This window comes from Kineococcus xinjiangensis, assembly GCF_002934625.1.
GTDB lineage: Bacteria > Actinomycetota > Actinomycetes > Actinomycetales > Kineococcaceae > Kineococcus_A > Kineococcus_A xinjiangensis.
In genome coordinates, this window is sequence record NZ_PTJD01000013.1 from 55,024 (window position 1) to 112,694 (window position 57,671).

The 57,671-nt window shown below is 73.9% G+C and carries 48 protein-coding genes (2 of these 48 only partly in view); 23 read left to right on the top strand and 25 right to left on the bottom strand.

The annotated features are described in order from the left end of the window. On the bottom strand, positions 1-683 hold the 5' portion of the coding sequence (locus CLV92_RS16350; RefSeq protein WP_104434461.1) for an ATP-grasp domain-containing protein. Its footprint begins 217 nt before the window's first position; 683 of the gene's 900 nt are visible here — the first part of the coding sequence; the start codon lies at positions 681-683; its stop codon lies off the left edge, out of view. 283 nt (positions 684-966) lie between these two features. On the opposite strand from CLV92_RS16350, the gene CLV92_RS16355 reads away from it, so the two are divergent. Then, on the top strand, positions 967-1,857 hold the full coding sequence (locus CLV92_RS16355) for a helix-turn-helix domain-containing protein (RefSeq protein ID WP_104434463.1): 891 nt from the start codon (positions 967-969) through the stop codon (positions 1,855-1,857). A gap of 25 nt (positions 1,858-1,882) precedes the next feature. On the opposite strand, the gene CLV92_RS16360 is transcribed toward CLV92_RS16355, so the two are convergent. Together CLV92_RS16360 and CLV92_RS16365 are read right to left on the bottom strand one after the other, a co-directional pair. Next, positions 1,883-3,574: a hypothetical protein gene (locus tag CLV92_RS16360; protein ID WP_146099597.1), complete on the bottom strand. Its 1,692-nt coding sequence runs from the start codon at positions 3,572-3,574 to the stop codon at positions 1,883-1,885. 600 nt (positions 3,575-4,174) lie between these two features. Then, entirely contained in the window at positions 4,175-5,221 is a 1,047-nt protein-coding gene (locus CLV92_RS16365) for an NAD(P)-dependent alcohol dehydrogenase (RefSeq protein WP_104434467.1), read from the bottom strand. Between the two features lie 236 nt (positions 5,222-5,457). Here CLV92_RS16365 and CLV92_RS16370 point away from each other — a divergent pair, with 236 nt between their 5' ends. Both CLV92_RS16370 and CLV92_RS16375 read left to right on the top strand, forming a co-directional pair. After that, positions 5,458-7,416, top strand: coding sequence for a putative bifunctional diguanylate cyclase/phosphodiesterase (locus CLV92_RS16370; RefSeq protein WP_104434469.1), 1,959 nt, complete (start codon positions 5,458-5,460; stop codon positions 7,414-7,416). A 38-nt stretch (positions 7,417-7,454) separates the two neighbouring features. After that, complete coding sequence (locus tag CLV92_RS16375; RefSeq protein ID WP_211291196.1) at positions 7,455-8,324, top strand: DUF72 domain-containing protein; 870 nt, start codon at positions 7,455-7,457, stop codon at positions 8,322-8,324. 49 nt (positions 8,325-8,373) lie between these two features. On the opposite strand, the gene CLV92_RS16380 is transcribed toward CLV92_RS16375, so the two are convergent. Then, a complete protein-coding gene (locus CLV92_RS16380; protein ID WP_104434471.1) occupies positions 8,374-9,192 on the bottom strand; it encodes an alpha/beta fold hydrolase in 819 nt (272 codons plus the stop codon). 123 nt (positions 9,193-9,315) lie between these two features. Here CLV92_RS16380 and CLV92_RS16385 point away from each other — a divergent pair, with 123 nt between their 5' ends. Further along, a complete protein-coding gene (locus CLV92_RS16385) occupies positions 9,316-10,380 on the top strand; it encodes a hypothetical protein (protein WP_104434473.1) in 1,065 nt (354 codons plus the stop codon). Between the two features lie 48 nt (positions 10,381-10,428). On the opposite strand, the gene CLV92_RS16390 is transcribed toward CLV92_RS16385, so the two are convergent. Further along, positions 10,429-12,018, bottom strand: coding sequence for a histidine kinase N-terminal 7TM domain-containing diguanylate cyclase (locus CLV92_RS16390; RefSeq protein WP_104434475.1), 1,590 nt, complete (start codon positions 12,016-12,018; stop codon positions 10,429-10,431). A gap of 169 nt (positions 12,019-12,187) precedes the next feature. Beyond that, on the bottom strand, positions 12,188-12,940 hold the full coding sequence (locus CLV92_RS16395) for a Pr6Pr family membrane protein (RefSeq protein ID WP_104434477.1): 753 nt from the start codon (positions 12,938-12,940) through the stop codon (positions 12,188-12,190). A gap of 183 nt (positions 12,941-13,123) precedes the next feature. Here CLV92_RS16395 and CLV92_RS16400 point away from each other — a divergent pair, with 183 nt between their 5' ends. Further along, a complete protein-coding gene (locus CLV92_RS16400; protein WP_211291197.1) occupies positions 13,124-13,582 on the top strand; it encodes an SRPBCC family protein in 459 nt (152 codons plus the stop codon). A 69-nt stretch (positions 13,583-13,651) separates the two neighbouring features. Here the strand turns inward: CLV92_RS16400 and CLV92_RS16405 are convergent, their stop codons facing one another. The 6 genes from CLV92_RS16405 to CLV92_RS16430 all read right to left on the bottom strand — a co-directional run bounded on the left by CLV92_RS16405 (position 13,652) and on the right by CLV92_RS16430 (position 22,294). Continuing rightward, complete coding sequence (locus tag CLV92_RS16405; RefSeq protein WP_158257290.1) at positions 13,652-15,940, bottom strand: substrate-binding and GGDEF domain-containing protein; 2,289 nt, start codon at positions 15,938-15,940, stop codon at positions 13,652-13,654. Positions 15,941-16,163: 223 nt separating this feature from the next. Further along, entirely contained in the window at positions 16,164-17,699 is a 1,536-nt protein-coding gene (locus CLV92_RS16410) for an LVIVD repeat-containing protein (protein ID WP_211291198.1), read from the bottom strand. A gap of 103 nt (positions 17,700-17,802) precedes the next feature. After that, positions 17,803-18,795 carry a LacI family DNA-binding transcriptional regulator gene (locus tag CLV92_RS16415; protein ID WP_342762356.1) on the bottom strand — a complete coding sequence of 331 codons (993 nt, stop codon included), beginning with the start codon at positions 18,793-18,795 and terminating at the stop codon, positions 17,803-17,805. A 221-nt stretch (positions 18,796-19,016) separates the two neighbouring features. Next, positions 19,017-20,348, bottom strand: a complete 1,332-nt coding sequence (locus CLV92_RS16420) for an ABC transporter substrate-binding protein (protein WP_104434485.1) — start codon at positions 20,346-20,348, stop codon at positions 19,017-19,019. Positions 20,349-20,444: 96 nt separating this feature from the next. After that, positions 20,445-21,374 carry a carbohydrate ABC transporter permease gene (locus tag CLV92_RS16425; protein WP_104434487.1) on the bottom strand — a complete coding sequence of 310 codons (930 nt, stop codon included), beginning with the start codon at positions 21,372-21,374 and terminating at the stop codon, positions 20,445-20,447. Continuing rightward, positions 21,374-22,294: a carbohydrate ABC transporter permease gene (locus CLV92_RS16430; protein WP_245886899.1), complete on the bottom strand. Its 921-nt coding sequence runs from the start codon at positions 22,292-22,294 to the stop codon at positions 21,374-21,376. Before CLV92_RS16430 ends, CLV92_RS16425 begins: the two co-directional genes overlap by 1 nt. 469 nt (positions 22,295-22,763) lie before the next feature. On the opposite strand from CLV92_RS16430, the gene CLV92_RS16435 reads away from it, so the two are divergent. From CLV92_RS16435 to CLV92_RS16465, 7 genes are all read left to right on the top strand, one after another. Then, a complete protein-coding gene (locus tag CLV92_RS16435; protein WP_104434491.1) occupies positions 22,764-24,554 on the top strand; it encodes a glycoside hydrolase family 35 protein in 1,791 nt (596 codons plus the stop codon). 113 nt (positions 24,555-24,667) lie between these two features. Beyond that, a complete protein-coding gene (locus tag CLV92_RS16440) occupies positions 24,668-27,841 on the top strand; it encodes an Ig-like domain-containing protein (protein ID WP_104434493.1) in 3,174 nt (1,057 codons plus the stop codon). A 131-nt stretch (positions 27,842-27,972) separates the two neighbouring features. Further along, on the top strand, positions 27,973-28,473 hold the full coding sequence (locus CLV92_RS16445; RefSeq protein WP_104434495.1) for an HD domain-containing protein: 501 nt from the start codon (positions 27,973-27,975) through the stop codon (positions 28,471-28,473). A 184-nt stretch (positions 28,474-28,657) separates the two neighbouring features. Then, on the top strand, positions 28,658-29,365 hold the full coding sequence (locus CLV92_RS21575) for a nucleotidyltransferase family protein (protein ID WP_104434497.1): 708 nt from the start codon (positions 28,658-28,660) through the stop codon (positions 29,363-29,365). Beyond that, positions 29,362-29,709 carry a hypothetical protein gene (locus CLV92_RS16455; RefSeq protein ID WP_104434499.1) on the top strand — a complete coding sequence of 116 codons (348 nt, stop codon included), beginning with the start codon at positions 29,362-29,364 and terminating at the stop codon, positions 29,707-29,709. Before CLV92_RS21575 ends, CLV92_RS16455 begins: the two co-directional genes overlap by 4 nt. Before the next feature lie 9 nt (positions 29,710-29,718). Continuing rightward, positions 29,719-30,099 carry a VOC family protein gene (locus CLV92_RS16460; protein ID WP_104434501.1) on the top strand — a complete coding sequence of 127 codons (381 nt, stop codon included), beginning with the start codon at positions 29,719-29,721 and terminating at the stop codon, positions 30,097-30,099. Positions 30,100-30,109: 10 nt separating this feature from the next. After that, complete coding sequence (locus CLV92_RS16465) at positions 30,110-31,066, top strand: threonine/serine dehydratase (protein WP_211291200.1); 957 nt, start codon at positions 30,110-30,112, stop codon at positions 31,064-31,066. Between the two features lie 35 nt (positions 31,067-31,101). On the opposite strand, the gene idi is transcribed toward CLV92_RS16465, so the two are convergent. Both idi and CLV92_RS16475 read right to left on the bottom strand, forming a co-directional pair. Next, complete coding sequence (gene idi / locus CLV92_RS16470; RefSeq protein WP_104434503.1) at positions 31,102-31,641, bottom strand: isopentenyl-diphosphate Delta-isomerase; 540 nt, start codon at positions 31,639-31,641, stop codon at positions 31,102-31,104. 30 nt (positions 31,642-31,671) lie between these two features. Continuing rightward, on the bottom strand, positions 31,672-33,843 hold the full coding sequence (locus CLV92_RS16475; protein WP_245886901.1) for an MMPL family transporter: 2,172 nt from the start codon (positions 33,841-33,843) through the stop codon (positions 31,672-31,674). A 94-nt stretch (positions 33,844-33,937) separates the two neighbouring features. Between CLV92_RS16475 and CLV92_RS21580 the strand changes: the two genes are divergently transcribed. Beyond that, positions 33,938-34,423 (top strand): MarR family winged helix-turn-helix transcriptional regulator, encoded by a 486-nt coding sequence (locus tag CLV92_RS21580; RefSeq protein WP_245886903.1) that lies wholly within the window; start codon positions 33,938-33,940, stop codon positions 34,421-34,423. A 35-nt stretch (positions 34,424-34,458) separates the two neighbouring features. On the opposite strand, the gene CLV92_RS16485 is transcribed toward CLV92_RS21580, so the two are convergent. From CLV92_RS16485 to CLV92_RS16500, 3 genes are all read right to left on the bottom strand, one after another. Beyond that, positions 34,459-34,836, bottom strand: coding sequence for an ATP-binding protein (locus CLV92_RS16485; RefSeq protein ID WP_158257292.1), 378 nt, complete (start codon positions 34,834-34,836; stop codon positions 34,459-34,461). A 163-nt stretch (positions 34,837-34,999) separates the two neighbouring features. Further along, positions 35,000-36,583, bottom strand: coding sequence for a methyl-accepting chemotaxis protein (locus tag CLV92_RS16490; RefSeq protein WP_146099598.1), 1,584 nt, complete (start codon positions 36,581-36,583; stop codon positions 35,000-35,002). A gap of 218 nt (positions 36,584-36,801) precedes the next feature. Further along, complete coding sequence (locus CLV92_RS16500; protein WP_104434511.1) at positions 36,802-37,287, bottom strand: MarR family winged helix-turn-helix transcriptional regulator; 486 nt, start codon at positions 37,285-37,287, stop codon at positions 36,802-36,804. A 256-nt stretch (positions 37,288-37,543) separates the two neighbouring features. Between CLV92_RS16500 and mprF the strand changes: the two genes are divergently transcribed. Then, positions 37,544-40,129: a bifunctional lysylphosphatidylglycerol flippase/synthetase MprF gene (mprF, locus tag CLV92_RS16505; RefSeq protein ID WP_104434513.1), complete on the top strand. Its 2,586-nt coding sequence runs from the start codon at positions 37,544-37,546 to the stop codon at positions 40,127-40,129. A gap of 51 nt (positions 40,130-40,180) precedes the next feature. Beyond that, positions 40,181-40,810, top strand: a complete 630-nt coding sequence (locus tag CLV92_RS16510; RefSeq protein WP_104434515.1) for a maleylpyruvate isomerase family mycothiol-dependent enzyme — start codon at positions 40,181-40,183, stop codon at positions 40,808-40,810. Positions 40,811-40,995: 185 nt separating this feature from the next. Here CLV92_RS16510 and CLV92_RS16515 read toward each other — a convergent pair whose 3' ends face one another. Further along, on the bottom strand, positions 40,996-41,652 hold the full coding sequence (locus CLV92_RS16515; protein WP_104434517.1) for a hypothetical protein: 657 nt from the start codon (positions 41,650-41,652) through the stop codon (positions 40,996-40,998). Between the two features lie 112 nt (positions 41,653-41,764). On the opposite strand from CLV92_RS16515, the gene CLV92_RS16520 reads away from it, so the two are divergent. Together CLV92_RS16520 and CLV92_RS16525 are read left to right on the top strand one after the other, a co-directional pair. After that, complete coding sequence (locus tag CLV92_RS16520) at positions 41,765-42,379, top strand: HAD family hydrolase (protein ID WP_211291201.1); 615 nt, start codon at positions 41,765-41,767, stop codon at positions 42,377-42,379. A 307-nt stretch (positions 42,380-42,686) separates the two neighbouring features. Beyond that, on the top strand, positions 42,687-43,061 hold the full coding sequence (locus CLV92_RS16525) for a VOC family protein (protein WP_104434519.1): 375 nt from the start codon (positions 42,687-42,689) through the stop codon (positions 43,059-43,061). Between the two features lie 991 nt (positions 43,062-44,052). Here CLV92_RS16525 and CLV92_RS16535 read toward each other — a convergent pair. The 3 genes from CLV92_RS16535 to CLV92_RS16545 form a co-directional block, all read right to left on the bottom strand. Beyond that, positions 44,053-44,565: an ATP-binding protein gene (locus CLV92_RS16535; protein ID WP_104434523.1), complete on the bottom strand. Its 513-nt coding sequence runs from the start codon at positions 44,563-44,565 to the stop codon at positions 44,053-44,055. Between the two features lie 9 nt (positions 44,566-44,574). After that, the gene (locus CLV92_RS16540) at positions 44,575-45,831 is read right to left on the bottom strand and encodes a PP2C family protein-serine/threonine phosphatase (RefSeq protein WP_104434525.1); all 1,257 of its coding nucleotides are present in this window, start codon (positions 45,829-45,831) and stop codon (positions 44,575-44,577) included. An 81-nt stretch (positions 45,832-45,912) separates the two neighbouring features. Continuing rightward, positions 45,913-46,203, bottom strand: coding sequence for a type II toxin-antitoxin system Phd/YefM family antitoxin (locus CLV92_RS16545; RefSeq protein ID WP_104434527.1), 291 nt, complete (start codon positions 46,201-46,203; stop codon positions 45,913-45,915). Between the two features lie 267 nt (positions 46,204-46,470). Here CLV92_RS16545 and CLV92_RS16550 point away from each other — a divergent pair, with 267 nt between their 5' ends. Further along, entirely contained in the window at positions 46,471-48,879 is a 2,409-nt protein-coding gene (locus CLV92_RS16550; RefSeq protein WP_104434529.1) for a SpoIIE family protein phosphatase, read from the top strand. Positions 48,880-50,421: 1,542 nt separating this feature from the next. Here the strand turns inward: CLV92_RS16550 and CLV92_RS21585 are convergent. After that, the gene (locus CLV92_RS21585) at positions 50,422-50,592 is read right to left on the bottom strand and encodes a hypothetical protein (RefSeq protein ID WP_158257293.1); all 171 of its coding nucleotides are present in this window, start codon (positions 50,590-50,592) and stop codon (positions 50,422-50,424) included. A 116-nt stretch (positions 50,593-50,708) separates the two neighbouring features. Here CLV92_RS21585 and CLV92_RS16560 point away from each other — a divergent pair, with 116 nt between their 5' ends. After that, positions 50,709-51,194: a hypothetical protein gene (locus CLV92_RS16560; RefSeq protein WP_104434533.1), complete on the top strand. Its 486-nt coding sequence runs from the start codon at positions 50,709-50,711 to the stop codon at positions 51,192-51,194. Between the two features lie 17 nt (positions 51,195-51,211). Here the strand turns inward: CLV92_RS16560 and CLV92_RS16565 are convergent, their stop codons facing one another. Next, on the bottom strand, positions 51,212-51,709 hold the full coding sequence (locus tag CLV92_RS16565) for an HIT family protein (RefSeq protein WP_104434535.1): 498 nt from the start codon (positions 51,707-51,709) through the stop codon (positions 51,212-51,214). Positions 51,710-51,867: 158 nt separating this feature from the next. Here CLV92_RS16565 and CLV92_RS16570 point away from each other — a divergent pair, with 158 nt between their 5' ends. After that, entirely contained in the window at positions 51,868-52,431 is a 564-nt protein-coding gene (locus tag CLV92_RS16570) for a dihydrofolate reductase family protein (protein WP_104434537.1), read from the top strand. A gap of 134 nt (positions 52,432-52,565) precedes the next feature. On the opposite strand, the gene CLV92_RS16575 is transcribed toward CLV92_RS16570, so the two are convergent. Beyond that, positions 52,566-53,315, bottom strand: a complete 750-nt coding sequence (locus CLV92_RS16575; protein WP_211291202.1) for an ion transporter — start codon at positions 53,313-53,315, stop codon at positions 52,566-52,568. 221 nt (positions 53,316-53,536) lie between these two features. Here CLV92_RS16575 and CLV92_RS16580 point away from each other — a divergent pair, with 221 nt between their 5' ends. Then, the gene (locus CLV92_RS16580) at positions 53,537-54,601 is read left to right on the top strand and encodes a GGDEF domain-containing protein (protein ID WP_104434539.1); all 1,065 of its coding nucleotides are present in this window, start codon (positions 53,537-53,539) and stop codon (positions 54,599-54,601) included. Between the two features lie 9 nt (positions 54,602-54,610). Here CLV92_RS16580 and CLV92_RS16585 read toward each other — a convergent pair whose 3' ends face one another. Beyond that, a complete protein-coding gene (locus tag CLV92_RS16585; RefSeq protein ID WP_104434541.1) occupies positions 54,611-55,033 on the bottom strand; it encodes a hypothetical protein in 423 nt (140 codons plus the stop codon). A 339-nt stretch (positions 55,034-55,372) separates the two neighbouring features. On the opposite strand from CLV92_RS16585, the gene CLV92_RS16590 reads away from it, so the two are divergent. Together CLV92_RS16590 and CLV92_RS16595 are read left to right on the top strand one after the other, a co-directional pair. Then, positions 55,373-56,413 (top strand): GGDEF domain-containing protein, encoded by a 1,041-nt coding sequence (locus tag CLV92_RS16590; protein ID WP_158257294.1) that lies wholly within the window; start codon positions 55,373-55,375, stop codon positions 56,411-56,413. Positions 56,414-56,525: 112 nt separating this feature from the next. Beyond that, a protein-coding gene (locus tag CLV92_RS16595) for a methyl-accepting chemotaxis protein (protein WP_146099600.1) crosses the window boundary here: on the top strand, positions 56,526-57,671 show its 5' portion. It continues 816 nt past the right edge of the window; 1,146 of the gene's 1,962 nt are visible here — the first part of the coding sequence; the start codon lies at positions 56,526-56,528; its stop codon lies off the right edge, out of view.

Genomic DNA, 57,671 nt, shown 5'->3' on the forward strand with positions numbered 1-57,671 from the left:
ACCTCCAGCTGCCCGGGTGCCGCGGTGGCGGCGGTGATCCGGTCGAGGACCTCGTCGCCGACGGCGGGGGCGCTGCGCCCGCCCGCCAGCAGCGGCGCCTTGCGCACCGCGTGCGAGAACTCCCCGCCCAGGAACAGCAGCGCCGTCTCCCCGGCCTCGTCGATCCGCGACTGGTACGGCTGCACCATCACCGCCCGTCCCTGCCCGTGCAGGTGGCGCGCCAGGTCCACCGCCTCCGCGGAGCCCGCCCGGAAGCGCCCCGTGTCGCGCGCCCCGGCGCTCACCACCGGCTTGACCACGACCTCCGCGGCACCGGCGGGCTCGGCGTGGGCGAACGGCTCGTCCGGCTCCAGGAAGAGCGTCGGCACCACGGGAACCTCGGCGCGCTGCAGGTCCAGCAGGTAGTGCTTGTCGGTGTTCCAGGCCAGGACGTCCGCCGGGTTGGAGATCGCGGGGACGCCGCGCGCCCACGCCAGGAACTCCTCCCGGTGCAGCACGTAGTCCCAGGTGCTGCGCACGAGCACGAGGTCGTGGCGCCGCCAGTCCACCGCGGGGTCGTTCCAGACGTGGGCCTCCGCCTCGGCGCCGGCGCGGCCGAGGGCGGCCAGCAGGGCGGGGCCGTCGGCGTCGAGGTCGGGCATGCCGGCGAACGTGGCGACGGCGATGCGGGGCGGGCGGGTCATGGGGAGGTGCCTCCTGGGGGGCGACGGATGCCCCCACTCTTCTGCGGCGGCGGGGACGTTCGGCCGGTGGCGCGCCGGTGTCGGGCGGCGCAACGTCCCCGCCCCGCCCGCTGGAGCCTGCGGCGGGGACGTTCGGCCGGGCGACACCGGCGTGTCGCCTGCGCAACGTCCCCGCCGAGGCCGGCCCGGCGCCCGGGGCGGCGCCCGGTCCCGCCCCGGGTGGCAGCGGCAGGGCCACCCGCACGGCCCCGGCGCGGGCCCCGCGGCGCCGATACTGGAGGGCATGGGACGCGAGCACGCCGTGCGGGACTTCCTCCGGGCCCGACGGGCGGCCGTCTCGCCGGGCGACGTCGGCCTCCCCCACGCGCCGGGGGCGCGGCGGGTGCCCGGGCTGCGCCGGGAGGAGGTCGCCTCCCTCGCGGGCGTCAGCGTGGACTACTACACCCGGCTGGAGCAGGGCCGTGCGCTCAACGTCTCCGACTCCGTGCTCCGGGCCATCGCCCGCGCGCTGCGCCTCGACGAGGAGGAGGTGGCGCACCTGCGCGACCTCGTCGGTCCCTCCGCCGGTGCGCCGCGCGCCTCGGGCCGCGCCACCCAGGGGATCCGCCCCGGGGTGGCGCAGTTGCTGGCCACCATGGAGTCCCTGCCCGCGTACGTGCTGGGCTGGCGCGGCGAGGTGCTGGCCGCCAACCGGCTGGCGCGCGCCCTCTTCACCGACTTCGAGGCGATGCCCGCCCCGCAGCGCAACCTCGTCCGCTGGCTGTGCACGGACCCCACAGCGCGGGAGCTGTTCCTGGACTGGGAGGACGTCGCGGCCGACGCGGTGGCGGCGCTGCACCGGCAGGTCGGCAAGGACGCCTGCGACCCGCTGATCGCGGCGCTCGTGGGGGAGCTGTCCGTCGTGAGCGAGGAGTTCGCGCGCTGGTGGGCCAGCCAGCGGGTGTTCTCCCGCACGCACGGCGTCCGGCGGTTGCGGCACCCGCTCGTCGGCCGCCTCGACCTGGCCGTCGAGCACCTGCTCGTGCCGGGGCCGCTGGAGCAGGCGCTCGTCGTGCACAGCGCGGAACCGGGTTCGGCGTCGGCGGAGGCGCTGGGCCTGCTGGCGAGCTGGACGGCACCGGGGCGGGGCGCCACCCCGCAGGAGGCGGAGCGGGGCTCGCGGCTGGAGGGCTGACGCGGAGGGTGCGCGCGACTCCGCGTCACAGGGTCGCGAGGAGAGCGGCGGGGTTCTTCAGCCTCCACACCTGCAGGGCTGTGAACGAGCCGGCGCTCACAAGGAGGTGGTCGCCGTCGACCCGGACGTCGACCCCCTCGAGGATCCGCTGGGAGGGCAGGTGCACCGGGTGCCAGGCCCGGGCGTCGGGGGAGAGCCACAGCACGGCACCGCGCCGGCCGTCCGACTCGTGGAGGCCTGCCGCGGCGAAACCGCCGGGCACGGCGCGGACGGGGCCGAAGCGGTCGCCTCGCCCACCGAGGACCGTGGCGCTGAACAGGATCCCGTCCTCGGTGCGCAACAGCACCCCACGCCCTGCGAGGTGGCCCTGGACGAGGGTGGCGCCGCCGTCGTCGATGCAGGACGACAGCACTCCCGCAGCGTCGCCGAAGGTTCCTAGCGCCAGGCGCCGCCACGTCCCTTCCACCAACCGCCAGGCGACCGGGAGGTCCTCGGCGGCCGAGACCTCGAAGCCGACGACGAGCGGGTCGCCGCCGGGCAGGCGGCCCACTCCTTCCGCGGAACCCCACCCGTCCTCCGGGGCCTCGAACGGGCCGTTGGCGGGGGCCCAGCGCACGCCGTCGACGGAGGTCCACACGGCCGCGCGGTCGCGGGTCTCGGAGGTGGCCGTGGCCGCCGACCGGCCCGCCGCCACCCAGAGGTCCCCGATGCGCGCCACGTCGCTCACGCCCTCGTTGCGGGAGGTGCTGAACCCTCCGACGGGTTGCCAGGGTGCGCATGGGGCCGGGCGGAACCAGCCGGTCACGTTGTTCGTCGAGTTGCAGTCCTCGTCCTCGAACACCCACTCCTGCCCGAGCAGCACCCGGGCGCCTCCCGGACCAGTGGCCCCGGCCTGGAGAAGACCCTCGCTCTCCGGCGGGTCCCACTCGGCCTCGACGAACGTGCCGGAGCCGTCGAGGAGGTAGCGGGTGCGCCACCAGGTGATGTTCCAGACGGCGGCGTCCACGACGTCGAGGACGGGCGTCCTGGCGATGGATTCGCCTGCGCCCGTGGGGTCGAGGAAGGGATCCCAGAGAAGGGGTGGGTGCAGGGTGCCCGCCCGCACGACGGGGACGACCCAGCCGTCGGTGCCCACCTCCAGCGCACGCCCGGCGTTCCAGCCCGAACGGGCCAGCAGGACGCTGCCGTCGTCGTGGACCGCGCACATCCCGTCGGCGCTGCGAACGGCCCACGTGCTGGTGCATCCGAGCGGCCGCCACGCACCCGTGCCGTTCCGCTCCAATGCGCCCAGGCGCAGGTCGTTGCCGATGCGCAGCGGCGCGACGAGCCGGTCCCCGGCCACGGACGGAGCCTCCAGCCAGGAGTCGTCGCAGGGGTGGGGGGCGAACTCGTCGGCCTCGTAGTCGAGGGTGGGCAGCTCCTCCGGCTCCCACGCGGCACCGTCCGCGGAGGACCACGCCGCGGCTACCAGCCGGGAACCCTCCGTGAAGCGTCCTCCGGTCACGACGAACCGGCCGGCCGAGACCGCCACACCACCGGCGCTGCCCGGGCCCCGCCACGGCCCCTGCATGATCGACCAGGTGGCCCCGGCGTCCAGTGACCGGTAGGCGAGCACCCGGTAGGCGCCGCCCACCGGGCTCCCGTGCCCGATCGCCACCACCATCGGGCCCAGCGCTGCGATGCCGATGGAGTGGTGCCACTCCCATTCGGCCGGCACCGGGAGTGGCAACAGGCGCGCCCCGTCGCCTAGCAGGAGCACCGCCGGCCGGTATCCGCGCACGGTGCCCACCGCCACGAGTCCGTTCTCAACCGCTGCCAGCGCGCCGGGCCTGAAGGACTCCTCGACGGCCTCGTGCGGCAGTTCCACCGGCGACCAGCGCCTGCGGTCGCGTGACCGGACCAGGAACGGGACATCACGGCCGCCGGGTTGCGCGGTGACCCCGCCCACCCATGTGCGTGTCCCGTCGGTCGCGGCGGACAGCACCTCCGCCTCACCACCGCCGGGGACCGGCAGATCGCGCCACTCCCACGCCCGGGGGGAGAGTTCCGTCCACACCCGCGCCCGATCACGCCCGGCCGGGTACGCCCCCACGCCGGCCACCAGCGCCGGGAGGGTTCTGGACCGCCCCAGCGCGCAGCGGAAGACCACTCGTGAGTCCGTCACTCGGACGCTCGGGGGCACCGCGATCTGCACCCACTCCGCCCGGGTGGACGCGCCGTCGGTGGGCGGCTGTCCGCTCCGGTCCTCCGTCACCCCTCCACCTTCGCCCGGCGGCGGTGCGCAGCGCCATGTGGGCTGCGCACCGCCGGCGGCGGCTCAGCCCTGCAGCGTGGCGGTGTCGATGACGAAGCGGTAGCGCACGTCGCTGGCGATGACGCGCTCCCACGCCTCGTTCACCTGCGAGGCGTCGATGACCTCGATCTCGGCCCCGAGGCCGTGCTCGGCGCAGAACTCCAGCATCTCCTGGGTCTCGCGGATGCCGCCGATCTTGGATCCCGCGAGGCTGCGCCGGTTCTGCACCACGGAGAACGCGGCGACGGGGATGGGGTTCTCGGGCAGGCCGACGAGCACCAGCGTGCCGTTGACCTTCAGCAGCCCCAGGTAGGCGTTGATGTCGACGTTCGCCGACACCGTGCTCACGATGAGGTCGAAGGAGTTCCGCAGCTGCTCGAACGTCGCCGGGTCGCTGGTGGCGTGGTAGTGCTGCGCGCCCAGGCGCAGGCCGTCCTCCTGCTTCTTCAGCGACTGGCTGAGCACGGTCACCTCCGCGCCCATGGCGGCGGCGATCTTGACGCCCATGTGGCCGAGCCCGCCGAGGCCGACGACGGCGACCTTCTTGCCCGGCCCAGCCCCCCAGTGGCTCAGCGGGGAGTACAGGGTGATCCCGGCGCACAGCAGCGGCGCGGCGACGTCGAGCTCCAGGGCGTCCGGGATCCGCAGGACGTAGTTCTCGTCCACCACGATGTGGGTGGAGTAGCCGCCGGCGGTGGGGCGGCCGTCCCGGCCGACGGCGTTGTAGGTGCCGGTCTCGCCGCGGTCGCAGTACTGCTCCTCGCCGGCGCGGCAGTTCGCGCACTCGCGGCAGGAGTCGACGAAGCAGCCGACGCCGACGCGGTCGCCCACCGCGTAGCGGGTGACCTCGGGGCCGACCTCCTCCACGACACCGGCGATCTCGTGGCCGGGCACGAGCGGGTACAGCGCACCGCCCCACTCGCCGCGGGCGGTGTGGATGTCGGAGTGGCAGATGCCGGCGTACTTGATGCCGATGAGGACGTCGTGCGGGCCGACGTCGCGGCGCTCGACGGTGGTCGGAGCCAGCGGCTCGGTGGCGGACGGGGCGGCGTAGGCGTGCACGGTGCGCATGGAGGGGTCTCCTCGGGAACGGGGTGGGGTCTCGGCGTCGCACGGGGCGAAGCGGGTCTTCTCCGAGGCTAGGCGCGCCAGGAGCCCCGCGCGGGTCGGGAGGGTGGCCCTGCTCGTCCCACCCTGACCCCGACGGGCTCCGCAGCGTGGTAGCGCGCTACGCGCTGTGATTGGGATCTTCCCTTGATCGGCTCGTGGCCGCCGTCGCGGAGGTGGCCCTGTGGTAGACGGTCCGCATGGCGAACAGCTCCGACGTGCGTCGGTGGGCGCGGTCGGTGCGGCAGGACACCGCCGCGACCTCGTCGCGCTCCGACGAGCCGGCGCTGGACGTGGCGATCACCCCCGGCCTTCCCGCCTGCGGCTGGGAGCACGCACGGCTCCTGCGGGAGCGCGACCGGGCCGCGGCCCGCCAGCGCGCGCTCGTCGACCTCGGGCAGCACGCCGTCGGTGGCGCGGACCTCGAGGAGCTGCTCGACCTGGCGCTGGGCACGGCCTCCTCCGCCCTGCCCGGGGCGGTGGTGGCCCTCGTCGAGGTCTGCGGTGAGGACGCGGTCCTGCGCGGCTGCGCGGGTCGTCGCCCGGGAGCCTCGATGCCCCTCCGCCTTCCCCTGGCGGGGCTGGCCGGGACGACCCTGGGCCGCGCCCTGCGGGGCTGGCTGCCCGTGCACGTCGAGGACCACAGCGGGGAGCGCGCCGAGGGCCACCCCGCGCCCCAGCCGCTCCTGCCCGGCTGCGCCGCGGGCAGCTCCATCGCCGTGCCCGTCCGCACCCCGCGCGCCGTCTGGGGCGCCCTGGTCGTCGCCCACCCCGCCCCGGGCTGCCTCGCCGCGCCGGACGTGCTCTTCCTGCAGCAGGTCGCCGCCCTCGTCTCCGCCGCCGTGGACCGCGCCCAGACCGAGGCGGCCAACCGGCGCACCGCGCTGCAGGACCCCCTCACCGAGCTGCCCAACCGCACCCGGCTGCGGCAGCTCCTGGAGGAGGCCCTGCGTGCCCCCGGGGGCTGCGGGGTGCTCCTCGTCGACCTCGACGGGTTCAAGGACGTCAACGACGCCCTCGGCCACGCGGTGGGCGACCTCGTGCTGCAGCGGGTGGCGGAGCGCCTGCGCGCCGCCGTCACCGCCCCGGGCGTGCCGGCCAGGCTCGGTGGTGACGAGTTCGCCGTGCTGCTGCCCGGTGCCACGGCCGGAGCGATGGAGCACCTCGCCCGCGACATCGCCGACGCCTTCCTCCAGCCGCTGACCGCGGCCGCCGTCGACGTCCGGCTCGGCGTCAGCGCCGGTTCCGCCCTCAGCGGGGCGCACGGCACGGACGCCGCCACCCTGCTGCGCCGCGCCGACGTGGCCATGCACCGGGCGAAGTCCCGGGCCGGGTCCTGGGCGGCCTACTCCCCGTCGCTCGACGCCCCCCGCCTGACCCGCCTCAAGCTCGTCGGGGAGCTGCGCGGGGCCATCGGCGCCGGCGACCTGGAGGTGCACTACCAGCCCGTCGTGGACCTGCGCACCGGACGGCCGTGCAGCGTCGAGGCGCTCGTGCGGTGGCGGCACCCGGTCCGCGGCCGCGTCGGGCCGGAGCAGTTCATCGGGCTGGCCGAGCAGAGCCGTCTCATCGGACCCCTGACCCTGTGGGTCATCGACGAGGCCGTCCGCCAGTCGCTCGCGTGGCGGGAGGCGGGCCTGCCGCGCATCCCCGTGGCGGTGAACTGGAGCATCCACTGCCTGCGCGACCCGGGGGCCGCCGATGCGATCCACCGCCGCCTCGTCGCCCACCGCGACCTGCTCACCGTCGAGGTCACCGAGTCCGCCCTCGCCGACGACGACGCCCGCGACGCCCTGCAGGTCCTCGCCGCGGAGGGCGTCTCCTGCGCCATCGACGACTTCGGCACGGGGTACGCGTCGCTGGCGCACCTGCGGCGGCTGCCCGTGGACCGGCTGAAGGTCGACAAGCTCTTCGTCGAGCACCTGGCCGAGGAGCGCAAGGACCGGGCCATCGTCCGCTCGGTCGTGGACCTCGCCCACGCCCTGGGCCTGGAGGTCACCGCCGAGGGCGTGGAGAGCGAGGCCGTCGCGGCGGAGCTGCGCCTGCTGGGGGTCGGGGCCGCACAGGGGCACCTGTGGTCGCCCGCCGTGGAGGGGGAGGAGATCACCGGCGCGTGGGCCGGTGGAACGGCCGCGCGGGGGCAACCGGGCCCCGGCTGAGGAGTTGCGCCCCGGCGGTGGCGTGCTGAGGTGGAGCGGTGGGCCAGGTGCGGATCGGGATCTCCGGGTGGAACTACGCCGGTTGGCGCGGTTCCTTCTACCCGAAGGGGCTTCCGCAGCGGCTGGAGCTGGAGCACGCCGCGAGCAGGATGTCCACCATCGAGGTGAACGGCTCGTTCTACTCGCTCCAGCGCCCGGAGAGCTACCGGTCCTGGGCCGAGCGCACCCCACCGGGCTTCGTGTTCAGCGTCAAGGGCGGCCGCTTCATCACCCACATGCGCAAGCTCGCCGGGGTGGAGACGGCCCTGGCGAACTTCTACGCCTCCGGGGTGCTCGCCCTCGGGAGCAAGCTCGGCCCGACGCTGTGGCAGTTGCCCCCGCAGCTCGGCTTCGACCCCGCTCGGCTGGCGCGGTTCTTCGACCTGCTGCCCCGCACCACCGCCGCCGCCGCGGAGCTGGCCGCCCGGCACGACGAGAAGCTGGAGGGCCGGGCCTGGACCACCACCGACGCCGACCGTCCGGTGCGGCACGCGCTGGAGGTTCGCCACCCCAGCTACGAGTGCCGGGAGTTCGTGGACCTGCTGCGGGAGAACGACATCGCGCTGGTGACGGCCGACACGGCCGGCCGGTGGCCGCTGCTGGAGGACCAGACCGCGCAGTTCTCCTACGTCCGGCTGCACGGCGGGGAGGAACTCTACGTCAGCGGCTACGACGACGAGGCGCTGGATTCGTGGGCGGTGCGGGTGCGCGCCTGGGCGGCGGGGACGACGCCCCCGGGGGCCCGGCTGCTCGCGCCGCCTGACCCGCCCGCACCCTCCGGCGGCCGGGAGGTGTTCGTGTACTTCGACAACGACGTGAAGGCCCGCGCCCCCGTCGACGCGATCGCCCTCGCCGCGCGCCTGGCCTGACGCGCACCGCGCCTCTCCGCCCGGGACGGTGCGCCGTCACGACGACGGCCTACGGCCGCGGCGCGCTCCGGCGTCGCGGCACGTCCGGGTCGAGCAGCTCCGCCGGCAGGGCCTCACCGCGCGCGTGGGCCCGCACCGTCCGCGCGAAGAGGTCCGGCACTTCCGCGCTCCAGCCGTGCCCGGCGCCCGGGACCAGTCGCGCGGTGCCGGCGGGGAACGCCCCGGCGAGCAGGGGCAGGGACTGCCGCACGACGTTCTGCTCGCGCTCACCGGCGACCGCGAGGACCCGCGCCGCGGAGGTGGTGGCGCCGGCGGGGACGCGGTGGTCGAGCAGTTCGGCGGCGATGCGCTCGTAGGTGCCCGGTGCCGTGGCGCGGGCGGCCTCGGCGTACCCGGCGACGTCCTCCGCCGCGACGAGCGGGCCGCGCACGCCGGCGCGCGGCAGCGTGCCTGCCGCCAGCAGCGGGCCGGTGAGACGCCCGGCGGCCCGCATGCGGCGGGGGTCGGGGAAGGGCAGCACGCTGACGCCGCTCACCACCGCGGCCGGCACCAGGTCGGGCCGCAGCGCCGCCAGCTCCACGGCGACGCAGCCGCCCAGGGACGTCCCGACGAGGTGCGCCGTCCCGTCGGCGGCACGGGCGGACACCAGGTCCGCCACGGCGGAGGCGGTGTCCGCCAGCGACGCCCACGGCCGCCGCCTGCTCTCCCCGTGGCCGGGCAGGTCGACGAGGAGGAGGTGGAACTCCTCCTCGAGGAGGGGGACGGTCCGCTGCCACATCCACCCGCTCGCCATCACCCCGTGCAGCAGCACGACGGTGGGGGCGCCTGGCCGGCCGGCCTCCTGGGCGGCGAGCGGCGCGTCCGTCATGGCGGGAGTCTGCCAGCGCCCCCACCGGCGGTCCGGCCCGGCGGTCCGGCCCGGTGGTTCCGCCCGGTCGCTCTGTCCGGGGCCCGTGCGAGGGTTCGCGGACGGACGGGCGGGGAGGTACCGGTGCGGGCACCGACGTGGGTGGAACTGCTGCTGCTGATGGTCCACGGGCCCGGCGACCCCGGGCGCCCCGGCCCGGGCGATCCGACGATGCGGGGCGTCCTCCGCAGCCACCGCAGCTCCGGGCTGCGCGGCAACGCCATGGGGTGGTTCCGGTTCGGGGGCGAGCCGGCCCCCGTCTTCACGGGGGCCGGGCACGACCACGGCGAGGAACCCGACGAGGGGCCCGGCGCCCTGCTGCGGGTGTGGCGCGACGGCGCTGCGCTGCGCGTGGAGGGCACCGACGGGCAGCCGCTCGTGATCGCCGACGCGGAGCACGTCTGGCACTTCGACCGCGCCGCCGCGGGGGAGGCGGTGCTGCCGTGGCTCTCCCCGCGCTCGGCGCTGGTCGTCGCGGGTTCCGGAACCCACCTGCTGCAGCGCCGTGACGGCAACGAGTTCGCGGGGGACGACTTCACCCGGCCGGCTTCGCCGGTGGGCGCGACGACGTTCCTGGGCCGTGCCGCCTGGACCGTCGAGCTGCTGCCGCCGCCAGGCTCACCGCACCCGATGCAGCTCGTCGTCGACGCGGCGACCGGCCTCGTCCTGCAGCAGCGCGTCGACGGCCTCGGAGCTGTCGACGAGTGGGCGGAGCTGGTCCTCGGCGAGCGCCTCGAGCCGTCGCTGTTCCGCTGGGACGGGCCGCTGCGCACGGGGGACGCGACCGGGGACGCCGTGGCGCGCCACGAGGCCGAGCGCGAGGCCGAGCGCGCCCGGTGGTCGTCGTGGTTCGAGGGCGCGGTGGGCCCGGTGCGGCGGGAGGTGGCCGCCGAGGCTGCGCTCGACCTGACGGTGCGGTGGGTCCACGCCTTCGACGAGGACAGCGGCGCCTTCGAGGCCACCCTCGGGGAGGGGGTCCAGGCGTCCCTGGCGCGCCGCCCCCGCTCCGAGGAGCCGTGGGAGCTGCCCTGGCGGGGCCCGCACCACCGCTGGTCGACCGCGCGCCACGACTGGGCCTTCCACTGCCACGACGTCCCGCTCACCGCGCGGGGCCTCGCCGCGGTCGAGCGCAGCTTCCCCGACCGGTGAACGCGGTGGCTGGACCCCGGTGGCTGGACCGCGGCCGCTGAGTCCGGGCTACGCGCCCGGCTCGGCGGTGAGGCGGCCCGGCGTCCCGCGCTCGCCGGCGCGCGCGGGACGTCCCCGCACCACCCGGTCGCGCCCGCGCGCCTTCGCCTCGTACAGGGCCTGGTCGGCCAGGCGCAGCGCCTCCTCGGCCGTCCCGCCGGGTGCGACCTCCGCGACCCCGGCGCTGAACCGCACCGCCAGCGGCCCCTCGGCCGTCTCCACCGGCCCGGCCGCGCAGGCTGCCCGCACCGCCTCCAGGCGTCGCGCCGCCGCCCGCCCGTCCAGACCGGGCAGGACGACGACGAACTCCTCGCCGCCGTAGCGGGTCACCACGTCCTCCGGGCGGACCGACTCCCGCAGCAGCCGCGCGACGTGCACGAGGACCTCGTCGCCCACGGCGTGGCCGAAGCGGTCGTTGACCTGCTTGAAGTGGTCGACGTCCAGCATCGCCACGCTGAGCGCCCCGCCGGTCCGGGCGGCGCCGGCCACCTCGCGCTCCAGTGCCTCGTCGAGGTACCTGCGGTTGTGCAGGCCCGTGAGGCCGTCGCGCTGCGCCTGCTCGGCCAGGCGGGTCCGCAGCCGCTCCAGCTCCGTGACGTCGCGGGCGATGACCACCCACCCGGCGTCGGTGCTGCCGTCGGGGTGGAGCTCCTGCACCCGCACGTCGAGGACGGCGCCGGTGCTCAACGGCACCACCACCGCCCGGGCTCCCGCGCGCAGGGCCGACGCCAGGGCGGGCTCCGCGCCCGCCGCCTCCTCCCACGCGCTCCCCACGAGGGGGCGGCCGCCCTCACCCGACAGGGCGGTCAGCAGCCGGGTGGCGGCGGGGTTGGCCTCCACGATCCGCCCGGAGGCACCGAGCACCACGACCGCGTCGCCGAGGGCGTCGAGGACCTGCCGGTGCGCCACCGGCACCAGGTGGGCGTCGGGGTCGTAGCGGTCCACCCACCACCACATCGCCGCCATGATGAGGAGCGACACCGTCGTCGGATCCACCCGCAGCGTCGTCCACACGGTCGTCGTGACCGCGATGACGTTGCCGACGGTGGGCACGCACATCGCCGCGAGGGCGATCGCGTAGCGGCGGCGGTGGCCGGCGACGCTGCTCAGCATCGCCTGCAGCATCATCCAGACGCCCGCGGCCACCAGGACGTAGCTGTACGCGGTGTGGATCCAGAAGACGGGGCCCAGCGCGGCGGCCAGCTCACCGGTGGGCAGCTCGCGGGTCCGCTGCAGCTGGTGGTGCCAGGGGTTCGTGACGGCGGCGAGCGTGAGCAGCACGGGCTCCACCGCCAGCAGGACCGCAGCGCGCCGCGAAAGGGACCGCCGCCGCCCGGAGAGCAGCAGGGCGTACCAGAACCCGCCGGCGACGACCGCGCCCACGCCGGGGTAGACGCCGTAGAGGAGGGCCTCCTCCCAGGCCGGGTCGCCGGCCGCTCCCGACAGCGCCGCCGCGGCCGACCACTCCGCCACGCCGGCGAGGACGAGGACCAGCGGCTTGGCGAGGGGGCTGGAGTCGCGCCGGCGCCACACCGCACGTGCGGGGACGACGGCGATGAGCGCGGTGAGCGTGTAGATCACGACTGCCAGCTGCTCCATGCCACCCCCTGTCCGCGGTCTGGGACGGCTGCCCCTCCTGGAGCATCGACCACCTGGGCGACCCGGTTGACCGGTGCCCGCAGGAGCCACCCGGGAGGGTCAACCCGATCGGACGAATCCGACTCCGCCGCGTCGACCGCGCCCGGCCCGGGGGAGCGCAGGGCCCCGCCTACCGCCCGACCCTGGCCAGCAGCCGGTCCGCGGCCACGAACAGCAGACCGAGCAGCCAGAACGCCACCGTGCAGATCAGCGCCATGACCAGGACGGCGGGGTACCCGAAGCGGTCGACGTCGACGAAGAAGTACGGGTACCGGTTCTCGCCCTCCACCAGCGGCCCGCGGACCAGCACGAACCCGAAGTAGGCCAGCGGGTACAGCAGCCACACGGCCGCGTGCCGCCACCGCAGCCGGCCGTGGCGGTCCCACAGCAGCACGTCGAGCACGGCCAGCAGGGGCACGAGCACGTGGAGGGTGTCGTTCTCCACCTCACCCTGCAGCAGCAGGACGGCGTCCTCCCCGCCACCGGGGTTGAGCACGGTGTTGTAGACGACGCCCGTGATGGTGACGAACAGGGCCGCGCCGCCCTTCACCCACACCGGCGGGTGGCCGCGCCCTCGCAGCGTCGCGACGATCGACCAGGCCACCACCGCCGCCAGGATCGTGTTGCTCTGGATGGTGAAGTAGACGAACCGCGCGGCCCACTCCCCGGGCGTCGGGCTGCCGTCGCCGTGGAGGATGCCCACCACGACCAGCAGGACGATGAGGATCCGGTGGGCGAGCACCACGGGGCGGCGCGCCCGCGACCGGTCGCCGTGGCCGTTCCCCCGTCCGTTCCCCCGGCCGGTCGCCGCGCCCTCCGCGCCGGAGCCGGCGCTCTGCCGGGGCGTTGCGGGCGGCGGCTGCTGCGTCGCGGGCTCGTCCATCCCCCCATCCTCCCGGCTGCGCCCGCCCAGCGTCCCGGTGTGGCGGGCATCCGGGGGAGACCCACGCCACACCGCCGGTGCGCGGCGCCCTGCATGGCCCGCGGGGACCGGGGTAGGGCAGGAGGAGGGAGGGACCCGCCGGGCCCTCCGGAAAGCGGAAACCCCACCGAGAGGAGCCGGTCCGTGGCCAGCGTCATCGAGACCATCGACGTGGACGTCCCCGTCCGCACCGCCTACAACCAGTGGACGCAGTTCGAGTCGTTCCCCAACTTCATGGGGGGCGTCGAGTCCGTCACGCAGGTCGGCGACACGCTCACCCACTGGGTGACCAAGATCAACGGCAAGGAGGAGGAGTTCGACGCCGAGATCACCGAGCAGCACCCCGACGAGCGGGTCGCGTGGAAGAGCGTGGGCGGCAAGAACCACGCGGGCGTCGTGACCTTCCACCGCCTCGACGACGCCAAGACCAAGGTCACCGTCCAGCTCGACTGGGAGCCCGAGGGGCTCGTCGAGAAGGTCGGGCAGGCCATCGGCAGCGACGACCGGCAGGTGAAGGCCGACCTCAAGCGGTTCAAGACCTTCATCGAGCAGCGCGGCGTGGAGTCCGGGGCGTGGCGCGGGGACGTGCAGCCGCCGAAGTGACCCGCACGCAGCAGCACGGGTGAACGCGGCCGCCGCACCGGCGGCGCGGGAGCAGCGGGGGTGGTGCCGTCAGACGGTGCCGCCCCCGCCGTCCGCGTCCAGCACCCACGAGCCGCGGCGCGCGGACTTCGCCCGGTACATGGCCTGGTCCGCGTCGCGCAGGGCCTGCTCCGCCGTGGACCGGCCCCGGCGCCGCACGGCGATCCCGACGCTCGCGCTGACCGCGGCCGGCCGGCCGTCGAGGAGCACCGGCAGGGCGATGGCCCGCTGCATCCGCTCCACGATCGCCACCACCTCCTCCGCGGGGGCCGCCAGCAGCACCGCGAACTCGTCACCGCCGAAGCGGGCGGCGACGTCTCCCGGGCGCATCGCCCCCAGCAACCGCTCCGCGACCGCGACGAGCAGCCGGTCGCCGGCGTGGTGGCCGAGGGTGTCGTTGACCTGCTTGAACCCGTCGAGGTCGAGGAAGAGCACGGCGAACTCCCCGCCGGCGCCGTCCGACGTCCGATCGCCGGGGCCCTCGAGCGCGCGGGTCAGCAGCTCCAGGAACAGCGTCCGGTTCGGCAGCCCGGTGACGGCGTCGTGCAGGGCGCGGCGGCGCTGCTGCTCCTCGCTGGCGCGCAGCGCCACCAGGAGCTGCTCCTGCTCGAACGCGACGGCCAGCAGCGCCGCCCAGTGGTTGTACGTGGCGCGGGCGTCGAGGGTCTGCGCGTCGATCCGGCCCACCACCGCGAGCAGGCCCCAGTCGGAACCGCGCGCCCGCACGGGCAGGACGTAGGCCACCTCCTGCGCGGCCGGGTCGGCCCGCTCCAGCAGCGCCCGGGGCGGGAAGCTCCGGACGCCGAGGACCTCCCCGCCCAGCCTCGCGGCCAGGTCGCCGTGCCGGTCGTGCACGCCCGCCACGCGCAGCCGCTCGCCGTCCGGGCCGTCCTCCCACAGCGCGACGCAGCCGGCCCCGACGTGGGTGGAGGTCATCCAGTCCAGCGAGCGCGGGTCGCCACCGCCGCGGTGGAGCAGGCTCATGCTCACGGCGTACTGCTCCGCGATCGTGGCCTCCTGCCGCACCCACTGCTCCATCAACCGCGCGGTGGTGGAGCTCCAGAGGGCCGAGACGATGCGGCTGTGCAGGGCGATGAGCCGTTGCCGGTCCGGCTCCCGGCCGGGCGCGCCGGTGTCGGGGTGGGCGGCCACGACGCGCATGACGTGCTCCCCGACGACGGCGCTGACCACGCGCAGCGCCTCGGGGGTGGGGCGCAGCTCCTGCAGCAGGGCGGCGGCACGCGCCGGGGGCGCCTCCCCGGGGTCCTCCCCGCCCGCGGCCACGGCCTCCAGCGCCTGGGCCACCACGTCGACCGCGGCGGCCAGCGCGGCGCCGGCCGCGGGCTGGTGGGGATCGGGCTGCAGCGCCGCGTGCAGGGCCCGGTGCAGCTCCGGGAGCCCGGCGGGCTCCCGGGCCCCGTCCCCGCGGAGGGCTCCCGCGGGCACCTCGCCCGCGTGCATCCCCAGGGTGCCCGGGCACCCGCAGGAGGTGCGCAGCACCAGCTCGCCCGGGGAGGTGTGGCGGCCCGGGGCCACGGCGTCCCGGCGCAGCTCGGCCAGCAGCAGCCGCGCCCCCAGGGCGCCCACCCGGTCGAACTGCTGGTTCACGGTGGTCAGGCAGGGGGCGGTGCTGGTGTGGCCCTCGACATCGTCGAAGCCGGTCACCGCGACGTCGGCGGGCACGGACACCCCGGCCTCGCGCAGGCCCTCGACCACGCCGAGGGCGTTGCGGTCGGTGGCGACGACGACGGCCGTCACGGGCAGGCCGTCGGCGACCAGGCGGGCGGCCACCGCGCGACCCCCGACGAGCGCGTTGTCCGGGGCGTGGAAGCAGGGCGCGGGTGCGAGGCCGTGCAGGCGCATGGCGTCCTCGTAGGCGGCGAAGCGCTCCTGCATGTCGCTCTGGGAGAGGTTGCCGATGAAGCCGATGCGGGTGTGCCCGTGCTCGCGGACGAGGTGGGCGACCGCGGCGTGCACACCGCCTGCGTTGTCCGGCATCGCGCTGCGCAGGCCGAGGCCGTCGGCGGTGTGGCCGACGAGCACCACGGGCCTGCCCTCCGCGCGCAGCTTGTCCAGGTGCAGCGGCCGGGTGGAGGCCGCCAGCGCCAGGAACCCGTCCGCGACGTCGCGCGCCGTGGGGTTGCCGAACTCGGGGGCCTCGAGCACGTCGTCACCGCTGAGGCCGGCGTCCAGGGTCTGCACCAGCAGCACCCGGCCGCCCGCGGCGGCGACCTCCCGGGTGATGCCGGTGAGGAGGCCGCCGTAGTAGAAGCCGCCCGTGATGGGCGCCAGGACGGCGACGGTGGGTCCGGTGACCACGCTGTCCCCTCCCGGCTGCGCGTCGATGGCGGCGGCCAGGTGCCGCCACCTCTCCTGATCGGCACCTCGGAGCCCGTACTTTCGCACCGCGCGCCCGGTCCTGTCGCACCGGGACGGCGAGACGCCGGGAGGGCGCGCCCCGGCCCGGCAGACGGCGGAGGGCCCGTCCCACCGCGGGCGGCGGTGGGACGGGCCCTCTGGACCCCGTGCTGCCGGGGTGGGGTCAGCGCTTCCTGGCGACCGGCACCTGCGACTGCACGTTGAGCGTGCTGGGGCTGGGCCGCAGCTGCGCGGTGATCGACCGCTCGTCCAGCTTCAGCACGTCGAGGCCGAGCTGGATGTCGCTGGAGAAGATGTGGCCGTTGTACCAGTACGCCGACCACGTGCCGCCGATGGGCGCGCGCCCGCCGTCCGGCACGGGCAGCGGACCACGGTCGAACCAGGCCAGCTCGCGCGGGTTCTCCGGGTCGGTGAAGTCCATCACCGAGATGCCGCCCTGGTACCAGGACTGCACCATGACGTCACGCCCGGCGAGCGGGATGATCGAGCCGTTGTGGGCGACGCAGTTCTCCGTGTTGTGCTGGACGCGCGGGATCTTGTAGTAGGACGCGAACTCCAGCTTCGGCCCCGCCGGGGTCCTCACGACCCGGTAGATGCCGTTGGCGCCGCGCTTCGGGCCGATCGACGGGTTGCAGGTCGGGCCGCCCCCACCGCCGAGCTCGTCGGTGAACACGACCGTCTGCGCCTCGTCGTCGAACGTCGCCGAGTGCCAGAAGTGGAAGTTCGGGTCGGTCACCGAGTCGATCACCTTCGGCGCGACAGGGTCGCTGATGTCGATCAGCACGCCCTGGCCCATGCAGGCGCCCGCCGCGATGCCCTTGGCGGGGTACGCGGTGATGTCGTGGCAGCCATCGGTGGCCCGCGACCCGGCGTCGAAGGGGATCGACGGGTTCGCCGGCACCAGCGTGGCGCCGCCGTCCGGGAAGAGGACCGGTTCGGCGACGACCCTGGCCGCCGCCGGGGAGGCGTCGGGGATCTCGACGATGGAGATCTTGTCGTGCGGCGGCTGGCAGCCGGGGAAGGTGGGGTTGGGGCCGTACGAGGAGACGTAGATCAGGGAGCGCTTGTTGGCGGGGTCCGGCACCAGCGTGTTGGTGTGCGAGCCGCAGTCGGTCTCCACCGTCGTCAGCAGCCTCGGCGCCCGGGGGTTGCTGATGTCGTACAGGCGCAGGCCCTCCCAGGAGGACTCCTTCTCGGCCGTCTGGAACGCGCTGGAGCAGCTGTCGTCGCTGCGCGAGGAGTCGATCGACAGCACGAGGGTGTTGCCGGCGATCGTGACGTCGTTCTGGGCGCCGGGGCACTCGATGACCGAGACGACCTTCGGGTCGGTCGGCGTGCGGACGTCGTAGATCGTCACGCCGTTGTAGTTGCCCTGGTAGGCGTAGCCGTCCTTGAACGCCAGGTCGGTGCTGAACGAGTTCGAGGCCGAGAACTGCGCGACCTTGGGGACGTTCCTGACGAGCTTCAGGTTCTCCGAGGAGGCCGTCTCGCCGGTGCCGAGCTCGGCACCGGAGTCGTCCATCTCGTCGATCTGCTCGTGGGAGAAGCAGAAGTCCTCGTGCTCGTGCTCGTGGCTCGAGTGGTCGCCGGTGCAGGCGTCGGGGTGGGCCTGCGCGGGGACGCTGATGCCGACGAACGCGCCGGTGGCGAGGGCCGCGGCTGCGCTGAGCGCGAGCAGCCGCTTGGGGGATGCCGTCATTCGGCTCTGCCCTTCTGGGGTGCTGACACCAGGGGGAACCTCATCGTTCCACCTGGTAGGGGTGGCAGGACGGTAGTCGTGCGGCTGCGCAGCGTCCAGCCCTTCAGCGGTTCCGGTGCGGCGGGGCGGTGCTCCCCCGCACGACGAGGCGGGTGGGGACCAGGGTGGTCCCGGGCTCGCCGGAGCCGGTGCGGATCTGCTGGAGGACCCCGTCCACGCAGCGACGGCCCACCTCGGCGAAGTCCTGGTGGACCGTGGTGAGCGGGGGGATGAAGGAGGCGCAGTCGGCGGTGTCGTCGAACCCCACCACGCTGATGTCCCGCGGGACGACCAGGCCGCGCTCGTGGAAGGCCCGCAGCAGGCCGAGGGCCATCTGGTCGTTCGCGGCGAACACCGCGGTGCACCCGGGCTCCTCGGCCAGGCGCAGCCCCGCCGCGTAGCCGGACTCCGCCGACCAGTCCCCGCGCAGCATGGGGGGCACCGGCCGCCCGGCCGCCCGCAGCGACTGCCGCCACGCTGCCGTCCGCCGCTCACCGGCGAACGAGCTCTCGGGACCGGCGACGTGCCAGACGGTGCGGTGGCCCAGTGCCAGGAGGTGCTCGACGACCTGCCGGGCGCCGTCGGCCTGGTCGGTGTCGACGACGGCGTAGCGGTCACCGGCGTCGGAGTCCACGACGACGGTGTGCAGGCCCGGGGGCAGGGACACCACCGCGGAGTCCAGCAGGTGGACCTCCATGATGATGATGACCCCGTCGACGGCGAGCTCCTCGAGGCGGGAGAAGCCGCCGTGCACGCCCGCCTCGGTCGGCGCCGCGATCGGGATGACCGTGATCGCGTAGCCCTCGCGGGCCGCGGAGGTCGCGATGGCGTCCAGGGTCCGCATGTTGCCCGTCGTGGACAGCGTGAAGAGGAGGACGCCGATCGTGCGGAACTCCCCGTACTTCAGGGCGCGGGCGGCGCCGTTGGGGCGGTAGCCGAGCTCGCGCATCGCCCGCAGCACCAGCTCCCGCGTCTCCGGGACGACGCCCTCGTAGCCGTTGGAGACCCGGGAGACCGTCTGCGCGGACACGCCCGCGTGGCGGGCGACGTCGGCCATGGACACCCGGCGCTGCCGGGGCGGTTCCGTCGGTACCCGGCTCGCGGCCTCCGGTGTCGTCACCGCGGCCACCTCCCTCGCCGGCATCGTCCTCGGCGCACTGAGCGGGGATCTCACCCTCGCGACCTCCCTAGGTTACCCAACCGGTCATCCTCGCCGCGCGGCCCGGGACCACGGCCGGTCGGAGTGACCCCCGTCACCCCGACCGGCCGTGGTAGGGGTCACTTGACCGTGAAGCCCTGGTCCTTGCCGTACGTCTCCGAGGCGGCGCCCCACTGCTGGAGCCCGTCCGCGAGGGTCGTCTCGCCCAGGTACGCCTTGCCGACGTGGTCGTTGTAGACGCTGTTGGCGTAGACCTGGAACGGCAGGTACGACCAGCCCGGGACGACGTTCGCCGCGGACTCCGCGAGGATCTTGTTCGCCTGCTGCCCGCCGAAGTACTCGAACGGGGCCTCGAGGAACTCCGGGTCGGACAGGTGCTCCGTCGTGGCCGGGAAGGCCCCGCCCTCGATGCGCGTGGCGACGCCGTCGCCCGCGGCGGCGTACTCGACGAACTGGTAGGCGAGTTCCTTGTTCTTCCCCGCCTCGAGCACCGCCAGGGAGCTGCCGCCGTTCTCTGCGCTGGCGGTGGCGCCGGCCTCCCACTGCGGCAGGGGGGCGACGGCCCACTTGCCCTTGCCGTCCGGAACGCCGGAGGCGAAGTTGCCCGGCATCCACGCCCCGGTGGGCAGCGTCGCGAGCGTCCCGTCCCCGAGCGCCTTGTACCACTCGTCGCTCCAGGGGCTGATGTCGGACAGCAGGTCCTCGTCGATGAGCTGCTGCCACGTCTCGGCGAACCGCTTGGAGCCCTCGTCCTGGAGGTCGATGGACACCGTCGTGCCGTCGACCTGGTAGGGCTGGCCGCCGGCCTGCCAGATCATGCTGGTGGTGAAACCGGCGTCACCGCTGTCGGCGGCGATGTACACGTTCGGGTCGGCCGCGTGGATCTTGCGGGCGGCCTCGACGTACTCGTCCCACGTCGTGGGGACGGGCACCTGGTGCTTGTCGAAGACCTCCTTGTTGTAGAAGAGCGCCATCGGCCCGGAGTCCAGCGGAAGCCCGTAGACCGCGTCCCCACCCATGCGCACCGAGTTCCACGGTCCGGGGGTGAAGGTTCCGTCGAGCTCGTCGGCCCCGAAGCCCGCCAGATCCGCGAGGGACTTGCCGAGCGCGAACTGCGGGATGGCGTAGTACTCGACCTGGGCGACGTCCGGCACGCCGGAGCCCGCGGAGATGGCGTTCTGCAGGGCCGTGTACTGGTCGTTGCCCGTGCCGGCGTTGACGACCTCGACGTCGACGCCGGGGTTCTCCTTCTCGAAGTTCGCGGCGACGTCCTCCACGGTCCCGTCCCAGGCCCAGACCGTCAGCTTGCCGCCGGCCTTCCCGCCCGCCGTCGCGTCACCGCCCTGCGCTGCCGTGTCGGCGCCGGAGTCACCGCACGCGGTGACGGAGAGGGAGAGCGCTCCGAGGAGAGCGACGCTGCGGAGGAGCGTGCGTCGGCCGAGCTCGTTCATGGTGGTTCCCTTCAGGACGTGGTGGTGCTGGGAGGGGTCGGAGGTGGTGGTGCGGGGCCGCGTGCCGTGTGGGGCGGCGGCCGGGGGCGGAGCGGTCTACTCCTTGACGCTGCCCGCGGCCAGGCCGGACTGCCAGTACCGCTGGAGCAGGAGGAACGCCGCGACGAGCGGCAGGACGGTGAGCAGGGACGCCGTGATGACGAGGTTGAAGATGGCCTCCCCGCCCGCGGTGCCGGCCTGGGCGTTCCAGGCGTTGAGGCCGAGGGTCAGGGGGTACCAGTCGGGGTCCTTGAGCATGATCAGCGGCAGGAAGTAGTTGTTCCACGTCGCCACCGTGTTGAACAGCAGGACCGTGACGAGGCCGGGACCGAGCAGCGGGAGGCAGATCTGCGCGAACGTCCGCAGTTCGCTCGCCCCGTCGACGCGGGCCGCCTCCATGAGCTCGTCCGGGATCGCCTCCCGGCAGAACGTCCACATGAGGTACAGGCCGAAGGGCGAGATCAGCGAGGGGATGATGATCGCCCAGGGCGTGTTGGTCAGACCCATCCGGCTGAACATGAGGAACGTGGGGACGGCCAGGGCCGTGCCGGGGACGGCGACGGCGCCGATGACGACGGCGAAGACGGCCCGCTTGCCGGGGAAGTCGAACTTGGCGAGGGCGTAGCCGCCGAGGACCGCGAGGACGGTGGCGCCGCCAGCGCCGGCGACGACGTAGAGCAGCGTGTTGCCGAACCAGCGCACGAAGACGCCGTCGTCGTAGGTGAGGGTCTGCTGGATGTTCTCGAAGAGGGCGAAGTCCTCGTCGAACCAGAGCCCGAAGGAGCGGTAGAGGCCCGCCTGCGTCTTCGTGGCGTTGATGAACAGCCACAGCAGCGGTACGACGCTGTACAGCAGCGCCAGCCCGGTGACGAGGGTGAGGAGCGGGCTGCGCCGCGGCTTGTCGCGGGAGACGGCGCGGCGGGGCCGGGGCGCCGGGGTCCGCGGGCGGCTCAGGGGCGCGGGGGGACGATCGGTCGTGGCGGTCATCACTTCGCCCCTTCGCGCATGCCGCGCAGCTGGACGGCGTAGGCCACGGCCATGGTGAGGACTCCCATCACGATCGCGACCGTCGCCGAGTAGTTGTACTGCTGCCCGGCGAAGGAGAGCGAGTAGGCGTACATGTTGGGGGTGTAGGAGGTGGTGATCGAGTTCGGCGCGAGGCTCTGGAGGATCGCGGGCTCGTTGAACAGCTGGAAGCTGCCGATGATGGAGAAGATCGTGGCGATGACGAGCGCGCCGCGGATCGCGGGGAGCTTGATGGCCGTGATGATGCGCCACTGCCCTGCTCCGTCGATCTCGGCCGCCTCGTACAGCGAGGACGGGATCACCCGGAGCGCCGAGTAGAAGATGAGCATGTTGTAGCCCATGAACTCCCAGGTGACGATGTTGCCGATCGAGGCGAGCAGCAGGTCGGGGGCGAGCGGGTTGGGCAGGGAGAGCCCGAGGGCGTCGTTGAGCCCGCCGACGAGCCCGAAGCGGGTTCCGTACATGAAGCCCCACATGAGGGCCGCCACCACGGCGGGCACCGCGTACGGGAGGAAGACCGTGATGCGGAAGACGTCACGTCCGTACAGGCGGCCGCTGTCGATGGCCAGGGCGACGAGGAGCGCGAGGGTCAGCATCACGGGGACCTGCACCGCGAGGAACAGGGCCACCCGTTGCGCTGCGCTCCAGAACTGCGGGTCCTGCAGCACCTTCGCGTAGTTGTCGAGGCCCACGTAAGCCCGCCCGCCCACCAGGCGCTCCTGGAAGAGGCTGAGGTGCAGGGAGTAGGCGATGGGCGCCAGGAACACCAGGGCGAAGACGAGCATGAAGGGTGCGAGGAAGCCCCATCCGGTCCACCGGCGCCGCCGTTCCGCTCGCTGGGGCGCGGGGTGGCGGACCTGGGGGAGTGCAGCTGTCGTCACGGGCGGCCTCCGCACACGTCGTTGTGGTTGTTTGCGCAAACATACAAGTGCAGATGTTCATGTTTGCGCAAACACGAGGGATGGGGAGCATCGTGCACCCCGGAGGCCGCGGCGTCAATCGCCTGGCGCAAGTCCGTCGCAGCCGGCCTCCGCGCGCCGCCCCCGGTCCACTGCGAGCGGTCCGGAGGGCTTGACGGCGACCGGGGGCGGCAGCAGACTGCCACCGTGTTTGCGTAAACATCGGCTCGGCCGGTAGCCCTCCTCGGAGGCGCCACCCCGGCCGGCCCGGCCGGGACGGCTCGACGGCCCCCGGGACGCGCACGTCACGGACGGACCGGACCGCGCCCACCACCCGCGCAGCGCGGCGCCGCGGGCACCCCGGCCGGCCCCCACCCGCGATGCCGCGCACCAGCGCAGGGACGCGCCACCCCGGCCGCTCCCGCACCAGCTCCCAGGGAGGACCAGACCGGTGACCACCTTCGAGATCGGCGAGGAGGACTTCCTGCTCGACGGGGAGCCCCACCGGGTGCTGTCGGGTGCGCTGCACTACTTCCGCATCCACCCCGGCCAGTGGGCGGACCGCATCCACAAGGCGAGGCTGATGGGGCTCAACACCATCGAGACCTACGTCGCCTGGAACGCGCACGCGCCCCGCCGCGGCGAGTTCGACCTCAGCGGGGGCCTCGACCTCGGCAGGTTCCTCGACCTCGTCGCCGCCGAGGGCATGCACGCCATCGTGCGCCCCGGCCCCTACATCTGCGCCGAGTGGCACAACGGCGGCCTGCCCGCGTGGCTGTTCGACGACGAGCACACCGGGGTGCGCCGCTCCGAGCCGCGCTTCCTCAGCGCCGTCGCCGACTACCTCGCCGCGCTGGCGCCCGTCCTCGTCCCCCGGCAGGTCGACCGCGGCGGGCCCGTCGTCCTCGTGCAGGTCGAGAACGAGTACGGCGCCTACGGCAGCGACGCCGGCTACCTGCGCACCCTCACCCGGATGACGCGCGACATCGGCATCACCGTGCCGCTCACCAGCGTCGACCAGCCGACCGACGAGATGCTGCGCAACGGCAGCGTGCCCGGCCTGCACAAGACCGCCTCGTTCGGCTCCCGGTCCCTGGAGCGGCTGAAGACCCTGCGCGAGCACCAGCCCAGCGGCCCGCTGATGTGCTCGGAGTTCTGGGACGGGTGGTTCGACCACTGGGGCGAGCACCACCACACCACCTCCGCGGCGCAGGCGGCCGCGGACCTGGACGACCTGCTGTCCCTGGGCGCGTCCGTCAACGTGTACATGGTCCACGGTGGCACCAACTTCGGCGCCACCAACGGCGCCAACCACAAGGGCACCTACCAGCCCATCGTCACCAGCTACGACTACGACGCCGCCCTCGACGAGGCGGGGCAGCCCACGCAGAAGTACTGGGCGTTCCGGGAGGTGCTGGCCCGCCACACCTCCGTGCCCGACTACGACGTCCCGCCGGCCGCCCCGGCGCCCGCCTTCAGCGTCCGCATCGAGTCGGCGCGGCCCCTGGCCGCCGTGCTCGAGCAGCTCGGGGAGGAGTCCGCGCACGCCGAGCTGCCCACCATGGACGCCGTCGGCGAGGCGGCCGGCTACCCCGTGCTCGCGGTGTACCGCGCCGAGCTGCCCGGAGAGCCCCGGCCCGGGGTCCTGGAGTTCGGGGAGGTCCGCGACCGGGCGCAGGTGCGCGTCGACGGCCGGCCCGTCGGGGTCGTCTCCCGCGACGCGCACGAGCGCGCCCTGCCCCTGCCCGCCGGCCGGACCGTCGAGCTGCTCGTCGAGGACCTCGGGAGGGTCAACTACGGACCCCACATCGGCGAGGCGAAGGGGCTCGTCGGGCCCGTGCACTTCGCCGGCGACGAGGTCCGCGACTGGAACGTGCGCCCCCTCGACCTCACCCGCGTGCCGCGCCTGTCCCGCGGCGCGGACGTGACCACCACCGACATCCCCGTCGTCGGGCCCGTCGTCCTGCACGCCTCCTTCGACCTGCCGCCAGGCGCGGTCCCGGGACGCTACGGCTGGACCGGTGACCTGTTCCTCAGCACCCGTGGCTGGGGCAAGGGCCTCGCCTGGGTCAACGGGTTCTGCCTCGGGCGGTACTGGTCCCGCGGGCCCCAGCGCACCCTCTACGTGCCCGCGCCCCTCCTGCGGGCGGAGGGCAACGAGCTGGTCCTGCTCGAACAGCACGTGGGCCGGGACACCGTCGAGTTCGTCCCCGGCCTCGACCTCGGCCACACCGAGGCCTAGCAGCACCTCCTGGCGGCACTTCCTGGCAGCACCCACCCCGGGCTCGCGCGACGAGCCCGCAGCAGCGAGATCCCCACCTCCCGACCGCGACGAAGCGAAGAGAGAAGGCCCTCATGAAGAGACGCGGAGCAGCACGACGGCTCGTTCCCGCCTGCACGGCCATCGCGCTGCTGGCCACCGGCGCCCCGGCGGCGGCGGCCCCGACGGCAGCCCCGACGGAGCCCGCCACCGCCGGGGTGACGGTCCGGCTGGACCCCTCCTACCGCGGCGAGGAGTTCCAGGGCTGGGGAACCAGCCTCGTCTGGTTCGCCAACGCCACGGGCGACTACCCCGACGAGATCCGCAACCGCCTCGCCGACATGCTGTTCGGTTCCGAGGGCCTGAACCTCAACATCGCCCGCTACAACATCGGCGGCGGCAACGCCCCGGACGTGCCGGACTACCTGCGCCCCGGCGGCGCGGTCGAGGGCTGGTGGCGGGCCCCCGAGGGCACCACCCGCGAGGACGTCGACTGGTTCGACCCCGAGGACCCCGCCGACTGGAACCCCGACGCCGACCCCACGCAGCGCTGGTGGGTCGACCGCATCAAGGGCCGCGTGGACCGCTGGGAGGCGTTCAGCAACTCCCCGCCGTGGTTCCACACGGTCAGCGGGTACGTCTCCGGCGGCTTCGACCCGAACGCCGACCAGCTCAAGCGGGAGAGCATCGACGACTTCAACGCCTACCTCGTGGGGGCTGTCGAGCGCCTCGAGGACGCCCACGGCATCGAGGTCGACACCCTCGACCCCTTCAACGAGCCGGGCACGAACTACTGGGGCACCAGGCTCGGCGCGGACGGGCAGCCCGTCGGGGGCCGTCAGGAGGGCGCCCACATGGGCCCCGAGCTCCAGCAGGAGGTGCTCCGGTCCCTCGCGGAGGAGCTGCGCGACGCCGACACCGACGCCCGGATCTCCGCGATGGACGAGACGAACCCCGGCATCTTCGCCCGCAACTGGAACGCCTACCCCGAGGACGTCCGTGCCCTCGTGGACCAGCTCAACGTCCACACCTACGGCACGGGGCAGCGCACCACCGTCCGCGACATCGCCAAGGGCGAGGGCAGGACGCTGTGGATGAGCGAGGTCGAGGGCAACTGGGGCGACCGGCAGGACTTCGAGTCGATGGTCCCCGGACTCGGGATGGCGCAGCGCATCGCGGACGACCTGCGGGAGCTGGAACCCGCCGCATGGGTGTTCTGGCAGCCCGTCGAGGACTACGACAACATGAAGCCCGGCGGGGAGAGCGCGCTGGGCGGCAACTGGGGAAGCATCCAGATGCCCTTCGACTGCGACGCCGACGACACGCTCGAGACCTGCCCCATCCGCACGAACACCAAGTTCCACACCTCGCGGAACTTCACCCACTTCATCCGTCCCGGCGACCACCTCATCGGCGTCGACGACACCTCCAGCACCGCAGCCGTCACCGATCGCGGCGCCACGGTCGTGCACGTCAACGACACCGCCGCCGCGCGGGCCGTGACGCTCGACCTCACCGGCTTCGGCACCGTCACCGGCGGCGCGAGGGTCACCCCGGTCGTCACCAGCGCCGCCGGCGCACTGGTGCGGGGGGAGGCCGTGCGCGTCCGCGACGGCCGCGCGACCGTCCGGGTCCCCGCCGAGTCCGTGACCACGTTCCTCGTCGAGGGCGTCAAGGGCGTCGCGGAGGACGCCGCGCTCCTGCAGGACGGCGGCGTGTACCGCCTGCGCGGCGCCCAGAGCGGGAAGTCCGTGACCCCCGCGGGCAGCGGTGCCGTGATCCGCACCGACGACGCCGCGAGCACGGCGCAGTTCTGGCGCGCGGGCCTCGTCAGCGGTGGCGGCACCAACCGGGCGCGATGGACCCTCACCAGCGTGAGCGACGGCACGCGCCTCGCCCTCGACGCGGACGGCGCGGTCGTCCTCGCCCCGGCCGGCACCACCGGCCCGCAGACGGAGTGGATCCCCTCGACGACCGGCGACGGCACCTGGACGCTCGTCAACGCCGGCACCAAGCGGCTCCTGGAGGTGGGGGGGCAGGCCACCACCGACGGCGCGGCCGTCACGAGCTGGATCGCCAACTCCGGCTCCAACCAGCGCTGGGCCCTCGTCGACGAGACCGTCCGCGGCACGGCTCCGGCCGAGGCCTTCACCGTCCCCGGGGTCGTTCCGGTGCTGCCGGAGACCGTGGCGGGCGAGTACCGCGACGGGACGCGCGGCAGCCTGCCGGTGCGCTGGGACCTCCCCGGGGAGAACGCCTGGCGCAAGGCCGGCACGGTGCGGGTGCGGGGCCAGGCGACGGACCTGCTCGGCAGGCGGCACGACGCCACCGCCACCGTCGTCGTCGACACCCTCACCGCGACCCTCCCGGCGCGGGCGAAGACCGCCGTCGGCGGCACCCCCGAACTGCCCCCGACCGTCGCGGCCGTCGGGGCGCTCGGCCACCCGGTCGAGGTCCCCGTCGCCTGGGACGCCGCTCCCGACGGGGCCTTCGCCCGGACCGGTGTCGTCGCGCTGACCGGCACGGCCCAGGCCGGTGACGGGCGGACGCTGCCCGCCACGGTGCGCGTGCAGGTGACCGAGGGCGGCGAGGCGCTCGTCCCGTCCGGGGAGCTGAGGGCGTCGGCCACGTTCACCGAGCCCGGCTACGGCGTCGACGGCGTGCTCAACGGCGACCTGGGGGACAAGGCCTGGTCGAACTGGAAGCCGTCGGACCGCAACCCCTCCGACACCCTCACGGTGACCGCCGCGCAGCCGCGGAGCATCAAGCGCGTCGTGACGCACTTCTACCGCGACGGGGAGGGCAGCTGGCCCACGAAGCTGCAGGTGGAGGTCCGCGACGCCTCCGGTGCCTGGGTGAAGGCCGGCGAGCCCGTGTCCCTGCCCGACGGCAGCGCCGCCGGGCCGGTCGCCGACGTCCGGTTCGCCCCGGTGCTGACCGACGCGGTGCGGGTCGTGATGACGGCGCGCGACAGCGGCTACATGACGGTCAGCGAGATCCAGCTCTACGAGGGCGGGGCGAGCACGTCCTCCGACGCCGCGGCGGCCTCCATCTCCGCCGACGGCAAGCCGCTGGCCGGGTTCTCCGCCGACCGGTCCACGTACGAGGCGCCGCGCGGGACCCGGCAGGTCACGGCCGTGGCCGCCGACCCCTACGCCACGGTCGACGTGCAGCAGGCGGCGCGCCCGGGCGGCACGGCCGTGGTCACCGTCACCAGCGAGGACGGGACCGCGACGCGCAGGTACGAGGTGCGCCTGACGCAGCGCTGACCTGCGCCACCGCACGACCGGCCCGCCACGGGAACTCCCGCGGCGGGCCGGTCGCGTTCCGGCGCCCCGCCCCGGAACGGCGAGGGCCGGGGGTCCGAGCGTGGGCGTAGGGTCGGTCCGGAGGAGGTCCCGTGGGAACTGATCTGGTGGCGGCCGCCCGGGAACTGGCGGCCTCGGCGCACGCAGGGCAGGTGGACAAGGCCGGCGCGCCCTACCTGTCCCACCCCGAGCGGGTGGCCGCCCGCGTGGCCGCTCAGGTACCGTCCGGGCCCGCCGAGGCGGTGGCGGTGGCCTGGCTGCACGACGTCGTCGAGGACACCTCCGTCACCGCGGAGGAGCTGCGGGCGGCCGGCTTCCCCGAGCGGGTGGTGGCGGCGGTGCTCGCGCTGACCCGGGTGCCGGGGGAGGAACCGGACACCTATTACGCCCGGGTCGCCGCGGACCCCCTCGCGCTGCGGGTCAAGCGCGCCGACATCGCCGACAACACCGACCCCGCGCGCGTCGCGGCCCTCGACGGGGCCACGCGGGAGCGGCTGGCGGCGAAGTACGCCCACGCCCTGGCCGTCCTCGACGAGCTGTCCGCGCGGCGAGGGCCCGGCGACTCCCCGACACCGTCCGCAGCGCGCGACTAGGGCGATCGACGACGATGCCCGCTCCGCGCGACGGCGACCTCGCCGACCTGCGCCCACCGCAAGCCCCCGACCGGGACGACGTGCTCTGGCCGCAGGACACGCCGCCGCGCTCGTCGAACGCCACCGCTCCGCCGGCGAGCAGGCCCTGGCGGTCCTCGCGCGGGTGCGAGAGGTGGAACCGGGCATGACGAGCGACTTCCTGGCTGCACTGCCGGCCGGTGCGCGCGCGGACGGGCTGGCGTTCCGGGTCAAGTCCCCCACCTCGCTCGCCTGCAAGATCGACGACCGGGTGCGCAGCCGGTTGCTGCCCGCGGCGGTGGCCGCCGAGCAACTGCAGGACGTCGTGCGCTGCACCGCCGTGGCCGCCTCCCCGGCAGAGCTCGTCGGCACCGCGCGGGCACTGGTCAACGGTCTCGCCGCCCGCGGCTGGTCGGTCCGCGGAGCCGAGCAGTCCTACCTCGACGAGCACGGCCAGCCGGCGCAGCACGCTTGCAAGGGGCTGCACCTCGTCGTGGCCGCAGAGCGGGCGGGCGTGGCCTGCGAGGTCCAGGTGCACTCCGAGGAGTCCATCGCCGCCAAGCACGACACCCACCGGGAGTGCGAGATCGAGCGCGACGACACCGTGGCCAGGCCGGAGCGGGCGCGCGCACACGCCGTCATGGTGGAGCGCTGGGCGAGGGTGCAGACCCCGCCGGGCCTGGCGGAGCTGCGGGAGCTGGGCGGGGTGGCGCTGGTCGCGAAGGCCTACCCCGATCGCTACGCGGTCGGGGCGGCTGCACCGGCCGGTGCGGCTCGGGCAGCGGAGCGGGCCGGCGCGCGCGACTACCAGGAGCGGCTCAGAGCCGCCCGGACGACGAGCCGAGGGACGACCAGGGGAAGGGACGGGCGATGAACCTCTACCTCGTGCTGGACGGGGAGCGGGAGGTGGTGGTGGCCGCCGAGCGCGAGGACCGCTTCTACGCCTACGACCCCCACACCGGCCGCTTCCACCTCAACCGGGCGTTGTGGCGGGACTTCTACGGCGACGCGGAACTCGAGTTCCGCCCCGTCGACGCGGCGACCGGCCGCGAGCGCATCGCCGCCGGCGTCGGCGGCTACGACGCACGGGAACTCGCCGACCTGCTCGCCGAGCACGAGGCCGACCCTGCTCCGCTGCTGCCGGCCGACCTCCTGGGGGAGGAGCCCTCCACGGCCGCCTCCGCTCCGCCACCGGGCAGACCGCCGGGCGTGTCCTAGGCTCCTGCGATGGCCTGCCGCATCAGTGAACTCGTGCTGGACTGCCGCGATCCCGAGGAGCTGGCGCGCTTCTGGTGCGCCGTGCTGGGTTTCGTCCGCCTGGAGGACGACGAGGACGGCTCGATCGAGATCGGCCCGGAGAGCGGGTTCGGCGGGCCCGTGTCGACCATCGTCCTCGTCCCCTCCGCCGAACCGCGGCGCGGCAAGCTCCCCCTGCACTTCGACGTCAGCCCCACCGACCGGGACCAGGACGCGGAACTGGAGCGGCTGCTGGCGGTGGGGGCCCGGCCGGTCGACGTCGGGCAGTCGGCCGAGGCGTCCTGGCACGTCCTGGCCGACCCGGAGGGCAACGAGTTCTGCCTGCTCCGCCGCCGCCTCGACCCGGCCTGAGGAAGCGACCGTGACCATCACCCGCGCCGACGTCGAGGCCGCCGCGGCCCGCACCGCCGGCTGGGTGCGCTCGACCCCCGTGCTCCGCGCCGAGGACCTGCCCCGTCCGGCCTGGCTGAAGCTGGAGTTCCTCCAGCACACCGGCACGTTCAAGGCGCGCGGGGCGTTCAACCGCATCCTCGCCGCCCGGGAGCAGGGTGACCTGGACGCGCGCGTCGGGATCGTCGTGGCCTCCGGCGGCAACGCCGGTCTCGCCAACGCCCACGCCGCCGCCCGTCTCGGGGTTCCGGCCACGGTGTTCGTGCCCACCACCGCGCCGCAGGTGAAGGTCGACGGGCTGCGCCGCCTCGGGGCGGAGGTGGTGCAGCTCGGGGCCGAGTACGCCGTCGCCTACGCGGGGGCCGTCGAGCACGCCGCCGCGACGGGGGCCGTGTACTGCCACGCCTACGACCAGCCGGAGATCGCCGCCGGCGCGGGCGTCGTGGGGGCGGAGCTGCTCGACCAGCTCGCCGGTGAGGTCGACACCGTGGTGGTGGCCGTGGGCGGTGGCGGGCTGATGGCGGGGATCGCCGCGGCCGTGGAGGGGGCGGCGCAGGTGGTGGCCGTCGAGCCCGCCACGATCCCCACCCTGCACGCCGCGCTGGCCGCGGGGGAGCCGGTCGACGTGGGCGTCTCCGGGGTGGCGGCCGACTCCCTGGGGGCGCGGCGCATCGGGGACATCGCCTTCGACGTCGCCGTCCGGGCCCGGGTGCGCTCGGTGCTGGTCGCGGACGACGGCATCGTCGCCGCCCGGCGCCGGCTCTGGGAGCAGCACCGGATCGTCGTGGAGCACGGTGCCGCGGCGGCGCTGGCCGCGCTCCTCGACGGCGCCCACGTCCCCGCGCCCGGCGAGCGGGTCGCGGTGGTCCTGTGCGGGGCGAACACCGATCCCGCCGACCTGTCCGCGCGGAAGCCCCCGCCCGGCTGAGGGCGGGAGCCGCTGCGGGACCCGGCGGGGAACCCTCAGAGGGGCAGCTGCGCCAGCTGGTCCAGCATCCACGGGCTGAACGGGCGCGGGTCCCGGTGCACCTCCGCGCGCAGCTCGGCCAGGTCCACCCAGCGCCAGTCGCCCACCTCGTCCGGGTCGGGGATGGGTGCGCCGAGGGCGCGGGCGGCGTAGACGGGGCAGATCTCGTTCTCCACGATGCCGTCGGCCATCACCGCGCGGTAGCGGAAGTCCGGCAGCAGCGGGCGCACGTCCGCCACCCGCACGCCGAGCTCGTCGGCGGCGCGGCGGTGCACGGCGTCGACGGGGTCCTCCCCGGGAGCGGGGTGCCCGCAGACGCTGTTGGTCCACACCAGCGGCCACGTGCGCTTCGCGGCGGCGCGCTGGGTGAGCAGCGTCCGGCCGTGCTCGTCGAGGAACCAGCACGAGAAGGCCAGGTGCAGCGGGGTGCTGGTGTGGTGCACCTCCGACTTCAGCGCCGTGCCGCAGGGCCGGCCGTCCTCGTCGAGGAGGACCACGAGCTCGGGGGTGTCCTCGGTGGTGGTCGTGCTGCTCATGCCGTCGTGCCGTTCATCGCGTCATGCCGTTCATGAGGAGGGATCCTCTCCGGTGCGGGGAGCCCGGAGGGCTGCCGGGGCGGGCTCCTGCGGTCGGTGCCGCTCGTCCCGGTCCTGCTGGTCCTGGTGCTGCTCGACCCGATGGTGCAGGGCCGGGGCCCGCCTGGCGAGCCGGGACGGCCACCAGGTCCACCGCCCCAGCAGCGTGACGATCGCCGGGACCAGGACGCTGCGCACCAGCAGGGTGTCCAGCAGCACGCCGACGCCCACGACCACCCCCGTCTGGGTCAGGGCGATCAGCGGCAGCACCCCCAGGACGGCGAACACGGCGGCGAGCAGGACGCCGGCGCTGGTGATGACGCCGCCGGTCACGGCCAGCGCGGTGGCCATGCCCTCCCGGGTGCCGGAGGCGAGGGCCTCCTCCCGGGCGCGGGTGGTGAGGAAGATGTTGTAGTCCACGCCGAGGGCCACCAGGAACAGGAACGCGATGAGCGGCACCGAGGCGTCGAGGGCGGGGAAGCCGAAGAGGGCGTCGAAGATCCACCGGCTGGCGCCCAGGGCGGCGGCGAAGGAGACGACGACCGTGGCGACGAGCGCGAGCGCCGCGACGACGGAGCGCAGCAGCAGCAGCAGGACGACGGTGACGACGCCCAGCACGAGCGGTGCGACGACCCGCTGGTCGCGGGCGGCGACCTGCTCGGTGTCGTAGGTGGTGGCCGTCGCCCCGCCGACGAGGGCACCCGGGTCGGCCTCGTCGAGGGCGGCGCGCAGCCGGGCGATGGTGCGGTCGGACTCCTCCGTGCCGGCGGCGGCCTCGGGGACGGCGTCGACCTGGACGACGTCGCCGGGTGCCTCCCCGGCGCGCGGGCCGGTGCGGGCGGCGGCGATGCCCGCGGTGGCCCCGGCGGTGCGGGCGACCGCGTCGGCGGCGGCGTTCGTGGTGAGGACCGCCAGCGGCTCGGCCGTGCCGGCGGGGAACGCCCGGGCCAGCACCTCCTGGCCCCGCAGGGACTCCGGCCGCTCCCGGAACTGCTCCGTCTGCGCCAGGCCCACGGACAGGCCGGCGGTGCCGGTGGCGAGCACCGCGAGGAGGGCGAGGCTGCCGGCCGCGACGACCGCGGGGCGCCGGCGCACGAGTGCCGCGACCTTCGACCAGCCGCCGGTGCGGGTGGGGTCGGGGGAGCCGACGCGGGGCACGAACGGCCAGAACAGCCACCGGTCGAACAGCACGAGCGCGGCGGGCAGGACGAGGAGGCCGTAGGCGAGGGCGGTGGCGACGCCGATCGCGCCGGCGATGCCGAGGTCGCGGTTGCTGCCGAGGTCCGCGGCCAGCAGCGTGAGGAGGCTGAGGATCACGGTGGAGGCGCTGGCGAGGATCGCCGGGCCCGCCGAGCGCAGCGCCCGGCGCATGGCCAGGTGGCGGTCCGGTTCGCGCCGCAGCTCCTCCCGGTACCGCGCGATGAGCAGCAGCGCGTAGTTCGTGCCGGCGCCGAAGACGAGGACGCTGGTGATGCCGGTGGTGGAGGGGTCGAAGCTGAGACCGGTCGAGCGGTCGACGATCACGAGGAGGCCGGCGGCGACGCGGTCGCCCGTGCCCACGACGGCGAGCGGCACCAGCCACAGCAGCGGCGAGCGGTAGGTCACCAGCAGCAGCACGGCGACGACGGCGGCGGTGGCGGCGAGGAGGGTGACGTCGGCGCCGTCGAAGACGCGGCCGATGTCGGTGGTGAAGCCGGCGGGGCCGGTGACGTGGGCGTCGAGGTCCCCGGGCAGCGTGCGCAGGCGCTCGCGGAGCTCGTCGACGGTCGCGGCGACCTCCGCGTCGGCCGTGTCGGCGGTGAGGGGCACGACGGCGAGGGCGGCGGTGCGGTCGGGGGAGAGGGCGGGCGGGACGACCGGCCCGGCGGTGGCGAGGTCGGTGAGGCCCTCGACGGCCCGGGCGACGGCTGCCTCGTCCTCGGCGCTCAGCGGTTGCCCGCCGCGGCTGACCACGACGACCGCGGGCTCGGTGCGCGCCCCGGGGAGCTGCTGCTGGAGGGCGGCTGCCCGGGCGGACTCGGCGGAGGCGGGCAGTCCGCCGACGACGCGGGCCTCGGGGGCGCTGCCCTGCAGCCCGAGGACGGCGCCGCTGAAGAGGACGGCGAGCAGGACGGCGAACCGGGCGGTGCGGCGGCCGGCGAGCCGGGCGAGGACGGCGGTCACGACGACCCCTTGTTTCGATGATGGGAATGTCCGACCTTGAAGGTAGATGGGCGGTGCGGCCGTGGCAAGCGGATCCGTGCGCCACAGTGGGGCCGTGACGTCCCCCGCCGAGTCGAGCGGCGCCCTGGTCGAGCAGCTGCAGGCCTTCACCCTCGAGGTGAACCGCTTCGTGCAGGTGTTCGCCGGTGCGCACTCCCTGCACACCACCGACCTCAACGCCCTGGCGCACGTCTCCCGCGCCACCGTGGCGGGCAGGCCCATCACGGCCGGTGAGCTCTCCCGCGTGCTCTCCCTCAGCACCTCCGCCACGACCGCCGTCGTGGACCGGCTCCAGCGCGCCGGGCACGTCGAGCGGGTGCACGACGAGGCGGACCGCCGCCGGGTGCGCGTGCGGATGACACCGTCCGCCCAGGAGCTCGCGAGGGCGTTCTTCACCCCGCTGGGCGAGCGCATGCGCCACGTGTTCGCCGAGTGCGACGACGAGGACCTGCGCCGCTTCGGGGAGATCCTCGCCCGTCTGCTGGAGGCGGCCCGCGCTGCGGCGGACGAGGCGCACCGCGGCGGCGCGACCGCGGGCTGACCGCCGCGCCGGGCCGTGCTGCGGACGGGCGGTGATCAGTCGGCGCGCAGCTCGAACCAGACGCTCTTGCCGTGGTCGGGGGGCGGGGTGGGGGTGTGGCCCCAGGTGTGGGCCAGGGCCTGGAGGAGGGCCAGCCCGCGTCCGCTGGTGGCGTCGTAGTCGACGTGGCGCGGCAGGGGGGCGTCGGATCCGGCGTCGGTGACGCTGATGCGCACGGTCCCACTCCGGCACTCCACGTCGAGCCGGACGGGGCCCTGGCCGTGGCGGACGGCGTTGCCCACCACCTCGCTGGTCAGCAGCTCGGCCAGGTCGGTGTCGACCTCACAGGTTCCGCACTGCCGGCAGGTGCGCACCACCCAGCGCCTCGCCCGGGGGACGTCTGAGGGCTTCCCGTCGATCGTCAGCCGCGTCATGGCGCTTCCCCTGCCCGATCGGGCGCCCATGATGCATCGGGCCCCGCGATCCGCCCACCACCTTCACAAGGACGCCGCCCTCTCCGAGGGGGCGCCACCCTGCCCGAGCGGTGCCGTCATGGCTGCCGGGTCTCGCCGGCAGCCATGACGGGTGTTCCTGGGGTCAGCGGTGGTGTTCGAGGGTGAACTTGGCGGCGATCTGCTCGACGGTGACGGCGAGGGTGGAGAGGTCGTCGGCGGCGGAGGTGATGTGGCCGACGCCGGTGTTGGTCTCCTGTGCGGCCATCGCGACGGCGGCGACGTCGGCGGCGATGCCGGAGGAGCCGCCGGCGGCCTCGCTGACCGAGCCGACCATGCCGGCGGTGGTGGCGGTCTGCTCCTCCACGGCCGCGGCGATGGTGGACTGGTACTGGTTGATGGTGTCGATGACCTCGGCGATCTGCCCGATCGCGGTGGCGGCGTTGCCGGCTTCGTGCTGGATGGCGCCGATGCGGGTGGTGATGTCGCTGGTGGCCCGGGCGGTCTGCTGGGCCAGTTCCTTCACCTCACCGGCCACGACGGCGAAGCCCTTGCCCATCTCCCCGGCGCGGGCGGCTTCGATGGTGGCGTTGAGCGCGAGGAGGTTGGTCTGCTCGGCGATGGCCTCGATGAGCTTGACGACGGTGCCGATCTCGGTGGAGGAGGCGGCCAGCTGCTGCACGGTCTGGGTGGCCGAGCGCGCCAGGTCGGCGGCGTCTCCTGCGACGCGGGAGGCCTCGGTGGCGTTGACGGTGATCTCGCGGATGGAGGCGCCCATCTCCTCAGCGCCGGCGGCCAGGCCCTGGACGTTGCCGGAGACCTGCTCGGCGGCGGCGGAGATGGTCTGGGCCTGGGCGCTGGTGGTCTCGGCGGTGGAGGCGATCTGGCGGCTGGTGGCGGAGAGCTCGGTGGAGGCCGCCGAGAGCGTCTGGGAGGACTGGGTCAGGGCCGAGACGGTCTCGTGCATGCCGTCCAGGGCGGCGGACAGCCCGCGCGACATCTGCCCGATCTCATCGGCGCGGCGCAGCCGGATGCGCTTGGTCAGGTCACCGGCGCCCATGGCCTGCATCGCGGCGGAGACCGCCACCAGCGGACCGGTGATCATCCTCGTGACCAGGATCGCCAGGCCCAGGGAGGCGATCAGCCCGAGCACCATCACGATCACCACGGTGCGGATGGCAGCCGCGGAGGTGTCGCGGGCCTCGGCCAGGATCCGCTTGGCGCCGCCGTCCTCGGCGATCACCAGCGCGTCCAGGGACTCCTTGGCCTTCGTCGACAGCGGCAGGGCCTCGGCCTCGAAGGCGGCCTGGAACCCGGCGCGGTCATCGGCCTTGCTCAGCGGCAGCAGCTTCTCCTCGCGCAACTGGCGCCAGGCGCCCCAGGTGGTGGCGAACTCCTCCACCAGCTTCGGGTCGGCGGCCTGCTGCCGGTAGGCGGTGGTGATCTCGTCGATCTGGGCGTCGCCGTCGACGATGGCCTGCTCCATCGTCGCCATCAGCGCCTCGTCGGTGGTGGAGACGTGCTGGAGCAGGTTGCGCTCGGCGCGGATCTTCGCGGCCTGCAGCTCCCCGAGCTGCTGCAGCGGCACCACGTTGGTCCGGTACATCTGCTCCGTCTTGGCCTCCACCGCCCTCAGTTCGAGGATGCCGACCGCGCCGATGCCCATGGCGGTGAGCAGCGCGACCAGCGCCACCAGCATGATCTTCTGCGCGATGGGTCGGTCTGCCAACTGCTGCAACGGCGCACGCCGGGCACCCGGCGAGGTGAACGGCCGGGACGACGACGGGGAGGACGGCTGGGAGGGGGCGGGGCGGGACGAGGACACGGAGAGCTCCAGACGGGGACGGTCGGCAGTGTGCAACCGAGAGCTCAGATCCGAACTCGCGGAGAGGACGAGGGCTGCCGCAGCGGCGTGGTGCCGGGCGGCGGGGCTGCTGGGGCGCCGCCTCAGGCGGCGCGGGCGATCCGTTGACTGAGCTGGTTCAGAGCCCGCACCAGCCCGGCGCGCTCGTCGCTGCTCATGGAGGTGTAGGCGGGGGTGAACTCGGCCGCCAGCTCGGCGGTGACCGCCGCCACCCGCTCGTGGCCCTGCGCGCTCAGGCGCAGCTGCACCACGCGCCGGTTGCCCGCCGGGTGCACGCGCTCGATCAGGCCGGCGCGGACCAGGTCCTCACTCACGGCGCTGACCCGCGGGCGCGACACCTTCAGGGCCGTGGCCAGCTCCGAGCACGTCGCGACCTCGACCAGGCTCAGCTGGCGCAGCATGCCGAACGTGCTGGGCGTCAGCGACCACGACGCCAGGGCCGCCTCCAGCCACGCGGTGGTGGCCTTGCCGACCTCGATCAGAGCCCGCCCGAACGACGCCATCGCCTCGACGTCGGACGCGGTGGCGCGCTCCAGCACGGCTCCGCGGAGGTCGCCCGAGTGGTTCATGCTCACTCCTTCGGCTGCAGGCGACACCACCTGAACCCTGAAGGGCGTGAATGCTCACCGCTGACCGGGTGCTGGCCCGGTGCTGGCCGGATGCCGGTCGGGCTCCGACCGAACCCCGACCGGATGCTGACCGGATGCTGGCCGGGCAGTCCGGGCCGGCCAGCATCCGGTGGGGCCGCCGCAGTCAGCGCCCCGGATCCACACCGCCCGCCTGCGCCGCTTCAAGGACGAGCGCCGGACTGCCGACTGCTGATCGGTGAGCTCTTCGTCCAGGCGGTCGGTCGGTCCGGCACGTCACCTGCTCGCCCCCCTCGTCATGCTGGGGCTGCTGGCCGCAGCCGCGACCCTGCTGCACCGGACCTTCCGCCACTACTCCTGGGCGGAACTGGGCAGCGACCTGCTGGCGCTCGGGCCGGGTGTCGCCCTCGCCGCCCTCGTCGCGACCGCGATCTCGTACCTGACGATGACCGGCTACGACGCGCTGGCGCTGCGCTACGTCGAGCACCCCCTGCCCTACCGCCGCTACGGCCTCGCGTCGTTCATCGCGACCGCCTTCGGCAACAACCTGGGCGCCTCCGCCGTGGTGGGGGCGGCGCTGCGGGCCCGCGTCTACTCCAGCTGGCAGGTCCCGGGCTTCGCCATCACCCGGATCATCGGCTTCAACGTCGTCACCCTGGCACTCGGGGCCGCGGTCCTGGTCGGGAGCGGCATGCTGTACGACCCCGCCCGGGCGGGTGAGGCGCTGCACCTGCCCGGCGCAGCGGTCCTGGTCGTCGGGTCGCTGCTGCTGGCGTCGGTGGTGGGCTACCTCGTCTGGGCGGCCACCGGGCGCGCGATCGGCTGGCGCGACTGGCGCATCGACCGGCCGTCTCCCCGCCTGGCGGTGGCCCAGGTCGTGCTGTCGACGTTCGAGTGGCTGACCATGGCCGCAGCCCTCTACGTGTTGCTCCCCGCCGAGGGCAGGCTCCCGTTCCTCCCGTTCGCCGTCGCCTTCTCGATCGCGACCGTCGCCGGCCTGGTGACCAATGTGCCCGGTGGGCTGGGCGTCTTCGAGGCGACGCTGGTGGTGATGATCGGGACGACGACGTCGCCCGCGGGGCTCGCGGTGGCGCTGGTGGCCTACCGGCTCTGCTACTTCGTGCTTCCGCTGCTCCTGGCGGCGGTGCTCCTCGTGGTGCACGAGGCCCGCCAGGGCGTGACGGCGCTCGGCTCGGCCCGCACCGCTGCGGCAGCGGCCCCGACGCCCGCCGCGGCAGCGGCCCCGATGCCCGGTGCGCCGAGGCCTTCGGTGCTCACCCCTTCGGTGCTCACCCCCTCGGTGCTCGCGCTGGGCGTCGCCGGCGCCGGCGTGTCCATGCTGGTGGTGGGGGACCTGCCGGGCTCCCGGGCGCTGGACGTGTCGGCAGTCACCATCAGCCTCGCCGGGTTGTCCGCCCTGCTGATGGCCCGGGGCCTGCACCGGCGGCTGAAGCGCGCCTGGGCGGCCACCCTCGCGCTCCTGACCGTCGTCACGGTGATCGCCGCCGCTCACGGTGACCTGGTGCTGTCCGCCGTGACCGCCGTGCTCGCCCTGCTCCTGGTGCCGGCGCGCTCGGCGTTCCACCGCGGTGCCCTCTTCGCCCGGCCGCAGAACCCCGTCTGGCCCGTCACCGCGGCGGTGCTGGTCGGGGCGGCCGTCTGGTGGCAGGAGTTCAGCGGCCTCGGCGGCGCGGTCGACGCGCCCCTGCTGGCGGCGTCGATCTCCGGCGACACGTCGGGGACGGACCGGCTGGCGATGGCCGCGGGTGCGGTCGGGGTCCTCATCGGCGGACGCCGGATCTTCAAGGCGGCGACCCCCGGCCCGCAGACCGCGGACGACGACGAGATGGCCCGGGTGGCGGACATCGTCGCCCGGTCGGGGCGCTGCATCTCGCAGCTCGCCTTCACCGGCGACAAGCGTTTCCACTTCAGTCCGGGCGGCACGGCCTTCCTCATGTACCAGGTGGAGGGGCGCAGCTGGGTGGTGATGGGAGACCCGGTCGGGGATCCGGCCGACTTCCGGGAGCTCGTCTGGAGCTTCATCGAGGAGATCGACCGGCACGGTGGCCGACCGGTCTTCTACAACGTGCTCGCCGACCACGCCGACCTGTACCGCGAATGCGGACTGAGCCTGGCCAAGCTCGGAGAGGAGGCCGTCGTCCCGCTCGAGGAGTTCACCCTCTCCGGCAAGGCCCGGCTGAACCTGCGCACCTGCCGCAACAAGTCCCAGCGACTGGGGCTGGCGGTGGAGTTCGTCGCACCCGAGGACGTCGCACCGCTGCTGCCCGCCCTGCGCGAGGTGTCCGAGGCCTGGCTCGCGGACCGCAACGGCAAGGAGAAGCGGTTCTCCCTGGGCGCATTCGACGAGGAGTACGTCTCCCGCTTCCCCCTGGTCGTGGTGCGCCAGGAGGAGAAGATCATCGCCTTCGCGACCCTGTGGACCGGCGCGGACGGCCAGCAGGTGCAGGTCGACCTGATGCGCCGCCTGCCCGACGGGCCCAGCACCGTCATGACCTTCCTGTTCGTCGAGTGCATCCTGTGGGCGAAGGAGAACGGCTTCGCGTCCTTCAGCCTGGGGATGGCGCCCCTGTCGGGGCTGCGGACCGACGCCACCCCCTCGTTCTGGGACCGGGTCGGCCACCTGCTGTGGACCCACGGCGAGCAGTTCTACAACTTCAAGGGCCTGCGGAAGTTCAAGCAGGGTTTCAACCCCCAGTGGCAGACCTGCTACGTGGCCGCCCCCGGCGGGCTGGCCCTGCCGAACGTCATGATGAACGTGGCGACGCTGGTCGGTGGCGGGGTGCGCGGGGTCATCCGGGGCTGACCCGGCGCGTCACGCGGACCCGCACCGCGGGCCCGGTGCCAGGATCGGCCCGTGGACGTCTTCGAAGAGATCGCAGAGGAGCGGCGGGCTCTGGCCGATCAGCTCGCGGCCCTGACCCCTGAGCAGCAGGCGAGCAGGAGCCTGTGCGCGGCGTGGAGCGTCCACGACGTCCTCGCGCACCTGGTCATGCCGCTGGAGGTGAGCACCCCGAAGGTCGCGCTGGCCGTGCTCCTGGCGGGCGGGAACTTCGACCGGGCGAACCAGCGGGTGACCCGCCGGCTGGCGCAGCGCCCCTTCGCCGAGATCCTGGAGGTCCTGCGCCGCAAGGCGGACACCCGGTTCACCCCGCCGGGATCGGGGCCGGAGGTTCCCCTGGTCGACGTGCTGGTGCACGGCCTGGACATCCGGTGGCCGCTGCACCTGCCCCGCGACGTCCCCGAGGCCCGGCTGCGGAAGGCGCTGACGTTCCTCATGACGGCCCCCTCGGGCCTGGTGCGCAAGGGGGCGCTGACCGGTCTGCGGTTCGAGGCGAAGGACATCGACTGGTCGCACGGCGCCGGACCGGTGGTGAGCGGCACGGCCGAAGGGCTGCTGCTGGCCTGCACCGGTCGAGCCGCGGGTCTCGACACCCTCGTCGGCGAGGGCGCACCCACCCTGCGCGACCGGCTCGCGCCGGGCTGAATTCGCCCCGACGTCCCGCACCGTCGGGTGGCCCGGCCGGCCGCCTGCCGGGGCGGGCACGCCCGGCACGTGGACGGGCCTACCTCGACCTGGTCCTCGACCTCGGCTTCCCGCCCGAGCCGTCCGCGTGGAACGACAGGGCTGCCGCCATCCAGCACCCGAGGTCCTCCTCCGTGGCGCGAACCTCACCGCTCGCCGCGCGCGAGGCGCCGCTGCCCCTCGTTGGCGTCCAGGGCGGCCACGACGGCCGCGTCCTCGTCCGCGCCGAGCAGGGCCACCACGTCGTCGGGCAGGTGGTCCTCACCGGCCAGGTACCAGCGGGTGATCGGCGAGCCCTCCCGGGCCAGGCTGCGGGCCCGCTGCGGATCCGGGGTGAGCCCTTCCGATGGGGTGTCGGCCCGCTCGATGGCCAGCTGCAGCAACGCAGGCAGTCGGTGCTTGCCCAACTGCCGCTGTGGCGTCACGTTCAGCGAGAGGACCACGTCCCCGCCGGACCAGGTGCTCCAGTCCGGATCCGGAGCGCCAGGCTGCACCGCTCCCGCCTGCCCGGAGTCGATCACGGCGTGCAGTGCGTCGGCGAGGTGGAGCAGCTGCTCGTACTCCTGCTCGTCGTCGCCGTGCGTGAAGATCGACAGGTTCGGGGCGTGGTCGGCGGACTCCACCGTCCAGGAGGCGTCCGCGTTGTAGGACCACGAGCCGCTGGTCGCGCCGCGCACCCATCCCGCCTCGGTCAGGGCGGCGGCCATCGCCTCGGCACTGCTGAGCAGGCCGGCGCCGGTGGCGCGCTGCAGCAGCAGCAGGACACCGTGGGGAACCTCGTGGGACTGGGCGGCAGTGGTCACGACGGTCCTCCGAGAGCGGCGGTGTGCGGACGGACTGATCGTCGCGAGCTGCCGCGCCGCTGTCGAGACGCGGCCGCACTCCGGCGGTCGAGGGGCCTGGGACCATGGCCGGGTGCTGACCCGGGCCATGAGCAGTGCAGACCTCCAGCCGGCGCCCCACCACGAGGCGCTGCTGTTCGACTGGGACGGCACCGTGGCCGACAGTCAGCAGGTCAACTTCGAGGTCCTGCGCGAGGCCCTCGTGCCGGTCGGCGTGGTGCTGGAGCAGTCATGGTTCGACGCGCGCACGGGGGTGTCGAGCCGGGAGATGATCGCCATGCTCGCCGCCGCCCAAGGGGTGGACGTGGACCCCGCAGCGGTCGCCGCGCGACGTGACGAGGCCTACCTGCGGCGCGCCCACCAGATCGGCGAGGTCCGCGCGGTGACCGATGTGCTGCGCCGGCACCACGGTCAGCGCAGGACCGCCCTGGCCACCGGCGGTGCCCGGCGGACGGTGACCTCGACCGCCACGGCCCTGGGACTGCTGGAGCTCTTCGACGTCGTGCTCACGCGTGAGGACGTGCAGCGGGGCAAGCCCGCCCCCGACCTGTTCCTGCTGGCCGCTGAGCGGCTGGGTGTCGAGGCGCGCGGCTGCCTCGTCTTCGAGGACAGCGACGAAGGACTGGCCGCGGCGGAGGCCGCCGGCATGGACGCCGTCGACGTCCGCCCCCTGCGCCGAGTCGCCTGACCCTCACCTGGGTCCAGCGCCGACGACCGGCGGCGACGGCGGACGCTGGACAGCGGCTGTGCAGCGTTCGAGCGAGCCGTCGCGGCGCGTTCGAACGCGGCTCTTCGGCAGTGCTGACGCTCGGTCGGCGAAGGGTCTACCGGAACCGGTGAGGGCGGGCTACGGTCGTCTGCATGATGACCGGATCGGCCAACGGCCACGCACAGATCGGTGATCCGGCGCTGCTCTGAACGGCAGCCGGGCTCGTGCCCCTCCTCTCCTCCCGCTCGTGAGGCCAACCACCACGATCGCGAAGGAGAGGACCACCATGCCAGCCACGTTCAACCACACCATCATCGCCTCGCTCGACGGGCCGGTGTCAGCGCAGTTCTACACCGAACTCCTCGAAGCCGAGCCCGCCCCCAGTTGGGGGCCGTTCACGAACATCAGTCTCACGGACGGCGTCATGCTGCAGTTCGCAGCACCGCCCTTCGAGATCCAGATGCAGCACTACGCCTTCCTCGTCGGCGACGCCCACTTCGAGCGCGCCTACGCCTGGCTCGTCGATCACGACATCGAGCACTGGGCCGACCCGCACATGACGCGACCCGAGGAGACGAACTCCGAGCACGGCGGGCGCGGGGTGTACTTCAAGGACCCGGCGGGGCACCTGCTGGAACTCATCACCCGCCCGTACCTCTGAACCGGCACCGCACGGGTCGGAAACGGCTGGCGTCGGTTCGGGCGAGGCGAGCCGTTCACGAGGTGGTGACGTCGTCTTCGTCGATCCACTCGATGTCGACGACCACGTCGGCCGGTTCGCCGAAGACGGACGCTTCGACGAGGGCGGCTTCGCGCGCTTCGCTGCTGCGACGCGTGAAGGACCGCAGCGGCTCCGGTGAGCACGATCGTGGCGGCGGCGAGGGCGGTCGCCCGCCACCAGCCGCGGCTGCGGGTGCCCCCGACGAGGAACGGTCGGGGGTCGGCGTGGAACGCGGCGGACAGAAGGATGTACAGGGTGACGGGTGCCGCGGCGAGGGTGAGGAGCGCCACGAGAACCATCCACGGCGGGGTGAGGCGACGGCGCGGGCCCATGCGCGGGCTGCTCCACCGCAGCGGCGGTCAGCAGGGCTGACACGGCGCCGCGCAGGGCGGGGCCGTCGGGAGCCTCGGTTCCCGGCATCGGGGCGCTCGAGGGCGGCGCCTTGCCGGCGGGCGCGCTCGCGGAAGGCCCCGCCGCGCCGGGCGTCGTCCGTGCAGCGGTGCCGCGGTCGGGGGCCGCGCTTCCCGAGGCGCATGCGGTGGTTGCTGCGGTGCAGATCGCGGCGACCGCGATGAGGATCATCCGGCGGGGGCGCACCATGAACTCCTCACGCTCGGTGCTGGTGCATCAGTGCTGTGCAGGCAGATCTTGAGCGGGTGGCCTGCACGAGCTGGCCGAGGCCCCAGGGGCCCGGCTGTGGCTGGTCGAGGGGGTGGGCGGGCGGCCCCTGGACGCCGCCGCCATGGACGTGCACATCCGCTTCCTCACCCGCGCGTCAACGACGTGAACCAGCGACCAGCGCACCCCCTTCGAGGCCTCGCAACGACCGCGCGGTCATCGACGGACGAGGGCGTTCGCCGTGTCTTGTGGTGGCCCTATGGACCATCAAGATCACGGCAGGGTCGGCGGTGCGGGTCGGCCGTCAGCCGGGTCAGGTGGTGTTGAGGTCGTCGGCGAAGGCGGCGTGCAGGGCGGTTTCGTCGTGGTCGCCCTGGTCGCCGTGGTTGTGGTCGCTGCTGAGTTCGAACCAAAGGGTCTTGCCGGTCTCGGCTGGGGCGGGCCCGTCATGGACTTCGTAGCCCCACTGGCGTGCGAGGCGCTGCAGGAGCAGGAGGCCGCGGCCGTGTTCGGAGCGGTGGGTGGGGCGTCGTTCGTGGGGCGGCTCGGGTGAGGAGTCGTCGACCTCCACGCGCAGGCCGGCGGGGCCGGCGTAGAGGTGGACGGTCATGTCGGTGTGGGCGTGGACGACGACGTTGGTGACGACTTCGGTGAGCAGCAGCTCAGCCGGTTCGGGCACAGGGACGTCCCAGGCTGCGGCGACCAGGTCGAGCAGGCGCCGGGCGGTGCGGGGACTGGTGGGGCTGGGTGGGAGGGTGACGCAGGCCGTCCAGGGGTAGTCCAGCTCGTCGGGACTGGTCGGGGCAGTGTCGATGGTCGTCGTCATGGCTCCACTTCACTGCTCAGGTGCTTGACCGGCGGGGGGGCGCTGCCCGGGCAAGCCGAGGTAGTCCAGGACCAGCAAGGAGGCGTCGTCGTGCAGCTGGCCGTGCTGGTAGTCGAAGACGCCGCGGGCGATGGACCGCACCAGTTCCACTAGGGGCGACTCATTCAGGACGGCGCGTTCGATGAGGCCGGCGAGCATCTCCTCTCCGAAGGGCACCCCGTCGGCATTGGTGGCGTCGAGGATGCCGTCGGTGAGCAGGAAGAGCCGGTCCCCGGGCTGCAGGCGGGCCTCGGTGACCAGCGGCGGGGGCCGCTCGGGCAGTCCCATTCCCAAGGGAAGGGTCGGTTCGACGTGGGGCAGGGGGTGGACGTGGCGTCCGCGCAGCAGCATCGGCTGCAGGTGCCCGGCGTTGACCAGCAGGAGCCGCCCGGTGGCCTGGTCCACCTCGCCCAGCATCGCGGTGACGTAGCGGTCGTCGGGGAACTCGGTGGCCAGTTCGGTGTCGATGCGCTCCAGGGTCTCGGCGAGTTCGTGGCCGTGGCGGCGGCTGTTGCGGTAGGCGCCGATGGCCAGGGCGGTGGTGACGCTGGCGGAGACGCCGTGGCCCATGGCGTCGAAGATGGCGAAGTGGGTGCGGTCGCGGTTGAGGGCGTAGTCGAAGGCGTCGCCGCCGACTTCGTAGGCCGGCTCCACTTGCCCGGCGATGGTGAGACTGGAGACGTGGGCGGTCATCGGAGGTAGGACCTGCCACTGGATCTGCGCGGCCAGGGTCATCGGCCGGCTCTGGCGCACCCGGTGGTACTCATCGGTGACGCGGCCTTTGGTGGCGACGAACTGGGTCACCAGGTCGGCGAAGCGACGGCAGTGCGCCTGCACCGCCTCGCCGGCCTGCTCCACGGACAGGGGCAGGCGCAGCCGCAGCACCCCCAGACGCTCGATGCCGTCCAGCGAGGGCGTCTCGACCAGCGCGCCACCACCAGCGGCGGCGGAGACGGGAGTGACCACGGACGTGCCAGCGGTGAAGGCGCGACCGGCGGTGGTGCCCTCGATGGCCACCGCACCGGCAGCCCCGTTCGGGTCAGCGGCGCCGCTGGGTGGCTGGTCGGGCTCGTCCAGGTCCAGGGGCATCAGTTGCTCCTGCTGCCAGTCGACGAGGAGGACCTGCACGTCGGTGGCGCCCATCCGTTGCGCGGCGTCGTGGATGGCGATCGGGAGCTCGACGGGGGCGGCGGAGTGGGCGAACTCCAGCAGGTGCGCCAGCGTCACGAGTGGGTCACCAGGGATATCGCAGGATGCTCCGCCGGTGAGTGCAGGCAGCCCGAAGGCGCCAGGGGTGGCGGTCACGGCTCAGTCCCGCTCACTCGCGGTGGCGCCTGCCGGGGGCGCCTCTGCCACTGCGATCGTCTCGGACACAGCAACCTGCGCGCCGTCCAGAGCCGCGCCGTCTGGAGTCGTAGCGTCGGCGCTGGTGGAGGCGGTGGGCTGGGGAAGCATCGAGGGCACCGGCACGAGAGCGGCCATCCGCCGCCCGCGCCGGGTGAGGTAGATCGTCTCCCCGGCGTAGGCGACTCGGTTGATCAGGTCGGCCAGCTGTTCCCGAGCCAGGGAGACCTGCAGCTCGGCGATGCGCGCGGGCACCGGTGTGCCCGGCTCCTCAGTGGCCTCGCTCGGTGGCTGCACACCCACCACATACCCCGACCGCCATGCGACCAAACGGACGAGTTGTACAAGGCGGACACGGCCTCACCGGGCGCGTGCATCCCTCAGCTGCCTGCACCCGTCGCTGTCGTGTCAGCGCGACAGGCACCCCTTCGGTGTGCTCTGGTGTCTGGAGAGTTTCCGTCATGGTCGGTGGATACCGCCTCAGTGCAGTTCCGGCGCCATACCTTCCGGGTGGCTCATGCGATGAGGAGACAGGTGGAGGACCTGGTGGCAGGTGCCGGCGACGTCGACTTCGCCGCTGCCTTCGAGGCCACCCCCACGCCCTCCCTGATCCTGGACCGCGACGCCGTGATCGTGGCCGTCAACAGCGCCGCCCTGCGTGCTGTGGCCCGCACCCGCTCCGACCTGATCGGGCGGTCCATCTTCGACACCTTCCCCGACAATCCCGAGGACCCCGACGCGTTGGGGTCGACCAACTTCAAAGCCTCGCTGGACCGGGTGCTGCAGACCGCCCGCCCGGACACGATGGCGCTGCAGAAGTACGACGTTCCCGCCCCCGGTGGAGGGTTCCTGCGCCGCTGGTGGTCTCCGGTCAACATCCCCCTGCTCGATGAGTCCGGACAGGTCCGGTGGATGCTGCACCGCTCCGAAGAGGTCACCAGCTACGTCGACGAGCGACTCCAGGCCACCACCGCTGTCGAGGCCGACATCGAGGCCGACGCCGACGATGACGCGGTGGCCGGGAGGGCTGCTGAGCCGGTGGCCGGGTCGGCGCTGCGTACTGCCCGCGCCGACCTGCAGCGTGCCGAGAGCGATCTCTACTTGCGTGGGCAGGAGCTGGGGGCGGCGTTGAGGACCGCCCGCCGGTGGGCCGAGCAGCAGGCCGGGCTGGTCGACATCGCCCACTCACTCGGCGAAGCCCAGGACGAGGACGCCGTTCTGAAAGTCATCGCCAGGCACAGCACCAGCCTGCTGGGCGCTTCCGGATCAGGACTGTGCCTGCGTGAGCCCGACGACGCCCACGTCCGCTTCCTGATCACCGACACCATCGCCGCCGACGTGCGCGCCGCCGTGCAGCTGCTGCCGAGGGACCACCCACTGCCCATCGTGCACACCGCAGCGACCGGCGAGGCGCACTTCCACGAGGACCTGGCCGCCACCGTCGCCCGCTTCCCCGAAGCGGAGGAGCTCTACACCGCAGCTGACACCCAAGCCTCGGCCAGCGCCCCGCTGCGCGGGCACGGTCGGTTGCTGGGCTCGCTGGCGATGGCCTTCAGCCAGCCACGCACCTGGACCCAGCAGGACCGTGACCTGGTGAATGCCTTCGCGGCGTTGATCACCCAGGCGTTGGAGCGGCTGGCCGCTCGCGACGGGGAACGCGCCGCCAGCGCCACTGCGGCACGCTTCTCCGAGACCTTGCAGCGTTCCATGCTCACCGCACCTCCACAGGCGGACTACCTGCAGGTGGTGGTCCGTTACGCCCCGGCCGCGGCGGAGTCCCAGGTCGGCGGGGACTGGTACGACGCCTACCGCACCCCCGGCGGCTCCACCAGCCTGGTCATCGGCGACGTCGCCGGTCACGACCAGAACGCCGCGGCGACCATGGGCCAGCTGCGCAACCTGCTACGCGGCATCGACCACGCCACCGGTGAGCCACCGGCGGGCGTGCTCAGCGCCCTGGACCGCGCCGCCCACGACCTCGGAGTCAACGCCCTGGCCACGGTGATCCTGGCCCGGGTGGAACAGCCGGCGCAGCACCTGGCGGCCGGCACCCGAGTGCTGCGCTGGTCCAACGCCGGTCACCCCCCGCCGCTGCTGCTGCAGCCGGGGGCGGCGCCGCGCTTCCTCGACGCCAAGATCGACCTCATGGTCGGCATCGACCCGCACACCGCCCGCACCGACCACGAGGTCGTCCTGGTCCCGGGCGCCACGGTGCTCTTCTACACCGACGGGCTCATCGAACGCCGCGACGCGTCGCTGGACGAGGGCCTGCAGTGGCTCGCCGGAGCGGCCCGTGAGCTGAACCACGGAACGCCGGAGGAGCTGGTCGACGGGCTGCTGGAGCTGGTGGGTCTTCAGGTCGAGGACGACGTCGCGCTGCTCGCGTTGTACGCCCACCCCGAAGACGCCCTCCGACCGGCCGAGGCCGGAGCGAACCTCGACCCACGGCACGAACCCACCCTGAGCAGCGCCGGACCAGCTGACGATGCCGGCCCGCAGACGGCCACCGTCGTCGACGTCCGCGACGTCGACGACCACTGCGAGCGCGAGCAGGACGATCTCAGCGACACCGTCCTCCTCCTGGATCCTGATCCGGCCGCGGTCCGGCAGGCCCGCACCTTCGTGCACGACTACTGCTGCCACCTGCAGACGAGCGAGGACATCTGCGACACCCTCACCCTGCTGGTCAGCGAGGTCGTCACCAACGCCATCTCCCACGGGCGCAGCCAAGCCCGGCTGCAGGTGAGCTCCACGCCCAGCACGATGCGGGTCGAGGTCAGCGACGACGACTCCCGCCTGCCTGTCCTGGCTCCCGCCGACCCCGATGCACTCGGCGGACGCGGCCTGGCCATGGTCGACCTGCTCGCCAGCGCATGGGGAGTTCGCGAGGAAGCCATAGGCAAGACCGTCTGGGTCGAGCTGCACGCTTGAGACCAGTGCGTTGACCCACCAGCCCCGACTTCTCAGCCCTCACGCGGCTCACGACGTCGCGGTGCTCGTCCCGCAGATGCAAGCCGCGTCCGCGGAGCCGGATGTTGGTGTGGATCTCGATGCACCCGCGTCAAGGGCCCGGCATGTCGCGGTAAGGCGTCGCGGTGGGGCGGACGTGACGCGATGGTCGGTCGGACCGGCGAAGAGGGTGGCGCAGCAGCGATGGCGGCGTGGGCACGAGCCACCGCATCGCCGCCGCAACGTGTCGTTGTCACGGTGACAGCGAGGCAGAACTTCGTGGCGTAGTCCACCACCGCGCAGAGCCGCCAGATCCCGCCTGCGGGATGCGGACCTGGATGACCGCCTCGGCCGGGGCGAGCTTCAACTGCTCGTTCTCCGCCCGCCGCCGCTCGGTGGTGGGGCCCGCGCCAGGGATGCCCGGTGGCTCGGGAGCCGGCCCTCCCCGCCGGCGGCGACGAACCGGTCACACCAGGTGCCGACGGTGGCGGCGACGACGCCGTGGCGGGCAGCTTTGGACATGACGACCTCCCCGGCGAGCACGGCGAGCACCACAGAGAGGTGGACGTCGGGGCTGACGGGACGTGGATGCGAGCGACTCGTGCGATCCGCCCCTCACCGATCTTGGCTCGTAGGTGTGCCAGAGAGTCTGGCTCACCACAACCGGCGGGCATGTTCGCGCCCGATCGCCGGTAGTGGCGTGCCGTCGTCGTGGACTACGGCTGCAGCACCGCGGTCACGGTGACCTCGCCGTACCGTTGTGGTGCCACGGGTTGTGAGGTCGAGGTGCTCGGAGCCGGCTCGCTCCAGGCGAGGGTGCGAGTCCAGGTGTAGGTGCCTGGTTCCGCCTCCGTGACGTCGATCCGCCACCCTGTGAAGTTGAATGCTCCTCCGGCCTCTCGCGTCTGGAAGCAGCTGGGATCTGCGCTGGCCAGGACCAGGACGCCGGAGCTGCCCTGTGCGCTGATCGTCTCCGGAGAGCACTCCGCGGGAGTGAGGAAGGCGTCCGTGATGGGAAGCCGACCTGTGGGGACTTCCGACCACAGGTCCAGGCGCAGCTCGTGGGGGCCTCCGCAGTGCAGCTCGAGGGGGTGGCTCGGGTCTGCGCCGGTGCGGCCGGGGACGCGGATCGAAGCATCGAGGGTCACAGGGGTCGGGGCGTCACCCGTCACGGCAGCAGGAGCCGGCTCCACGGGCGCGAACTCGGCGCTGGTCGTCCAATGGACCGGGTCTGCGGAGCCTGGGCAGCTGGAGGTCGAACCCGTCGGCTCCCCGCATCCTGACGCGCACAGCAGAGCCACCACCATGACCACCCGACCTGCCTGCACATCCACCCTGCCCACTGTGTCTGCCCGTGCGGTCCACGAGTGCTCAGGCGGCACCGGATTCACCCGTCCAACGCGCTCTCATCGACGATCGCGGATGAGCGCCGACCGTCGTGGGCGCGTGCCACTCGCGGCGTCGGCGATCGTGGAGCGACGCGATCGCGCCCCTGCTGGGACCGGAACGGCACCGAAACTGGCGTCAGCGCTGGTCCCAACGGCTGATGTCGGCGCCGTCGACCTCCACGATGCGGCCGTTCTTGGCACGGTGGTCGTCGTGGACATCGAGGTCGCCGACGCGGGCGACGACGGCTGCGGCCGGGCGGTTGCCCTCGTCGACGGCAGCCTCCGGGCCCGTGCGATGGGCACTCATCCGCGCACCGGGCGAGGCTGACGGTGTCTACGCGGAACTCTCGGAGGCTGCGCCACGTCAGGCCCCGGGAAGTCCCCGGCTACGCCGAGGCACTGGTCCACGGGCGGACACCGCAGGTGCCGGCCAGACCGCCGGCCCTGCTGTCCGGACCGACAGCGCACCAGCTGGGGGTGCGCCTGCTCATCCACGGTGCCCTGGCGTTCGCGGTGAGCCTGACGATCATCTTCCTGATCCCCGAGGCGCAGCGCCACGAGACACTCGGCTTCATCCCGGTCATGGCGCTCGGGTTCGTGCCCTTCATCCTGACCGGGCGCTGGTGGAAGGCCGTGGGCAGGCGCAAGATCGAGGAACTCCAGCACGGCTACACCACCCTGACGATCACCTTCGGGCAGTTCCACAACGGCGGCGGCAGCCACGTGCGCGACACCGACGCCGGCCCGCCCTGGGACTACAGCGGCACCTGGGTCCTGCACCGGGACGGGCGCGTGAAGTCCGCCCCGCAGCCCGGCTACGACCCTCCCGGCCTCTACCCGTCACCCGTGCGGCGAGGCGCGTACGAGCTGTGGACGGGCGCCTCCTGGACGGGCCACTACACCGCCTGAGTGCGTCGCAACCTCGGTCACGGACGGCGCCCACCGCCCGGGTCCCGTCGCTCCAGGCGCAGTTGCGCCGCCCACGTCGAGGCCAGTTCGTCGACGAGGAGGTCGAGCTCGTCGGCGGTGACGGTCACTGCGCCCGGCCACGTCCCGGACTCGGGCCAGGGGACAGATCCAGGGGTCGACGCAGGGCGGAGGAAGACGTGCTGGTGGAAGTGGGCGACGCCCATGCCCACGATCGCGCTGAACACGTGCGGGGTGGCGAAGTGCCCGGCCAGGACGCGGGAGGCGATCCACCCCGCTTCGGCGACGGCCATCGCCTCCTCGCGGGTCAGGTGCTGCCAGCGCTCGACGTGCCGCCGGCTCTCGACGAACAGGTACCCCGGCGCCACTCCGGTTCCAGGGCTGCTGACGGGCCTGTGGGACACCACCACGAGGTCGTCGGACCAGACGAGGGGACCGACCAGTGGCCCCTCCCCGCGGTGCTTGGCGCAGATCGCGCATCCGGTCCCCACGTCCATGGCAGGACGGTAGAGGCGCCGTGCGCTGCTCGGCAGCAGCCCTGACGACCATGCGCCCGGCGGCAGACGCGGACGCGGTCGGCGCGCACCGATGACTACGGTCCGTCCCGGGAGTCGATCCTGACGAGGACCCCGACGAACACCACGGAGGAACGAGCATGCGCACCCTCATCGTCACCGCCTTCATGTCCCTCGACGGCGTCATGGAGGCCCCCGGCGGCGAGCCCGGCTACCGCAACAGCGGCTGGACCTTCAAGGACATCGAGTTCGACCCCGCGGTCTACGAGATCAAGGGGCGCGAGCAGGAGGAGACGAGCGCCCTGCTGCTCGGGCGCGTCAGCTACGAGGCCTTCGCGCCGATCTGGCCGACCATGGACGAGTTCGCCGGCTACAACGCCATGCCCCGCTACGTGGTCTCCACCACCCTCGAACAGGGCGACGAGCGCTGGCCGGCCACCGTCCTGCGCTCCCTCGAGGACGTCGCCGCGCTCAAGCAGACCGAGGGCGGCCCCATCGCCGTGCACGGCAGCGCCACCCTGGGGCGCGCGCTGGCAGATGCGGGGCTGGTCGACCGCTACCACCTGCTCGTGTTCCCGGTCCTGCTCGGCGCCGGGAAGCGCCTGTTCAGCGACGCCGACAAGGACAAGCAGTTCCTCACGGTCCGCGAGTCCGAGACCTACGGCAACGGCATCACCAAGCTCGTCTACGACGTCAACCGCTGACCCTCCCTCAGGGCTCCGGTGACGACGCTGCGCTGCGACGCGGGGCGGCAGCACCCCGACGCCACGACCGCGCCGGCGACGCCGGCAACCACCCCGCCCGACCCGGCGCACGTCCCCTCAGGGCCCACACCCGATCATGGCGAGCCGGTGGCCTCCTGCGCGGGCTCCGGCGTGGGCTCCGGCGCGGGCTTCTCGCGCTGCTCGAGGAAGTAGGCGCCCAGGGCGCCGGCGAGCGTGGCGAAGATGGCCACCGAGTACACCGCCAGCGCCACCTCCAGCACCCGCGCGAACGTCCCGGGAGCCGACAGGGTGTTGCCGGCGATCGTGGCGAGCGCCGCGGCGTGCAGGGCCGCGGCGTAGTCGTCGTAGGAGCCCAGCAGGTACAGCGCCTGGCTGGAGCCGAGGATCACCACCGCCGTCAGCACGCCCAGCCAGGAGACCCGGCTGGACAGCAGCCGCCCCGCCGAGCGCGATCCGCGGATGCTGGCGGAGAGCACCCCGCCCACGCGCAGCACCCGGCCCGCGCGGATGAAGCGCAGCAGGCTGAGCGCCCGCACGAACCGCAGGAACGGCAGCAGGAGGAAGACGAGCTGCCACCAGTTGCGGCGCCAGAAGCGGCCCCGGTCGGGGGCGACGTAGGCGCGCAGGGCGAACTCCAGCGCGAAGACCAGCCAGAGCACCCAGCCCGCCACCGTCAGCGCGGTCGCTAGGCGGGGGTCCTGCGCGAGCGACTGCCCGAGCACGACGAGCAGGAAGACCACGCCGAGAACGCTCATCGGCGTGTCCAGCCGACGCGCCAGCAGCTCGGCGCCGTGGAGGTCCCGCTCCTCCTCGGCCCGCTCCTGCTCGGCCCGTTCCCGCTCAGCCCGCTCCGCACCACCCATGCTCGGGACCCTCCCACGGCGGCTGCCCGTGCTCGACCCGCGCCCCGTCCTCTCTCGGCCCTGCTTCGACTCGCGCCGACCGGGTTGCGGGAGCACGCTTCACCCGTTAGGCCGCAGCGCTGGTGCTGCTGAGGTCACCCACTGTGACGCTCCGTGCCTACCATCGAGGAAGAAGGCCTCGCTCAACTCACAGCGTCGTGATCGTCGAGGTAGGTGATCGCATGCTCGGACCAGCCCCCACGGGCGCGCCGGGACCCGTCCTGTCGCGGGAGGGCGGGGTGCGGGTCGTGCACGGGCCCGCGCCCGGCCTGTCCCGGGCCGTGGCGGCCGACCTGGCCGAGGTGCCCTGGTCCGGCTTCACCGAGGCCGCCGACGCCGTCCTCGCCCACCTCCAGGAGCGGTTCGGGATGGACCTCTGGGTGGTCACGCGCGTCCGCGAAGGCTCCCAGGAGGTCCACGTCGCCCGGTCGGGGGCCTTCCGCATCCCCCAGGGCACGCCCCTGCCGTGGCTGGACTCCCTCAGCCGGCAGATCCACGCGGGCTCCGCCCCCCGCGTCGCCACCGACGCGCGCATCGAGATGGCCTTCGGTGCGCCGGGAGTGGACCGCCGCTTCCGCGTCGGCGCCTACCTCGGGGTGCCGCTGCTCACCGAGGAGGGCCACCTGCGGGGGACCCTCTGCGCGTTCTCCGGCAACCGACAACCCGACGAGCTCGCCCTGGAGCTGCCGGTCGTCGAGCTGTTCGCCCGCCTCCTCAGCACCCTCCTGGCGAAGGAGGAGTTCGCCCACGAGCGCTCCGAGGTGGCGGCGGCCGCCTATGCGATGGCCAACCGCGACCCCCTCACCGGCGTGCTCAACCGGCGCGGCTGGGAGCGCGCGCTGGACGCCGAGGAGCAGCGCTGCCTGCGCGGCGGGCGGTGCAGCGCGGTGGCCGTCGTCGACCTCGACGGCCTCTCGCAGATCAACGACTCCCTCGGTCACGAGGCCGGCGACGAGCTGCTCGTGCGGGCGGCCCGGGCGCTGGAGTCGGCGGTGCGGCCCTGCGACCAGGTGGCGCGGGTGGAGGGCGACGTCTTCGGGCTCATCGCTGCCGACGCGGGCGGTGAGGGGGTGCGCGCGTGGGCGGCGCGGCTGGGCTGCGCGCTGCGCGCGGCGGGCGTGCAGGCGTCGATCGGTGCCGCGGCCAGCAGTCCGGACCGGCCCCTCAGTGACGCCTGGCACGCCGCGGACGCGGCGATGCGCGCCGACAAGCAGTCCCGGCGGGGACCCCGGCGCCGCGCGGGCTGACCCGGCGGTTCAGTCCTGAGCGTCGTCCGGGTCGCCCGCCAGGGCGCGGGCCAGGGCCTGCCCGGCGGCGTCGAGGTCCGCGTAGTCGTGCTGGGCGTCCTGGTGGACCTGCTGGTCGATCCAGCGCATGTGCAGCTCCCACGCCGACTGCCTGCTGATGCCGAGCGCCTGGCCGATCTGTGCCCACGTGGCACCCGTGGTGCGGGCGGTGCGGACGGCGAGCTGGCGCCCGCAGCCGGCCTTGCGGGCGATGACCTCGCCGAGGGCCAGCAGTTCCAGCGCCTCCTCGCGGTCCAGGGGCTCGGGTGTGCCGTCGCGCTCCCCGAGCGGATCGGCGCCCTCCACGAGGGAGTCCCGGGCCCGCAGCACCTCGTAGCGGGCGACGGCGGCCGGCAGGGTGATCGTGCTCTCCAGCTCCTCCACGGTGACCACATGCTCAGCCTGACGTCAGGCTCTCCTGACGTCAAGGGTCGCGGGGGTCACCCGGCGGTGCTGATGACCACGCGGCGGTTGAGCTGGCGGCCCGCATCGCCGTCGTTCGGCGCGGTGGGGGCGCTCTCGCCCAGTCCCGACACCTGCAACCGGGAGCGGTGTGGGCCCCGTGTCCTCGCGCCGGAGACAGAGGGGCTCTTACCCTGGCCCTCCAGAACGCGGTGCCCGTCGCCGATGCTCGTCGAGTCCCCGTGCGATTCGGTGGACGGGCGCGGGCGGGGACCAGTCGGAGGAACGATGCGGGCAGACGGGACCGGAAGCGGGCGGGATCGCCCGGCCGTGCCGGGCCAGGTCGACCTCGTGCGCTGCCACCAGCGCGAGATCGTGCGCTCGGCGCGCGTCCTCTGCATCGGCCTCACCGCGCTCTACCTCTTCTACCTGGGGGGCGGCGTCGTCGGTGCCTGGCGCACCGGGGCCCCGCTGCTGACGGTCGTGAACTGCTGGCTGGCGGGCACCGCCGCGGTCATGGCCGCGAGCGGCTGGATCGTCACCCGGTTCGGCGCCCGGATGGGCCGGTGGGTGCATGCCGCCACCACTGCCGTCGGACTCGTTCCCATCTACAACAGCGCGGCCCTGCTGGAGATGACGCAGGACCCCGTGCAGTCGGTGAACCTGCTCCTCTGCATCACCGCGATGGGGCTGTTCGTGCTCAGCGTGCCCTGGTACGCCGCCCTCGTGGCCGCGGCGTGGGCGGGCTGGCTGCGGGTCGCCCTGTTCGCGCCGGCTGACGCCGCATGGGAGGTGTTCGCCTACGCGATGGTGGCTGCCACCGTCCTCTCGGCGGTGTCGCTGGCCGTTCGACGCCGCATGATCCGCGGCATGGAGGAGATGCGCGCCCAGCACGAGGGCGCCGCGCTGGTCGACGCCCTGACCGGGGTGTGCAACCGGCGGGGCCTCGTGGCGCTGCTGCCGCGATTCCTGCGGCGGGTCGGCGTCGGCACGGTCACCGTGGTGGCGGTGGACATCGACGACATGAAGGGCGTCAACGACACCCACGGGCACGCCGCCGGGGACGCGGCGGTCGTCGGGGCGGCGGACGTGCTGCGCCGCAGCCTGCGCCCCACCGACCTCATCGCCCGCACGGGTGGCGACGAGTTCGTGGCCCTGGTGGAGGCCCCCGACGGCGGGCCGGTGGCCGAGCGGATCCGCGCCGAGCTGGCGGCACACGCCGACACCGCATCCCACCCCTTCCGGCTGCGGATGTCCGTGGGGATCGCCACGCTGCCCGCCACGGCGGGCCTGGAGGAGATGCTCGCCGCGGCCGACGCCGCCCTGTACGAGGTGAAGGCGACGCGTCGCGGCGTGCCGGGAGCCGCCTAGCGCCGCGCGGTCCGGCCTGGCGCGGAACCCGTGCCGCCGACCGCGTCAAGGTGCGCCGCCCGGCCGCCGATGTTCCAGGGGATCCACCCATCGATCCCGCCAGGAGCCCGCCGTGCGCAGCATCCGGACCCGATTGGTCGCGAGCGTGCTCTGCGTCACCGTGATCGTCCTCGCCGCCCTCACCGCCGCCATCGCCGTGCGCGCCGAGAGGATGGCCGAGGGCCAGACACGGCAGTACACGGAGGCGATCGCCGCGCAGCACGCCGAGGTGACCGGGGAGCGGCTGCGCGCCGCCCTGGCCGTCACCGCCGAGGTGGCCTCGGCCCTGCAGGCGCTGCAGCGCACCGGGGGCGTGCCCCGCGAACAGGTGGACGCGATCCTCGAGGACTCCCTGCGCCAGCACCCCGGGTTCGTCGGCATGGGCACCATCTGGGAGCCCGACGCCTTCGACGGCCGCGACGCCGAGTACGCCGGGCACCCCTCCTCCGACGCCACCGGCCGGCTCATCCCGTACTGGTACTACGACGGCGGCGACCTCGCCGTCACCCCGCTGGTGGACTACGAGACCCCCGGCGCCGGTGACTGGTACCTCGTGCCGCGCGAGACCCTGCGCCAGACCGTCACCGAGCCCTACCACTACGAGGTGGCCGGCCAGGACGTCCTCATGACCACCGCCGTGACGCCCATCGTCGCCGACGGGAGGTTCCTCGGTGCCGTGACGGTCGACATCGGCCTGGCAGCCCTCACCGAGGAGATCGGCGAGCTCACCCCGTACGGCACCGGCTACGCCGCGCTGATCAGCGACGCCGGGGCCGTCGTCGCCCACCCGGACCCCGAGCGCCTCGACGAGAAGCTGGCGGGCCCCTTCGGCGAACTCGCCACCGGGGTCGCCGCCGCCGGGAAGGTGGCCACCGTCCAGGGCCACGACGACCACCTCGACGGCGACGCCATCACCGCTGCCGCCCCCGTGCCGCTGACCGAGGGCGAGACGTGGAGCCTGGTGGTGAGCGCCCCGACCGAGCGCGCCCTGGCCGCCGCCGCCGACCTGCGCACCTCCACCGTGCTGCTCGGGCTCGTGGCGCTGCTGGTGATGGGCGTCGGCACCTGGGTCCTCGGCTCGCGGATCAGCCGTCCCGTCGTCGAGCTGCGCGACCGCCTCGTGGCGATCGCCGACGGCGACGGGGACCTGACCCAGCGCGTCGACGAGAGCCGTCGCGACGAGCTCGGTGCTCTCGGCGCCGCCTTCAACCGGTTCGTG

Bases quoted from the DNA above. Each gene is read 5' to 3' on its own strand.
- CLV92_RS16355 (WP_104434463.1), top strand. From the start codon at position 967: ATGGGACGCGAGCACGCCGTGCGGGACTTCCTCCGGGCCCGACGGGCG.
- CLV92_RS16365 (WP_104434467.1), bottom strand. From the start codon at position 5,221: ATGCGCACCGTGCACGCCTACGCCGCCCCGTCCGCCACCGAGCCGCTG.
- CLV92_RS16370 (WP_104434469.1), top strand. From the start codon at position 5,458: ATGGCGAACAGCTCCGACGTGCGTCGGTGGGCGCGGTCGGTGCGGCAG.
- CLV92_RS16380 (WP_104434471.1), bottom strand. From the start codon at position 9,192: ATGACGGACGCGCCGCTCGCCGCCCAGGAGGCCGGCCGGCCAGGCGCC.
- CLV92_RS16390 (WP_104434475.1), bottom strand. From the start codon at position 12,018: ATGGAGCAGCTGGCAGTCGTGATCTACACGCTCACCGCGCTCATCGCC.
- CLV92_RS16395 (WP_104434477.1), bottom strand. From the start codon at position 12,940: ATGGACGAGCCCGCGACGCAGCAGCCGCCGCCCGCAACGCCCCGGCAG.
- CLV92_RS16410 (WP_211291198.1), bottom strand. From the start codon at position 17,699: ATGACGGCATCCCCCAAGCGGCTGCTCGCGCTCAGCGCAGCCGCGGCC.
- CLV92_RS16415 (WP_342762356.1), bottom strand. From the start codon at position 18,795: ATGGCCGACGTCGCCCGCCACGCGGGCGTGTCCGCGCAGACGGTCTCC.
- CLV92_RS16420 (WP_104434485.1), bottom strand. From the start codon at position 20,348: ATGAACGAGCTCGGCCGACGCACGCTCCTCCGCAGCGTCGCTCTCCTC.
- CLV92_RS16425 (WP_104434487.1), bottom strand. From the start codon at position 21,374: ATGACCGCCACGACCGATCGTCCCCCCGCGCCCCTGAGCCGCCCGCGG.
- CLV92_RS16440 (WP_104434493.1), top strand. From the start codon at position 24,668: ATGAAGAGACGCGGAGCAGCACGACGGCTCGTTCCCGCCTGCACGGCC.
- CLV92_RS21575 (WP_104434497.1), top strand. From the start codon at position 28,658: ATGACGAGCGACTTCCTGGCTGCACTGCCGGCCGGTGCGCGCGCGGAC.
- CLV92_RS16455 (WP_104434499.1), top strand. From the start codon at position 29,362: ATGAACCTCTACCTCGTGCTGGACGGGGAGCGGGAGGTGGTGGTGGCC.
- CLV92_RS16460 (WP_104434501.1), top strand. From the start codon at position 29,719: ATGGCCTGCCGCATCAGTGAACTCGTGCTGGACTGCCGCGATCCCGAG.
- idi (WP_104434503.1), bottom strand. From the start codon at position 31,641: ATGAGCAGCACGACCACCACCGAGGACACCCCCGAGCTCGTGGTCCTC.
- CLV92_RS16485 (WP_158257292.1), bottom strand. From the start codon at position 34,836: ATGACGCGGCTGACGATCGACGGGAAGCCCTCAGACGTCCCCCGGGCG.
- CLV92_RS16500 (WP_104434511.1), bottom strand. From the start codon at position 37,287: ATGAACCACTCGGGCGACCTCCGCGGAGCCGTGCTGGAGCGCGCCACC.
- CLV92_RS16525 (WP_104434519.1), top strand. From the start codon at position 42,687: ATGCCAGCCACGTTCAACCACACCATCATCGCCTCGCTCGACGGGCCG.
- CLV92_RS16535 (WP_104434523.1), bottom strand. From the start codon at position 44,565: ATGACGACGACCATCGACACTGCCCCGACCAGTCCCGACGAGCTGGAC.
- CLV92_RS16550 (WP_104434529.1), top strand. From the start codon at position 46,471: ATGAGGAGACAGGTGGAGGACCTGGTGGCAGGTGCCGGCGACGTCGAC.
- CLV92_RS21585 (WP_158257293.1), bottom strand. From the start codon at position 50,592: ATGAGTGCCCATCGCACGGGCCCGGAGGCTGCCGTCGACGAGGGCAAC.
- CLV92_RS16565 (WP_104434535.1), bottom strand. From the start codon at position 51,709: ATGGACGTGGGGACCGGATGCGCGATCTGCGCCAAGCACCGCGGGGAG.
- CLV92_RS16570 (WP_104434537.1), top strand. From the start codon at position 51,868: ATGCGCACCCTCATCGTCACCGCCTTCATGTCCCTCGACGGCGTCATG.
- CLV92_RS16575 (WP_211291202.1), bottom strand. From the start codon at position 53,315: ATGGGTGGTGCGGAGCGGGCTGAGCGGGAACGGGCCGAGCAGGAGCGG.
- CLV92_RS16580 (WP_104434539.1), top strand. From the start codon at position 53,537: ATGCTCGGACCAGCCCCCACGGGCGCGCCGGGACCCGTCCTGTCGCGG.